Origin of the sequence: Streptomyces coryli (genome assembly GCF_011044975.1) — a bacterium.
Classification (GTDB): Bacteria; Actinomycetota; Actinomycetes; order Streptomycetales; family Streptomycetaceae; genus Streptomyces; species Streptomyces coryli.
Genome location: NZ_JAAKZV010000011.1, coordinates 1 through 56365 on the forward strand (window position 1 = coordinate 1; position 56365 = coordinate 56365).

A 56365-nucleotide genomic window follows, 5' to 3' on the forward strand; every position below is an offset into this window, starting at 1 on the left:
GTGGTGCGGGAGGTGTGGGGCTGACCACCCGCATCAACCCACCGGTCTCACAGTCGCGTTGACTCCCGCACCACCAGCTCGTACTCCGCCCGGATCGTGGCGTGCGGAGCCTCGGCGCCGCCCGCCACCCGGCCCTCGATCCGCGCCAGCAGCGCCTCGACCGCGAGCCGGGCCAGCTGCCGCTTGTCGGGCGCGATGGTGGTGAGCGACGGGACGGCGAACTGCGCCTCCTCGATGTCGTCGAAGCCGACGAGCGCGAGGTCACGCGGGATGTCCAGGCCGCGCTCGTGGGCGGCGCGCAGCGCGCCGGTGGCCAGCAGGTCGGTGAAGCAGAAGACCGCGTCCGGCGGCTCGGGCAGCTCCAGCAGCGACCGCATCACCTCGGCGCCGGCCGCGCGGGTGTAGGTGGGGACGGGCGGGGCGAGCCGCTCCTCGTAGCCGATCCCGGCCTCCTTCAGCGCCTGTACGTAACCGTCGAGGCGCTGCTGGGAGGTCGCGTGCGGCGTCTGCTCGCGGCCGATCGCGGCGATCCGGCGGCAGCCGAGGGAGAGCAGGTGGGCGGTGGCCTCGCGGGCGGCGGCGACGTTGTCGATGAGGACGTGGTCGGCGGGGACCTCGTAGTCACGCTCGCCGAGCAGGACCAGGGGCACGCGGTGCTCGCGGCCCGCGAGTTGGGACTGGTCGAGGCGGAGCGGGGAGAGCAGCACGCCGTCGATGAGCGGGTCGGACAGGCCGCAGGCGACGCGGAGTTCCTCGTCGGCGTCGCCGCCGGTGTCCTCGATCAGCACCGTGCAGCCGCGCTCCTTGGCGGCGGCGATGACCGCGGTGGCCAGCTCGGCGAAGTACGGGGCGACGAGCTCGGGCACCGCCAGGGCGATGATGCCGCTGCGGCCCGTACGCAGATGGCGGGCGGAGGCGTTGGGCGTATAGCCGAGCTCGTCGATCGCGCGCAGCACGCGTTCGCGCGTCGGCTCGGCGACGCGGGCGGAGCCGCGTACGACGTTGGACACCGTTTTGATCGATACGCCGGCCGCTTCGGCGACGTCCTTCAGGCGGGCACCGGCCAAGGCTTTCCGCACCTACTTCCCTAACCCGTTGGCGTCAGCGTACGCCCAGGTCCGTAACTTGCGTTCCGTGGATCATACGGGCGAGGGGAAGTTGGTCCGACGCGAGGTGTTGACGCCGCGGCCCCCCATAGGTAAACGTTGCAAAATCGTCGACCAGTTCTTTGAGCGATCGCCCTGCTCGCGTCGATTACAACGTTGTAACGGTGGAAGGGACATCCACTCATGACGGACCACGCACTCTCGCGGCGCGGCCTGCTGCGCGGCGGCGCGGCACTCGCGGCCGCCGCCGCGTCCGCGACCGCGCTGAGCGGTTGCGGCAACACGATTGCGCAAGGGTTCACGGGGGCACCCCCGGCGAGCCGGCGGGTGAACTTCTGGAACCCGTTCACCGGCGGGGACGGAGCCCGCATGGTCGCGATGGTGGACGCGTACAAGAAGGCGCATCCGCGGAACACCCTGAAGGCGACCACGTTCGTCTGGGGTAATCCGTACTACACCAAGCTCTCCCTCTCCGCCGTCGGCGACCGGCCGCCGCAGGTGGCGATCGCGCATCTGTCGAAGGTGCCGGTGCTCGCCGAGGCGGGGCTGCTCCGCGAGCTGCGGGAGGACGAGCTGGCGAAGCACGGCATGACGCCGGACAAGTTCGATACGAAGCCGTGGAAGAAGGCGCATTACGGCGGCAAGCTGCAGGCCGTCCCGCTGGATACGCACCCGTTCGTCCTCTACAGCCGCACCGACCTGGCGAAGAAGGCCGGACTGCTGGACGGGGACGGGAAGTTGACCGATCTCGACGGCCCGGACAAGTTCATCGACGCGCTGAAGGCGATGCAGGAGGTGACGAAGGGCTTCGGCCTGGCGATCGCCTCCAACAAGGACCCGTCCACCCAGTTCCGGCTCTTCTACTCCTTCTACCGGCAGCTCGGCGGCACCCCGCTGGTCACGGACAACGGCCTCACGGTGCAGGTCGACATGGCGGCCGCGGAAGAGGCGCTCGCCTTCATCCGGCGGCTGGCCACGGAGAAGGTCGTCCCGACCGGCTCGGACGGAGCGGGCGCCATCACCATGCTGACCACGGGCAAGGCGGGGTTCCTCTTCGACGGGGTCTGGCAGGTCATCTCCGTGCAGGAGTCGAAGGTGAAGTTCGACATGCAGCCGGTCCCGCGCATCTTCTCGGACGCGCCGTACGCCTGCTTCGCCGACTCGCACGCACTGGTGCTGCCGAAGGCGTCGACCGAGGAAGCGCAACGGCTGGACCTGAGCCTGCAGTTCTGCGGCTCGCTGCTGCAGTCGAGCGCGGAATGGGCCGCCGGTGGGCATGTGCCTGCCTGGCTGCCGACGCAGCAGTCGGCCGCGTACAAGAAGCTCGAGCCGCAGTCGCACTACACCGCCGCGGCCGACGGTGCGGTCTACGACCCGGTCGCCTGGTACGGCGGCGCGGGCAGCAACCTGCAGGTCGAGGTGGGCGACGCGACCATCGGCGCGTTGAAGGGCTACCTGTCCCCCAAGGCCGGTGCCGAACGGATCCGCAGCGAGCTGAAGAAGCTCGCTTCCGTCGAATCCCCGATCTGATTCCGCCGAGCTGAGGACGAAAGGCATCTGCCGTGGCGAGCACCCTGGGCACAGCTAGCCCCCAACGCGCGAGCCGGACCAGCCGCTGGGCCGGTCCCGGCCTGATCGCCCCGTTCGCGATCTTCTACGTCATCTTTCTGGTCGGCCCGCTGATCTACACCTTCATCGCCGGCTTCTTCAACGGCAGCCTGCTGAAGACCGGCATGGGCGACTGGGTGGGCTTCACGAACTACGGGGATGTGCTGGCCGACAGCGAGTTCTGGCGCACGCTGGGGCACACGCTGTGGTTCACCGTGCTGACCACCATCCCGCTGGTGCTGATGGCGCTGGTGCTGGCGATCCTGGCGGACCGGTTCGTCCGCGGCCGGTGGTTCATCCGCTTCGCGTTCTTCGCGCCGTACGTGATCCCCTCCGCCGCCATCTCGCTGATCTTCCTGTGGGGCATCCTCGCCGACCAGACAGGTCCCGCCTTCGAGGTCGTGCAGTGGTTCGGCATCACCCCGCCGTCCTGGCTGGGCGACCCGAACTGGGCGATGTATTCGATCGCCGGCGTCACCGTCTGGTGGACGCTCGGCTTCAACTTCGTGCTGTACATCGCCGCGCTGCAGGAGATTCCGCGTGATGTGCACGAGGCCTCGGCCATCGACGGGGCCGGCCCGTGGCAGCGCATCCGGCACATCGTGGTGCCGATGCTGGCCCGCACCACGGTTCTGGTGGTGGTGCTGCAGATCGTCGCCTCGCTGAAGGTGTTCGACCAGATCTACATGATCACGGGTGGCGGCCCGGACGGCTCGACCCGCCCGACGCTGCAGCTCATCGTGGACACCGGCTTCACCGACGGCCGCACCGGCTACGCCTCCGTGGTCTCGCTCTTCCTCTTCCTCGTCATCCTGGCGTTCTCTCTCGTCTGGTTCGCCGTCGCCCGCCGCAATCAGAAGGAGAGCTGACGATGACCTCCCTGACCGACGGCGCCACCACCGTCACCGCTCCTGCCACCGACACCCCGGCCGCCGTCCCGGACCGCCGCATCGACTCCGAGAAGCTCTTCAACCGGGTCGCGCTGGGCGTGCTGATCGCCTTCGCGCTGCTGTGGCTGATCCCGCTGGTCTACGCCGTGCTCATCTCCGTGCGGCCGACCAGCGAGGTGCTGGCCGATCCCTCGTCCTGGTTCACGTCGAACCCGACCTTCGACGCGTACGACTCGCTCTTCGACAAGGGCAACATCCTCTACTGGTACGCGAACAGCTTCATCACCTCGGCGCTCACCACGGTGATCACGGTGGTGGCCGCGTCGATGGCCGCCTTCGCGCTGTCGCAGGTGCGGTTCCGCTTCCGGCAGGGCGTCAACATGCTGCTGCTCGCCGGGATCATGATCCCGATGCAGGTGCTGATGATCCCGCAGTTCCTGACCCTGGAGTCGGCCGGGCTGCTCAACACGTACTGGGGTGTGGTCCTGCCGCAGGTGCCCAATGTCGTGGCGGTCTTCGTCTTCAAGACGTTCTTCGACGGCATTCCGCGGGAGCTGATCGAGGCGGCGCGGGCGGACGGTGCCGGGTGGCTGCGCACGTACTGGCAGATCGTGATGCCGATATCGCGGCCCGCGGTCTCGGCCGTGACGATCTTCGTCTTCGTGCATGTGTGGAACAACTTCCTGTGGCCGCTGCTGGTGGTCACCGACCCGGAGATGATGACGCTGCCCGTCGGCCTCAACTCCGTGCAGGACGCCTTCGGGGTGCCCCTGCCGCAGCTGATGGCGTCCGCGGTGCTGGGCGCGATCCCGCTGCTGGTGGTATTCGCGCTGTTCCAGCGGCGGATCGTGTCGGGCATCGCCGGCATGGGCCTGAAGTAACCACCAGCCTGGCCGGTTACGGCCGGCGCCCCAGGTAGGCGGCCAGCCGGCTGTAAACGTCGGCGTCGTCGGGCGCCGGCACGGCCGGGCTGAACGGGCCCCGCTCGCTGCGCTCCTCCGGCGGCGCGAACGCCGAGAACGCCTCGAGCGCCTGCGCGGCGAGGTCGGGATCGAGTCCGGCGAGTCGCCCGGTGGCATGCGCGAGGTCCCAGGAGTGCACGGTGAACTCGTGGGTGTAGGCATCGAGGGCGGTCCGGCCGGGCAGCGTGGCCCACGGCAGCTCGACCATCCGGTCGAGCTGCCCGTCATCGGCCCACACCCGCTCGACCTCGCCGCGGGCCCGGGCGAACTCGTCCGCCCAGCCGTCATCGGCGACGCCCTCGATCACATCGGGGACCTCGCGCGCGTCGCGTCCGGTGCCGACACGATCGAGCTTGTGCAGCACGGAGACGATGTGCCCGAGCAGCGCGCGAACGTCGTACTCGGTGCAGGGAGTGCGGCTGTTCAGCTCATCGGGACGTACCGCCGCGACCTGCTGCTCGGCTTGGTCAAGGGCCCTGGCGAACGTCGGACGCGGGTCGTGGAGCGGCTCAGCTGTCATGATCCGGAGGCTACAAGGGACCACTGACAGGCCGGGGCGGGCGGCCGTCCCGGTACTGTGCTCGCTGTGATCAAGTCAGCTGCTGCCGGTTCCGAGGATTCCGACGTCGCGATAGCGGCCGTACGTGCCGGCGCGGATGTGGTCCGCGAGCTGTACGGCGGGCGGCTTGGTCGTATCGACAAAGGGGGCGGGGACTTCGCCACTGAGGCCGATGTGGCCGCCGAGAAGGCGATCCTCGACGTCATTCGGGACCGGCGGCCGGACGACGCGGTGCTCGGTGAGGAAGGCGGGCAGCAGGGTGCCGTCGGTGCCGGGCGGCAGTGGCTGGTGGATCCGCTCTGCGGCACGCTCAACTACGCCGTCGGGAACATGATCGTGGCCGTCAATGTGGCGCTGCGGGGCGGCGCGGCGGCGGTCGCGGACCCGTTCAGCGGTGAGGTCTTCGCGACGGACGGCGAGCGGGCGTGGGTGTGCGGCCGGGACGGTGCCGACGCCCCGCTGGCACCCACCTCCGCCACCACGCTCGTGGACGTGGATCTCGACCCGCCGTTCCCGAGTGCCCCCGGCTTCCGGGCCGTTGACCTGCTGGCCCATCCGGGCTTCGGCGAACGCTTCCGCCCACGCGTCGTCTCCTCGACGATCGCCCTGGCCTGGGTCGCGGCCGGGAAGCGGGCGGCGTACGTCACGGACGGCGGCGATCTGTCCGGCAGCGTGCACTTCGCCGCGGGGATCGCACTGTGCCGGGCGGCGGGGTGCACGGTGACGGGGATCGACGGCGGCCCGGTCGGCGAGGGCGGCCGGGGGCTCGTAGCGGCCGCGGACGCCGAGACGCACGCGCGGCTGATGTCGCTGATCCGCGACGTGTCCGCCCGCGGCGAATAGCCCGCCCCGCCACCACAACCATTCGCCGCCCGTACGCGTCCACCCTCCACCAGGCGCGGGTGGGGGGTGGTGGGCCGTGCAGTTGATCGAGACTACGGAGTTGGGCATGCGCTCGGCGGTGTGGGTGCTGGCCCGGGGCGGCGTGCCGCTGAAGTTCCGGATCTTTCCGATGGTGCACCTCGGGCAGCAGACGTTCTACGACGAGGTGAGCCGGCAGCTGGCGGGCTGCGACATGATCGTGATGGAGGGGTGGGGCGAGGAGCCGGCCCCCGGCTGGTTCACCCGCGGGTACCGCCGGATCAGGCACTTACGCCGCGAGGACTTCGTCTACCAGAACCTGCGGCTGCCGGAGCGGGTGCCGGTCGTCTGGCCCGACCTGGACGATCTCGACCCGGACCGGCCCCCGCGCCCGCGGTGGATGCGGCTGGCCTTCGTCGCGCTCATCCCCGTACTGCCGCTGCTCTACCTCTGGTTCCTGCTCCGCGGCCGCGCCCGGCTGGCGGCGGACTTCATGGGCCACGACGTGAACGACGACACCTCGTACCACACCGAGCCGACGCTCCTCGACCCCCTGATCCTCGAGGACCGGGACGTCCGCCTGGTGGCCACGCTGCTCCGCATCTACGAGGCCCACGAAATGGACGCCATGGAGGTCGCCGTCGTCTACGGCGCCCACCACATGGGCGCCGTAGTCCACGCCCTGAACGCCGCCCACGGCTACCGCCCGACGGGCGGTGACTGGCTGGTGGTGATGGCGCCGTGAGCAGCGCCGGCCTCAGCTGCCTCAGACAGCCATGCCTCCCATCTTCCAGACCGTCAAGGACGTGACGGTGCTGCCCTCGCCGAAGAGCTGCAGGCCGAGCGCGTCCGTGCGGGAGGAGTACGCCCTGGTGGTGATGGAGCGGTGGGCGTTCGCGTACGCCTCGATGATGGAGCGGTCGACGAACACCTCCAGGGTCAGCTTGCCGTCGGCGAGGGCCAGCGGGCCCTTCTGGATGCCGAGGTCGGGCACGGCGCTGGAGACGTTTCCGGTCTTGGTCCGGTCCACGCCGAGCTCCTTGGCCGACGTGTCGTAGAAGAGGCGGGTGCGTTCCTCGTCCCCCGGGCTGCGCAGCACGTCGAGGCCGAACTTCGCGGCGTCGCCCGCTGCCATCGTCAGCTTGATGTGCAGCAGGTCTCCCTTGACGGCGGCGAGCTTGGCGTTCGCGTCCGACAGTGAGGTGGAGCTGTCGATGTGCACGAGTGCCGCGCCGTCGTGGAGTTCGGCCACCTCGGCCACGGGCCGGAAGGCGAGGTCGCCGTCGGCCCGCTGGGACAGCACGATCGGGAGTCCGGCGTTGTGCGCCCACCCGGCGTCGTAGTGGCCCTGCTCGGAGCGGCGGTCCTGGGCGATGGTGAAGACCAGCGAGCGGCCCTTGTCGTCGACCATGCCGCTCGGGCCGGTGAAGTGCTCGCCGTAGTCGAGCAGCCGCGGCTCGGTGTCGTCGGGGGTCCAGGTGCGGGAGCTGCCGTCCCAGACGCCGACCCAGTAGAAGGTGAACTTGCTGCTGTACTCGCCTGGGCCGGCGGGGAAGGCGGGATTGACCAGCAGCGCGAAGCGCCGTCGGCCCTGTGCGTCCTCCCCGATCGGCAGGAAGGTCGGCAGCTCCCACACCTGCCCCGTCTTCGGGTACGTGGCCACGTCGCCGGTCATCAGCGGCCCCTCGTACGTCCAGTCGGTGAGGTTCGTGGAGGTGTAGAGGAGTGCCGTGCCGCCGAGGTCGGTGCCCGAGGAGGACTGGACGCCGGAGCCCACCAGCTGGAACCAGGTGCCGCCCTCCTTCCAGACGAACGGGTCCCGGAAGTCGCCGAAGCGGACCTTGCGGTCGGAGCCGACGTCGAGATCCTCCTGCTGGCTGATCACCAGCTCGGGGTGCATCTTCCAGTGCACGAAGTCGGAGTCGGCCGGGTCCGCGGGGCGGGCGAGGCCGACCGCCTGGTTGGGCTTGATCGAGTCGTTGCCGGCGGTGAACAGCAGCGCCGGGAGGCCCTTGTCGTCCAGGGTCGAGGCCCCGGACCAGACGCCGTCGGGAGCCACGCTGTCGGCCGTCGGCGCGAGGGCGACGGGCAGGTCGCGCCAGTGCACCAGGTCCTCGCTGACCGCGTGTCCCCAGCAGATGTTGTGCCAGTACGGGCCGTGGGAGTTGTGCTGGTAGAAGAGGTGGTACTTGCCGTCGACCTGGATGGGGGCGTGCGGTTCGTTCATCCAGTGCTCGGGCGCGGTGAAGTGGAAGGCGGGACGGTAGCGGTCGCCTTCGTACCGTGAGCGCTTCATCGCCATGGCGGCCTTGGGGATCGTGCCGCCGGAGAAGGTCTTCAGGTCCGCCTCGTGCCCGGCCTTGACCTCGGCGCCGCTGAGCGCGCCGCCGTGCAGCTTCAGCTCGTCGATCAGGCCGTTGAACATGTTGACCTTGAACGTGCCGTTGATGACGACGGGTTGGTTGTGCTGTCCGACGACCAGCGGCACGTCCGCCTTGCTCAGCCGTGCGGACGACGGGACGGTCTGCTGGGCGACCGATTCACCGTTGAGGTACAGGGCGATCGCGCCGCCGGCGGGGGCGAAGACGGCGGCGATGTGGGCCCACTCGCCCGCGGCCAGGGCGGCGGACTTCGGGGCGGTCGCCGTATGCCAGGCGTCTCCCGTGCCGATCTCGAACGACCAGCCGCCGTGCCGGCCGACGCCCAGGCAGAAGCCGCGCCGGGCGCCCTTGTCCTGCTGGTTGATGATGACGGAGGGCTTGCCCTCGTCGCCCCACTCGAAGGCGCGCGGCGCGACCCAGGCTTCGACGGTGAGGCCGTCCGTGGGCAGCGTGGTCTCGGCGGCTCCGCGCGCTATCCAGGTGGAGTAGCCGTCGAAGAGCAGCGCGCCGGAGAGGACGCCGTCCGCGTCCCGCTTCGGGTTCCACAGCGGGTCGCTGTCCGGCTTGTAGACGGCTTTGTTGAAGACGTAGTTGATCGGGTTCGTGGACTGGGTGACCTTCTCCCGCGTGGTCGCGCCGGCCCCCTCCGGGAAGTCCCAGTGGGCGGCTACGTCCGCGGCGCGCAGCCCGTAAGTGCCGGCCGAGCTCCGGGTGTTCGAGGTGAGCGGTACGAGCGCGCCGCCGACGGCAGCGGCGGACAGGACGCGGAGGACATTCCTTCGCTTCATGAGCGGCTCCTGAGTGGACGGTCGTGCAAAATCGGTTTAACTCTGCGGACGGCACGCATCGTTCGACCCGTCGAGCTGCTAACGCAAGAGCTAACGCACAGCTGGTTACGTAAGCGTGTCGAAGTATGTCCGGGGCGTTGACACGACGTGGCGCGCGCAGCATCCTCGTCTCGCACTTGCTAATCCGATTTAACGGAGGTCGAGCAGCCGATGCCCGCGAACCGCGTGACCATGGCCGACGTCGCCCGCCGCGCGGGGGTGTCCCCGACCACCGCGTCCTTCGCGCTGTCCGGCCGTACCGACATGCGGATCTCGGACGCGGCCCGTAACAAGGTCCTGGAGGCGGCGGCCGAGCTGGGCTACCGGCCCAACGCCACGGCGCGCAGCCTGCGTACGAAGTCCAGCCAGACCATCGGCTTCGTCTCCGACGCCATCACCACGACGCCCTTCGCGGGCGAGGTGATCCGCGGGGCGCTGGAGGCGGCGCGGGCGAAGGAGCACCTGCTCTTCATCACGGAGACGGGCGGCGACCGGGCGGTGGAGTCCGGCCTCGTCAACGGCCTGCTGGACCGGCAGGTAGACGCGGTGATCTATGCCGCGATGTACACCCACTACGTCACCCCTCCCCCGGAGTTGCACGGCCGCCGCGTCGTGCTGCTCAACTGCCTGGCCCCCGGCTTCGACGCGCCGTCGGTGATCCCGGACGAGATCGAGGCCGGCCGGACCGCCGGACGCGCGCTGCTGGCCGCGGGGCACACCGACGGGATCTGGGCCATCGGCGGCCATCAGGCGGTCCCCGCCACTCCGGACGGCATCTTCGCCGGGATCGAGCGCATGCGCGGGCTGCAGGAAGTCTTCCGGGACGCGGGGGCCCGGCTCAACGGCGTGGCCGAATGCGACTGGAACACCGAGGACGGCTACCGGGAAGTGGGCCGGCTGCTCGCCGAGGGCCACCGGCCGCGCGCGCTGGTGTGCTCCACCGACCGGGTGTCCTTCGGCGCCTACCAGGCGCTCGCCGAGGCCGGACTGTCCGTCCCGCGGGACGTCTCCATCGTGTCCTTCGACGACCAGGACATCGCCGGCTGGCTCAAGCCCGCCCTCACCACGGTCGCCCTGCCCCACCACGAACTCGGCCGCCGGGCCGTCGAGCTGATCCTCGAGGACGGCCCGCTGAGCGCGTCGAGCCACCGCGTGCCCATGCCGCTGCGGGAACGCGACTCCATCGGGCCTGCCCGGCCCGCGAACTGATACCTGCACATCCGGTGGGGCCGGGCTGCCACCCGGCCCCACCGCAGTCCATCCGGCTCTCACTCACAGAACGGACGAACCTCAATGCGCAGAACCATCGTAGTCGCGGCCTGCGCCGCCCTGGGACTGACGGCCGGCGGTTGCTCGGGAGCGGGCGACACCGCCGCCTCGGGCGGCTCGTCCTGCGACGGGAAGATCGACGGAAAGCGGACGATCAGCACCTTCTATCACGGCGGAGGAGCCGAGAAGAAGACGTTCCTGAAGGTGGTCGACTCCTTCAACAAGAGCCAGGACAAGGTCACCGTCAAGGTGCAGAGCGTCCCCGAGGGCACGTACAACGACGCCGTGCAGGCCGCCTCCGCCTCGGACAAGCTGCCGGACGTCCTCGACTTCGACGGGCCCAACCTCTACAACTACGCCTGGAATCAGGACCTGATACCGCTCGACGACTGCCTGAAGGCGAAGACCCGCAAGGACCTGCTGCCCTCGATCGTCCAGCAGGGCACGTACCAGAAGAAGCTGTACGGGGTCGGCGCCTTCGACTCCGGCGTCGTCCTGTACGCGTACAAGTCCGCCCTCGAGAAGGCCGGCGCCCGCATCCCGAAGGGGGTCGACGACGCCTGGACCGCCGCCGAGTTCACCGACATTCTCGGCAAGCTGCAGAAGGCGGGCTACGACCGGCCGCTCGACCCGCACATGTGGTACGGGCGCCAGGGCGAGTGGTTCTCGTACGCCTTCAGCCCCATCGTCCAGTCCGCGGGCGGCGATCTGATCGACCGCGACGGCTACCGGACGGCGGCGGGGGCGCTGGACAAGCCCGAGGTCGTCAAGGCGATGAAGATCTTCCAGTCCTGGTACACGAAGAAGTACGTGAACACCGAGGCCCAGGACGACACCCCGTTCCTGAAGAAGACCAGCCCGATCGCCTGGAACGGCATGTGGGCGTACAAGAACGGCTACAAGAAGGCGGCCGGCGACGACCTCGCGGTCATCCCGCTGCCCGACTTCGGCACCGGGTCGAAGACGGGCATGGGGTCCTGGCAGTTCGGCATCACGCGGAAGGCCGAGGACCCGGACGCGGCCGCGGCATTCCTCGAGTACCTGCTCACCAAGAAGAGCCTGCTGAGCATGTACGGGGCCGTGGGCGCCCCGCCGTCGACCACGGAGGCGCTCGAGGACACCGACATCTACGCCCCCGGCGGCCCGATGAGCCTGGTGACCGACAGCCTCAACAAGGCACCCGAGGTAGCGGTGCCGCGTCCGCAGACCCCGGCGTATCCCACGATCACGCAGGCGTTCTCGCAGGCCGTGGACGACATCAGCCAGGGCAAGGACGTGTCCGGCGCCCTGAAGAAGGCGGTCGACACGATCGACCAGGACATCAAGGACAACGACGGCTACCCCGTCAAGTGAGGCCGGCTGCCATGTCCCGTACCACTCTCGCCAGGGCCGGCGGCGGCCGGGGACGTGCCGCCGCGGTCCTGTTCTCCGCCCCGGCCGTCGCTCTGCTGGCCGTCTTCCTGATCTTCCCGTTCGTCTTCGCGGTCGTTCTGTCGTTCACCAACCAGCGGCTGTCCTCGCCGCTTCCGGTGGAGTTCACCGGCCTGGAGACTATCAGCGCATCTTCACCGACGCGCAGTTCTGGCGCTCGTTCGGCAACAACGCGCTCTTCGCGGCCATCGTCGTGCCCGTACAGACGGGCGCCGCCCTCGCGCTCGCCGTCCTGGTCAACCGGCGGCTGCGGGGCCGGCTGTTCTTCCGTACGGTCTACTTCCTGCCCACCGTGACGGTGATGGCCGTCGCCTCGGTCGTGTGGAAGGTGCTGCTGCTCCCCGACTCCGGCCTCGTCAACGGGGTGCTGGGCACGCTGACCCTGGGACATCTGCAGCCCGGCTGGCTGTCCAGCACGAGCTGGGCCATGCCCGCGATCGTGCTGACCTCGGTCTGGCAGGGCGTCGGCTTCCAGATGGTGATCTTCCTCGCCGGCCTCCAGGCCATCCCCGCTTCGCTGTACGAGGCGGCGCGGGTCGACGGGGCGGGCGCCTGGCAGCAGTTCCGCCATGTCACGCTGCCGGGGCTGCGCAACACCATGGTGTTCGTTATCAATGTGACCGCGATCTTCGCCTTCCGGCTCTTCGATCAGGTCTACATGATGCCGCAGTTCCCGGGCGGGCCTCAGGACTCCACCCGCACGATGATGCTGCAGCTGCTGCAGACCGGATACACCCGGCGCATGATCGGCCAGGCCTCTGCCATCGCCGTCGTCTTCTTCCTGTTCGTACTCGCCGTCACGCTCATCCAGCGCCGGCTCGGCCGTGAGGAGCGCGCCGTCCGATGACCCAGCGTCGTATCCACAACCTTCCGCTGCACTACGCCGTCTCCGGACTCATCGCGCTGGTGATGCTGATCCCGCTGGTCTTCATGTTCGTCGGCGCGCTCAAACCCAACGCCGACGTCCTGGGCGACGGCGGCAGCTGGCGCGCCCTGATCCCGCTGGACCCGACGCTCGACAACTTCACCAGCGCCTGGGAGCGATCCAACTTCGGCCGCCTGCTGCTCAATTCCCTGGTGGTGTGCGGCGCCACGGTCGGCCTCGGCCTCGTCGTCAACAGCATGTTCGGCTACGCGCTGGCCAGGCTGCGCTGGACCGGCCGGAACGTGGTGCTGGCGATCGTCGTCGCGCTCATCATCATCCCGTTCGAGGCGCTCACCATCCCGCTGCTGCTGATGATGACGGAGCTGGGCTGGCTGGACAGCTACCAGGCGCAGATCGTGCCCTTCATCGCCAACCCTTTCTTCATCTACCTCTTCTACTCGTTCTTCCTCGGGATGCCCCGCGAGCTGGAGGAGGCCGCACGGGTGGACGGGGCCGGAGCCTGGCGCACCTTCCGCAGCATCATCGTGCCGCTGTCGAAGCCCGCGTACGCGTCGGTGGCGATCCTCAGCTTTCTGATGACCTGGGGCCAACTGCTGTGGCCGGTCATGGTCACCAGGAGCGAGAGCGTACGGCCGCTGCCGGTGGGCATGTCCGTCTTCCAGACGCTGCCACCTCTGCAATGGGGGGACATCATGGCCTTCGCCGCGATGATGACCGTCCCGACCCTCGTGGTGTTCCTGATCTTCCAGCGCGCGTTCGTGCAGGGTGTGGCGGCACAGGCGGTCAAGGAGTGACCGACGACCGTATCCGGGACCCGCACCTTCCCGAGGTGCACCTGAGGCCGCCGGCCAACTGGATCAACGACCCCAACGGGCTGGTCCACCACGATGGCTGGTACCACGTCTTCTTCCAGCACAATCCGCAGGCGCCCACCCACGACCGCGTCCACTGGGGCCACTACCGCAGCCGGGACCTGTTGCGCTGGGAGCCGCAGCCAATCGCGCTCGCGCCCGAGCTCGGACGGCCCGACGAGGACGGCTGCTTCTCCGGGAACGCCGTCTCGCACAACGGCAGGATCACCGCCTTCTATTCGGCTCACCGCGTCGGCCGTCCCTGGCAGCCGGTGGCCGCGGCCGATTCCGGTCCGGACGGGAGCACGTTCGTCAAGCGCCCCGGACTCGTGGTCCCGGACCCGCCGGCGGGAGTGACGACGTTCCGCGATCCGTACGTATGGCGGGACGGCGACCGCTGGCGGATGCTCGTCGGAGCCGGCTACGCCGACGGTGACGGTGCCGCACTGGCGTACAGCTCACCGGACCTCGCCGACTGGGCCTTCGACGGCCCCCTCCACCGCCGGGCGGACCCGGCCCCTGACGGCTCCGCACTCCGCACGGGGGAAGCCTGGGAGTGCCCCCAGCTGGCCGTCTACGACGACGGCCGGGCCCTGTTGCTCACCAGCGCCTGGTACCAGCGCACGGGCCCGTCGCACGTCGTGGCCTGGGCCGGCCAACGGGACGGCGAGGGCTTCCGGTTCGGGGCCACGAGCCGTTTCGATTACGGACCCGACTTCTACGCCGCCGCCCTGATGCCTGCCCCCGGCGGGCGATGGCTGCTGTGGGGCTGGTCCTGGGAGGCGCGGGAGGAATCGTGCGCGAAGGAGGCCGGCTGGGCCGGGGTCCTGACCGTCCCCCGGGAAGTCACCCTGCGCCCCGACGGAAGCCCGCACCAGGCGCCGGCCCGCGAGCTCGACGGCCTGCGCACGCGCACGTGGCAGCGGGCCATGCGAGCACAGCCAGGGGCCGAATCCGTACTCGGCAGCATCAGCTCCGCGGCCGACATCCGCGTCCGCCTCGGCTTCGGCCGGGACCCGGCCTGGGGGCTGCGGATCATGTGCGGGGAGGGCGGCGCCGGGGACCTCGATTTCCTGGATCTGGAGATCGGCGACGGCTCGTTGACCGTCGACCGCGGGCACGCCTCCACCGATGCGCGCGCCCACGTGGGCGCGTATCGGATGCCGCTGCCCGAACTCGCCCCGGGAGCGGAGCTCGAGCTGCGGATCATCCTGGACCACTCGATCGCGGAGATCTTCAGTGGCACCGGTGAGGCGCTGACGCTCCGCTTCTATCCAGCGCGGTCGGATACGTGGACCGTAGTGTCGCGGGGCCTCGCGAGTGACGCGGTCGAGGTGACCGTGACAGCGCACGGGCTGCGTACGCCCGGCGCCGCCGCTCCCGCGTAAGGCCGCGCGAACTGCCCCTGCGCTCGCGAGCGCAGGGGCAGTTCGCGCGCCGCGCCGTACCTCACCGCGGCGGCGTCGCTCCGCGCACCCCGCACGTGGCCGCCGCCAGCCGGGTGCCCGCCTCCAGCGCCGCCTCCAGCGTCCCGGGGGTGAGCGTGTCCAGCCGCCCGCCGAGGGCTCCTTCGGTGTGCAGGGCGTGCAGCATGCCCGCCGTGAAGGCGTCGCCGGCGCCGACCGTGTCCACCACCGTCGTACGGGGCGCCGGCACCCGCAGCCGTACGCCGTCCAGCGAGGCGAAGGCGCCGTCGGGACCCTGCGTGATCACCACCAGCCGGGCCCCGAGCGCGTGCCACTCGTCCGCGGCCTCGGCCGGGGTCCTTCCCGGCGCCAGGTGCGCCAGGTCGTCGTCGCTGACCCGCAGGATGTCCGCCGCGTCGCACCACGCCGGCAGCCGCTCGCGGTAGCGCCGCGGATCGACCAGCAGGGGGCGGACGTTCGGGTCGACGCTCACCGTGGCGCGCTCGCGCACGTCGTACAGCAGTTGCTCCACCAGCCGGGCGCCCGGCTGCAGGACCAGCGCGAGCGAGCCGGTGTGCAGGCAGGACAGCCGCGCCGGCAGGCCGCCCCGCAGCTCCCCCGTCGTCCACTGCCAGTCCGCGGCCCCCTCGGCGTGGAAGCTGTACACCGCCCGGCCCTCGGCATCGAGGTCGGCCACCGCGAGGGTGCTCGGCTCCGCCGCCTCCGGGCAGCCGGAGAGGTCGACGCCGGAGGCGGCCAGCCGCCCGCGGAAGAGACGGCCGAAGACGTCCCCCGACAGGCGGCCGAGGAAGCGGGTCGAACTGCCGAGACCGGCCAGCGCCGCCGCGGTGTTCGCGGGCCCGCCGCCCGCCATGACCTCCAGACTCAGACCGCTCCCGCCCCCGCCGCCCGGCGCGGGCGATACGGGCACAGCGAAGGCGTCGGCCACGCATTCGCCGAGGACGACGAGCGGGCGGGCGGCGGTCGCGGTAGTCATGTCTGGGCCTTTCGGGGAGGTGTCGGGCAGTGGTTACGACCAGCTCGAGCCCAGCGGCGTCAGCTTCGCGCCGGTGAGCCGCAGGCTGCCGCCCGTAGCGGCGAATTCGACGCCGGTGGATTCGGCGTAGCGGGGGTACACGCGGGCCGTGAGCGTGGCGCCGTCGCCGGTGAAGACCTCCACCGACGAGCGGTCGACGAGGATGTCGAGGCGCAGCACTCCGTCCGCGTCCGGCTCGGCGTGGGTGGTGTACGTATCCCGGGTGCCGTAGCCGGAGCGGGTGGTGTCGAGGGTGAGGGTGCCGGAGGACTTCTCGTAACGCAGCTCGGTGGCCTCGGCCGGGGATGCGTGCAGCCGGACCTTGACGACGTCGGCGCCGGTCCGCTTCAGGTCGATGCCGGCCTGCAGCCGGGCCGTGTCGCCGCGGCCGATCCGCCAGTCGCCGGTCACGGTCTTCGCCCCGACCCGCACCGGGTCGCCCTTCGCCAGCTTCGCCACCTCGGCGACCGGGCGGGCGCCGAGGCCGCCGTCCCGCCGCAGGAACAGTTCGCGGGTCACGGTCTGCGCGCCGGCCCAGCCGTTCACGCGGGTCGGCTCCTTGGCGCTCCAGTCGCTCATCCAGGCCGTCATCAGCTGCCGGCCGCGGTCGTCGGCGTAGACCTGCCCGGCATACGTGTCGCCGCCGCCGTCGAGCACGCCGCGCTTCTCGGCGGTGAACTTCTGCCCGTCGTACGTGCCGACCGCGTACTGCTGCACCGACTTTCCGCCCTCATTGACGGACGTCAGCAACACCCACTTGCCGCCCAGCCGGAACAGGGCCGGGCACTCCCACATCGCACCGTCCGTGCCGTCGCCGCCGGCCAGTACTCCGCTGTACGACCAGTCCTTCAGGTCGTCGGAGGCGTAGAGATGGATCTTTCCCTTGCCGCCGTCGCCGGATCCGACGGCCAGCTTCCAGCGGTCGTCGGTGGGGTCGCGGAAGAGATACGGGTCTCGGAAGCCCGCGGCCGAACCGGGCGGCGGCTCGGCGATCACCGGATTCCCGTCGTACGGGGCGAAGTTGACGCCGTCCTTGCTGGTGGCGATCTCCACCGTCTCCGGGGTGGCCCCCGGATGCGCCGCGGTGTCGGTGAAGCGGGTGTACGCGACCGTGAGCATGCCGTCGTCGTCGACCGCGCTGCCGCTGAAGATGCCGGAGGCGTCGGCCGGGGTGGCCGGAGGCGGCGGCTTCAGCGCCACGGGCAGCTCGCGCCAGTGGACGGCGTCCGGGCTGTCGGCGTGCGCCCAGTGCATCGGGCCCCACTTGGGGGCGTCGGGATAGAACTGGCTGAACAGGTGGTGCCGGCCGCCGAACTGCACCAGCCCGTTGGGGTCGTTGATCCAGCCCTGGTACGGCGTGTAGTGGAACTGCGGGCGGAGCGGGTCGGCCGCGTAGTCGTGCGCGGCGGGCTGGCGGGCCTGACCGAGGGCGCGGAAGGTGAGGCCGTTGTCGTCCTTGGCCGGGTTTTCCGTACGGACGTCGTCGAGACTGATGTGCCCCCAGCCGCCCTTCTTGTCGTCCACCACCTCGAGGTGGACCTGCTCGCCCGCCCATGAGGAGGTGTCCCAGAGGATGCGGACATACGCCTCGTCGTCCAGGCCTGTCTGGCGGGCCAGCACCTTGCCGTCGCGGTCGCGGACCAGGGCGACGTAAAGCTTCTCGGGGTCCCAGCCGCCGGCGACGAGGAAGCCGATGGCGCGGCCGGCGGTGAAGGGCGAGGACGCGAGCCTGCCGGTGGCGTCGTCGCCGGCGGCTGCGAAACCCCACAGGTGGCGGGCGCCGTGCTGGTTGAACGGGCCGCCCCAGTACTCCTTTTCGGCGCTGGCCGAGGCGTCCGAGAAGGCCGTGCCGGACTGGACGGTCCAGCCGGTCAGGTCGCCGGTCTCGAAGTCCGGGTTCTGCGGTCCGGTGGCCCGGGGCTTCGCCTCGGCGGCCGGGGCGAGCAGGGCGGCGAGGGCCGCGGCGGTCGCCAGCAGGGCGGGGGTTCTTCGGTGCAGTGCAGGTGCTTTCCAGCGACTCATCTGGATGACCTTCCGTTGCCGACTCGTTACGAGTGGGGGGCATTGACGTTGCCCGCGGCGGAGTCCATCATCTCCGTCAATCGCTGTCAACGTTGACATATGTCAACGATGACACCACCTCTGCCCGTACGGGAGCCGTCAGACATGAGCATCTTCCGCACCCGCACCACCCTCAGCAGATCAGCCGCCACCGCGGCCGCCGCCGCCCTCCTCGTCGCCGGACTCGCCGCCTGCGGCGAGGGTGCCCAGGGCTCCGGCGGCGACGGCGAGGTCAAGGTCGGCCTGATCACCAAGACCGACACCAACCCGTTCTTCGTGAAGATGGCGCAGGGCGCCAAGCAGGCCGCGAAGGCCAACGGCGCCGAACTCTCCACCGCCGCGGGCAAGTTCGACGGCGACAACGAGGGCCAGGTCACCGCCATCGAGAACATGGTCGCGGCGGGCGTCGACGGCATCCTCATCACGCCCAACGACTCCAAGGCCATCGTCCCCGCCATCAAGGCCGCCCGCGCCAAGGGCGTCCTGGTCATCGCCCTGGACAGCCCCACCGAGCCGCGCGACGGCACCGACGCGCTCTTCGCCACCGACAACTTCAAGGCGGGCGAGCTGATCGGCGCGTACGCGAAGGCCCGGATGAAGGGCAAGCAGGCGCGGATCGCCACCCTCGACCTCGCGCCGGGCGTCGCGGTCGGGAAGCTGCGGCACGACGGCTTCCTGAAGGGTTACGGGATCAAGGCGGGCGACAAGTCCATCGTCTGCTCCCAGGACACCCAGGGCGACCAGTCCAAGGGCCAGGCGGCGATGGAGAACTGCCTGCAGAAGGCCCCGGACATCAACGTCGTCTACACCATCAACGAGCCCGCGGCGCTGGGCGCGTACACCGCCCTGAAGGCGAAGGGCCGGGCCAAGGACACCCTCATCGTCTCGGTCGACGGCGGCTGCACGGGGGTCAAGAGCGTCAAGGCCGGGAAGATCGCGGCGACTTCGCAGCAGTACCCGCTGAAGATGGCCGCCGACGGCGTGAAGGCCGTGGTCGAGCACGCCGAGGACGACAAGAAGGTCAGCGGCTACCACGACACGGGGGTCACTCTCGTGACCGACCACCCGGCAGCCGGCTCCGGCGCTGCGAAGGACTCCAAGTACGGGCTGGACAACTGCTGGGGCTGAGCCCGCAGCGCACCGATGACCACCGCACGTATCCAAGGAGAAACCAGTACATGAGCACGACCGCAGCACCGCCCAATGCCTCACCCCCAGCCCGTAATGCCCATACCGCCGAACCCACCGGCGCCACCGCCGCATTGCGCCGCTTCGCCGCCACCCCCACCGCCGGGCCCGCCGTCGCGCTGCTGGTCGCCGGGCTCTTCTTCACCCTCCAGTCCGACCGCTTCCTCTCCGGCGGCAATCTCGCCCTCGTCATCCAGCAGGTCATGGTCGTCGGCACCCTCGCACTCGGCCAGACCCTCATCATCCTGACCGCCGGCATCGACCTGTCCTGCGGCGCGATCATGGCCTTCGGCGGCATCGTCATGGCCAAGCTCGCCGCCGACGGGACGCTGCCCCCGCTCGTCGCCATCGCCGCCGGCATCGGCGTCTGCACGCTCTTCGGCGCGGCGAACGGCGCGCTGGTGACCTTCGTCCGGCTGCCGCCCTTCATCGTGACGCTCGGCATGCTCAACATCGCCTTCGCGCTCACCCACATCTACTCCGACGAGCAGACCGTCACCGACCTCCCGGGCGCGCTGACCTGGCTCGGCGAGACCTTCCCGATGGGCCGCACCGATATCTCGTACGGGTCCGTCCTCACCATCGCGCTCTTCCTCTTCTTCGCGTACGTCCTCGGGCAGACCGCCTGGGGCAAGCATGTCTACGCGCTGGGCAACAGCCCGGAGGTCGCCCGCCTCACCGGCATCCGCACCACCCGCCTGAGGCTGGCCGTCTTCACCGTCGCCGGCTTCATCTACGGCATCGCCGCCCTGCTGCTCGTCTCCCGCACCGGCGTCGGCGACCCGAAGGCCGGGCAGACCGACAACCTCGACTCGATCACCGCGGTCGTTCTCGGCGGCACCAGCCTCTTCGGCGGCCGCGGCCTCGTCCTCGGCACCCTGCTCGGGGCGCTCATCGTCGGCGTCTTCCGCAACGGACTGCAGCTGATGGGCGTCGGCTCCATCTACCAGACGCTGATCACCGGCGGGCTCGTGATCATCGCCGTCACCGTCGACCAGATCTCCCGCCGGAGGACGCGCTGATGACCACCTCCACCAGCACCCCGGTCCTCCAGGCCCGCGGCCTGGTCAAGCGCTACGGGCACGTCACCGCCCTCGACGGCGCCGACTTCGACCTCTACGCGGGCGAGGTGCTCGCCGTCATCGGGGACAACGGCGCCGGCAAGTCCAGCCTGATCAAGGCGCTCACCGGCGCCCTGCAGCCGGATGAGGGGACCCTCCACCTCGACGGCAATCCGGTCCGCTTCCACGGGCCGCTGGACGCCCGCCGGCACGGCATCGAGACCGTCTACCAGGATCTCGCCGTCGCCGCCTCGCTCGACATCGCCAGCAATATGTTCCTCGGCCGCGAGGTACGGCGGCGCGGGCCGCTCGGGTCCGTATTCCGGATGCTCGACAAGAAGCGGATGCGGGAGGAGTCCGCGGCGCACATGGCGGACTTGAAGATCGGGCTGCGGTCGCTCACCCAGTCCGTGGAGACGCTGTCCGGCGGGCAGCGGCAGGGCGTCGCGGTGGCGCGCGCGGTGGCCTGGGCGCGGCATGTCGTGGTGATGGACGAGCCGACGGCGGCGCTGGGGGTGAAGGAGTCCGGGCAGGTGCTCGACCTGATCCGCCGGGTCCGCGACCGCGGGCTGCCGGTGGTGCTGATCAGCCACAACATGCCGCATGTCTTCGAGATCGCGGACCGTATCCATGTGCAGCGGCTGGGGCGCCGGGTGGCGCAGATCAGCCCGCGGGACTACGGGATGTCCGATGTGGTGTCGATCATGACGGGGGCACGGGAGGCCGATCCGGTGCCAGAATGACCACCATGGCCCACGACGCCCGCCGCCGCCCCACGCTCGCCGACGTGGCCGCGCGGGTCGGCGTGAGCGCCAAGACCGTCTCGCGCGTGCTCAACGAGGACGGGCCGTCCTCGGCCGCGACCCGCGAGAAGGTGCTGAAGGCGGTCGCCGAGCTCGGCTTCCAGCCGAATCTGATGGCCCGCAACATGCGGGTCGGCAACCGCGACTCGACGATCGGTCTGATCGTCCCGGAGATCGGCAACCCGTTCTTCGGGACGGTCGCCGGCGGCATCGAGGAGGCGGTGCGCGAGCGCGGCCTCACCCTGCTGCTCGGCTCCTCGGACGAGACCGTGGCGCAGGAGCACGCGCTCGTCTCCACCTTCCTCGCCCGCCGGGTCTCCGGGCTCATGGTGGTCCCGGCCAGCGGCGGCGACCACCGCTATCTGCGCCGGGAGCGGGCCGACGGGCTGCCGCTGATCTTCCTCGACCGGCCGGCCTCGGGTCTTGCCGCGGACTGCGTGGTCAGCGCCAACGCCGAGGGCGCGCAGCTCGGCACCGGGCATCTCATCGCCCACGGCCACCGCCGGATCGCCTTCATCGGCGACCGCCCGGCCGGCCTCTACACCCGCAAGCAGCGGCTGCGCGGCTACCGCGAGGCGCTGGCGGCGGCCGGGCTGCCGTACGACCGGGCGCTGGTCGTGGACGCCCACGACCCGATGGCGGCGGACACCGCGGTGCGCCGGCTGCTGGCCCTGCCGGACCCGCCGACCGCGCTCTTCACCGCGAACAACTTCGCCTCCCAGGGCGCCGTCTCCGCCCTGTCCGAGGCCGGCCGCCGGGACCTCGCGGTCGTCGGCTTCGACGATCTGCCGCTGGCCGGCGCGCTCCGGCCGGGGCTGACCGTGGTCGCCCAGGACCCGGCCGCGATCGGCCGGGCGGCGGCGGAGGTGGCACTCGCGCGGCTCGACGGGGACCGCTCCGGGGCCCGTACGACCACGCTGCCGGTGAAGCTCATCGAGCGCGGGTCCGGCGAGTTGCCGCCGATTTAGCGGAATCAGGCATTCCGTACATCCTTCCGTAACCCACGTGGGTCCTACCTCCTGGACATGAGCACGCTCTCAGTCCAACCGGTGTGAACCAGACAACAACGGGGGGTCTCCTATGTGCAAACACAAGCGAAATTACGGGACTTCGCTTATGGTTCCCGGCATTACGGTGCAGCGCTGACTGGGGAGGCAGGCTGCACCGATCGTTGTCGCGATGTACCTGGGGGGAACATGCGGCGTATCGGAGCTGCCGATACGGAAGTCATAGATCCGAGTCCGCGCAGACGCAGACGGGTGTCCCGCGCTACGCGCGTCGGCGACAAGCCCCGGTGGTATTTCCCGGGGGCGCTGGCCGTCGGGGTGGCCGGGGTCGCGGTGCCGGTGCTGCTGCTGTTCTGGCTGACCGGGCAACCGCGGCCGGTGGCCTGCGCGTTGACCGGTACCGCGCTGTGGCTGGCGGTGCAGGCCGGGCAGCGGCGCTTCGACTCCCGGCTGATCGGTGAGTCGCGCTCGGTGCTGGCCACCGTGCAGGACTGGCTGATCCTGCTCGGGCTGCTGGCGCTCGCCAGGACCGCCACCGGCGAGCACTCCGACCCGATCGTGGCGCTGCTGGCGCTGCTGCCGGCGCTGGTGGTGACGGCCGCGTACCGGATGACCGTGCACGTGCACCTCCAAGCGTCCCGCCGGGCGGCCTACGCCGTGCGCCGGGTGCTGGTGGTCGGGGAGCCGGGCGCGGCGGACGCCGTCGTCGGGCACCTGGCGTCCCGTACCGACCACGCCTATGTGGTCGTCGGCGTGGTGCCGGTCGGCGACGCCGCCAACGGCAGCGGCGCGCCCGAGGCCGCGCGGCTCGGCGCCGTCCCGCCCGGGGCGCCGCGCTGGGATGCCGACGCCGTGCTGGGCGCGGCCGTCGAGCACGCCGCCGAGCTGGTGCTCGTCGTGCCCGGGCCGCTGCTGTCCGGGGCCCGGCTGCGCAGCCTGGCCTGGTCGGTGCACGAGTCCGGGCTGCCGATGGCGGTGCTGCCCGGCGTGACCGAGGTGGCCCAGCGGCGGATGCGGCTGTCCGTGGCGGCAGGCCTCGCGGTTTTGCACATAGCGCCGCCGCTGCGGCGCGGCGCCCAGGTCGCGCTGAAGTCCGCGCTCGACCGGATCGGCGCGGCGGTCGGACTGGCCGCGCTGGCACCGCTCTTCGCGGTCCTCGCGGTGGCGATACGGACCGGGTCGACCGGCCCCGTCTTCCACCGGCAGCAGCGCCTCGGGCGGGACGGCGAGCCGTTCACGATGTGGAAGTTCCGCACCATGGTCGTCGACGCGGAGGCCCGGAAGGCCGAGCTGGCGGCGGTCAACGAGCACGAGGGCCCGCTGTTCAAGATGCGCAAGGACCCGCGGGTGACGCGGGTCGGCTCGCTGCTGCGCCGCACCTCGCTCGACGAACTCCCGCAGCTGATCAATGTGTTGCGCGGCGAGATGTCCCTGGTCGGCCCGCGGCCGCCGCTGCCCGAGGAGGCCGAGCGTTACGACGAGGTCGAGGCGCGGCGGCTCGCCGTGAAGCCGGGGATGACGGGGCTGTGGCAGGTCAGCGGGCGCTCCGACCTGTCGTGGGACGAGACGGTGGCGCTGGATCTGCAGTACGTGGAGAACTGGTCGCTCACGTACGACGTGGACGTCATGGCCAGGACCGTCAAGGCCGTGGTGGACGGGCGGGGAGCATATTGAGCGCCGCCGCCCGCCGCCCCGCCCGCCACCGGTCAGCCCTTGGTGCGCCACTCCTCGTATACGGCCGCGATGCCCTCGCGCAGCGGGATCTGCGGCTTCCAGCCCAGGGCCGTCATCCGCGATACGTCCAGCAGCTTGCGCGGGGTGCCGTCCGGCTTGCTCATGTCCCAGGCGAGCTCGCCGTCGTAGCCGACGACGCCGGCCACCGTCTCCGCGAGCTCGCGGATCGTCAGGTCGTCGCCGCAGCCGACGTTGACAGGACCGTCCCCGTCGTAGTGGCGGAGCAGCACCTCGCAGGCCGACGCCAGGTCGTCCACGTGCAGGAACTCGCGGCGCGGAGTGCCGCTGCCCCACAGGGTGACCTCCGGCGCGCCGGCCTCCTTCGCCTCGTGGAAGCGGCGGATCAGGGCCGGCAGCACATGCGAGGTCTCCAGGTCGAAGTTGTCGCCGGGCCCGTAGAGATTGGTCGGCATCGCCGAGACGTACGACGCCCCGAACTGGCGGCGGTACGACTGCACCTGCACGATGCCGGCGATCTTGGCCAGCGCATACGGCTCATTGGTCGGCTCCAGCTCCCCCGTCAGCAGCGACTCCTCGCGGATCGGCTGCTCGGCGAGCTTGGGATAAATGCAGGACGAGCCAAGGAAGAGCAGCCGCCGCACGCCCGCGGCGTGCGCGCCCGCGATGACGCTGAGCTGGATGCGCAGATTGTCCTCGAGGAACTGCACCGGATAGGTGCTGTTCGCCATGATCCCGCCGACCTTCGCCGCGGCCAGCACCACCGCGTCCGGGCGGGCGGCGGCCAGATAGGCCGCCGTCGCCGCCGCGTCCCGCAGGTCCAGCTCCGCCCGCGTGCGGGTCAGCACGTCATAGCCATCCGCCGTCAGCCGGCGGGTCACCGCGGACCCGACCAGGCCGCGGTGGCCGGCGACGAAGACGGAGGCGGGGGGCGGCAGTAGGTCGTTCTCGGCAGTCGGGGCCGTCGCATCGGTCGTCATGGCAGCAAACCTAGTTCATAACCATTCTTTTAGGGAGAAATCTCCGTGAGCAAAACCGCGCTGATCACCGGCGTGACGGGGCAGGACGGGTCGTATCTCGCCGAGCTGCTGCTCGAAAAGGGCTACACCGTGCACGGCCTGGTGCGCCGCTCCTCCTCGTTCAACAGCGAGCGCATAGACCACATCTACGAGGAGCCGCAGGAGCCGGGCCGCCACCTGATCCTGCACCACGCCGACCTCGCCGACGGGGTCGCGCTGGTGAACCTGCTGCGCGACATCCAGCCCGACGAGGTCTACAACCTCGGCGCCCAGTCGCATGTCCGCGTCTCCTTCGACGCACCCCTCTATACGGGCGACGTCACCGGGCTCGGCTCGATCCGGCTGCTGGAGGCGATCCGGGCCAGCGGCGTGGACACCCGCATCTACCAGGCCTCGTCCTCGGAGATGTTCGGCGCCGCCCCGCCGCCGCAGAACGAGAAGACGCCCTTCCACCCGCGCAGCCCGTACGGCTGCGCCAAGGTCTTCGCGTACTGGGCGACGGTCAACTACCGCGAGGCGTACGGCCTGTACGCCGCCAACGGGATCCTCTTCAACCACGAGTCCCCGCGCCGCGGCGAGACCTTCGTGACCCGGAAGATCACCCGCGCGGTGGCCCGGATCAAGGCGGGCCTGCAGGACCGCCTCTACCTCGGCAACCTCGACGCCGTCCGCGACTGGGGCTACGCCCCCGAGTACGTCGAGGCGATGTGGCGGATGCTGCAGTGCGACGAACCGGACGACTACGTCGTGGCCACCGGCCGCGCCGCCACCGTCCGCGACTTCCTCCAGGAGGCGTTCAACCACGCCGGCCTGGACTGGGCGGAGCATGTGCGCTTCGACCCGAAGTACGAGCGGCCCAGCGAGGTCGACGCGCTCATCGGGGACGCGTCCAAGGCCGAGGAGCAGCTGGGGTTCAAGCCGCTGGTCGGCTGGCAGGAGCTGGCCCAGATCATGGTCGACGCCGACATCTCCGCGCTCGACGCGGAGCTGGCCGGGGCGACCGTGCGGATCGACAGATGACAAGCCAGGGGGGACACACCCGCATGTTCAGACGTAAGAGGCCGGCGGCCCTGGCGGCCGCGTTCGCCATGACGGCCGCCGCGCTCACCGGGCTCGCCGGGAGCGGCGCCGCGACCGCGCTGACGCCGCCGGTCGCGATGACCGCCGACGACCTGCCGACCTGGCAGACCAACGGCGTGGTGTGGACGCTCGCCGAATCGAATGGCACGGTCTTCGCCGGCGGCACCTTCTCGGCGGTACGGCCGCCCGGGTCGCCCGCCGGATCGAACGAGCAGCAGGCGCTCAACTTCGTCGCCCTGGACGCGGCGACGGGCGAGCCGACCGGCTGCAAGCTCAACTTCACCATCGGCTCAGGCACCGCGACCGTACGGGCCCTGGCAGTCTCGCCCGACGGCTCGACGCTCTACGCGGGCGGCGACTTCGGGGCGGTCAACGGCGTCTCCCGGAGCCGGGTGGCCGCGATCGACATCGCCAGCTGCTCGGTGAAGACCGGCTTCAACGCCGGGTCCGTCAGCGCCCGGGTGCATGGCCTGAGCGTGGCGAGCGGGCGGCTCTATCTGGCGGGCGACTTCAACACGGTCGCCGGGCAGACCCGCAATAAGTTCGCCGCGGTCGACGCCTCCACCGGCGCGCTGTCGTCCTGGTCCGCCAATGCCGGTACGGACCGCGCGGGCCGGGCGATCGAGGAGACCCCGGACGGGCAGCACGTCGTCCTCGGCGGCGACTTCTCCGAGCTCAACGGCGCGCCCGCGCAGTCCCTGGCCGTCGTACGGGCCGACAACGGCGACACCGTCAAGGCGTACAAGCCGGTCGACAACAACTGGAACCGCCCCGGCGAGATGCGCAGGACCTCGACGGTGAAGGACCTGCACGTCGACTCCACCGGCATCTACACCGGCAACGAGGGCACCGGCGGCGGCGTCTTCGACGGCCGCCTCGCCATGAACCTCGGCGACTTCTCCGAGCGCTGGCGCGACACCTGCCTGGGCGCGACCCAGGCCGTGATCGCGTACAAGGAGGTGCTGTACTCCTCCTCGCACGCGCACAACTGCGCCTCCGAGGGGCAGTTCAGCGAGCTCAACGAGCGGCAGCACCTGCTCGGCGAGTCGATCAACACCGACCGGCCGCTGCTGTCCTGGTTCCCGGACACCGACGACGGGCCCTCCGGCACCGAGCAGATCGGGCCGCGGGCGATGGCGGTGTCGTCGAAGGACGGCAAGGACTTCATGTGGGTCGGCGGCGAGTTCACGCGCATCGCGTCGAACGGCAACAAGCTGCAGCAGGGCCTGGTGCGCTTCGCCAACACCCCGGACACCCGCGCCCCGGCGGCGGCCCCGGACGAGGTGACCGCGGCGAATGTCACCGGCGGCGTGCAGCTGAAGTGGCGGACCGGCTGGGACCGCGACGACAGCAGGCTGACGTACACGATCTACCGGAACGGCACCGCGCTGGCGGACAAGCCGACGCTGGACTCGAAGTTCTGGACGCGCCCGCAGGGCTCGTTCACGGACGGCAGCACGCAGCCCGGCACCACGTACACGTATCAGATCGCGGCGAGCGATCCGGAAGGCAATACCGCCAGGTCGGAGACGGTCTCGGTCACCACGCCCGGCACCCCGACCGAGACCACGATCGAGCGGACGGCGACCGCGGACGCGTACGTGAACGGCGCGGCCACGGGTGACAACTACGGCACCCACCAGCAGCTGTTCGTCCGCGGCAGCTCCCCGTATCTGAGCTATCTGCGGTTCTCGCTGCCCCAGGCGCCGAGCGGCATGGTGCTCAAGAGCGCGAAGCTCACGGTGCGTACGACCTCGGACGCCACCGCAGGGACGCCGGACGACATCAGCGTGCAGCCGGTGACCGGGAGCTGGGAGGAGGCCGCGGTGACGTACGCGAACCGGCCGGCGCTCGGGTCCGGGACGCTCGGGACGGTCGCCGGGCCCACGGAGCTCAACACCGACTATGCGGCGGACCTTTCGACGTCTTCGCTGTCGGGTGCGCTCGGCGGTGACTACGACGTGGCGCTGACGTCGGCGGGCTCGGACGCGGTGCGGTTCTGGTCGCGGGAGACCTCGAACGATCCGAAGCTCACGCTCACCTTCGGGACGCCCTGATGCGTACGCGAATCGCCGCGGCCGCGCTGCTCGGGGCGCTGCTGATGACGGGGTGCGCGGGCGGCTCCGGCGACGGCAAGGGCGGGGCGGCGGGCACACCGTCCTCCGCCCGGCCGGCCGGGCCCGCGCCCTCGCCGTCCGACGGCGGACCGACCGAGAAGGCGCCCGAGTCGAAGCTGAAGCCCGCCACCGGGTCGTTCTCCAAGAAGGAGAAGCAGTACCTGGTGGGCAAGGTGCCCAAGGGCGTGGACCCAGCCGCGATCCTGCAGGCCGGGCAGGACGCCTGCGACCGGATCGGCGAGGTCGCGAAGGTGGACGAGAAGGCGGCGCGGAGCGCCATCCGTACCGGCGAGATCGCCAATGCCGAGGACGCGATCCGCACGCTCTGCCCCACGTACAAGGAACTGCTATGAGCAAACTGCCCATCGTCGTCGCGATCCCGACCAAGAACGAGGCCGCGAACATCGTGACGACGGTGCGGTCCGTCATCGACCACGTCGAAGCCGTCGTCGTGGTCGACTCGGACAGCACCGACGACACCCAGAAGCTGGCCGCCGCGGAAGGCGCCGAGGTCGTCCCGTATGAATGGGACGGCAAGTACCCGAAGAAGAAGCAGTGGTGCCTCGACCATGTCCGTGCGGACATCCCATGGCTGCTCTTCCTCGACGGGGACGAGACGCCGAGCGCCGAGCTGCTCGCCGAACTGCACCGGATCTTCGGGCAGCCGGGCCGCGAGGTCGCGGTGGCGGCCTTCGACATCCCGCTCGGGTACTGGTTCGCCGGGCGGCGGCTCAAGAACGGCTACACCATCGTGAAGCGGGCGCTGATGCACCGCGGGCGCTGCCGTTTCCCCGAGCTCGGGGACCTCGACGCGCCCGGCATGGGCGAGCAGGAGGGGCACTACCAGCCGATCGCGGACGGGCGGGTGGTGCGGCTCTCGGCGCCGATCGAGCACGAGGATCTGGATCCGGTACGGACCTGGTTCGACCGGCACAACCGGTACTCGGACTGGGAGGCGTGGCTGGAGCACCACCCGGAGGTCCGGGAGGAGATCCGGGTGGCCAAGACCCGGCAGGGCCAGCTGTTCCACAAAGCCCCGTTCAAGCCGCTGGTGTCCTTTGCGTACGCCTACGTGCTCAAACGGGGCTTCCTGGACGGGCGCGCGGGTCTTGATTACGCGCTCGCCATGTCCTTCTACCGGTGGCAGATCGGGCTGAAGACGCGGGAGGGTCCTCAGGCCGGCTGACCGGCCACCCGCTCATAGACCCCGATCAGGTCCTGCACCACCGCGTCGATCGTGAACCGGTCCTGCACCAGCTGCCAGGCCGCCTGCGAGGCCCGCTCGTTGGCGGCCGGCTCCAGCAGCCGCAGGATGCCGTCCGCGACCAGCGCGGTGTTGTCCACGGACCGGTCGGGGTCGCTTTCCGTGACCACCCCCGCGCCGTACTCGGCGATGTCCGGGGCCTGGCCGCAGAAGCGGGTGACGACGACCGGGACGCCGACCGACATCGACTCCAGCACGGAGACCGGGAACGGCTCGTAGGTGGCCGGGAGGACGTACACGTCCGCGGTCCTGAGGAAGTCGGTGACCTCGTCCCGGGCCACGGACCCGACATAGCTCACCGCGTCCCCGACGCCGAGCTCGCGGGCGAGCTCCATCATCGGCCCGGCGAGGGCGCCGGTGTCGGGTCCTGCCAGGATGAAGCGGGCGTCCGGGTGCTCCTTGCGCACCAGCGGGATCGCGCGGATGAACTCCTCCGGGCGCTTGCGCTCCTGCACCCGCGCCATGAAGACCACCGTCGGCGGCCCGTCGGTGCGCTGCGGGCGGCGGTCCTGCGGCGGGACGCCGTTGACGAGGCGGTGCGCGCCCGGGAGCGGGGTGTCCGGGATGACGGCCTGGATGTCGTCCCGCTCCACCTCGGTGAGATAGAGCACGCCGTCGGCTTTACGGAGCGCCCGCTTGAGGCCGAGCATGTCGACGATCCGCGCGACCTGCTTCTCCGTCGTATCGATCATGCCGTGCGTCTGCAGCACCACCGGCACGCCGGCCTGCTGGGCGATCAGCGCGAACGGCAGCGTGATCAGGTCGCGCATCAGGTGCACGTGCACCACGTCGGCGCCCTTGACCAGCCGCCGGGCGCGGGCCAGCAGCGCCGGTGACGTAATGCCGCTGACCTCGAAGCGCGGCAGCACATGGCGTGCTTGGTGCAGCCAGGCCGGTACGCCCTCGATGTCGCGCGGCAGCGGCCCGTCGTAGCCGTCGCCGAGCGTGGCGATACGGGCGTCGACGCCGCGGGACCTGAGGCCCTTGGACAGATTGACCGCCACCTGCGTCGGCCCGCCGAAGGCATTGTCCGGCGTGTGCAGTGTGACGGCATGCAGAACTCGCACGATTGAGGTCCCCTCCCCGCGGACGCCCCCCGGCGCCCGTACTTTCGCAAACCTGATCCTACCGGGCGTACAACCCCGGGCCTACCCGAAGTGTCTTGTGTGGTGCAGGCTTTGAGCTGGGAAATCGGGGGGAGAGGCATGGCGGGGCACAACCGGCGCGCGGGCGAGAGCCTGGTGGAGCAGACCGTCCAGATGCGCAGGGCGCCGCTGGCGGCCGCTGCCGCGCGGCCGGCGCCGGCGGGCGGCAGGAAGCCGCTGCCGCCGCTCGAGATCCCGCTGCGGCCCGCGCCGCGGGCGCTGCTGTCCAGGGCGCTGTCGGTGCCGCTGGTGGTGGCGCTGGTCGGGCTGCTGCCGGCCGGGGTGGCGGGGCTCGCGCAGCCCGGGGTGCGGGACGCGACGTTCTGGCTGCAGCTGGCGGTCACCTGTTACGCGGGCGCCCGGCTGGCGGCGATGGTGCTGACCGCGCGGCGGCGGCTGATCCAGGGGACGTTCTGGCTGTTCGGGTACGTGGCGATGGGCGTCGCGCCGCTCGCGCAGATCGTGCTGGGGCAGACGCCGACGCCGCTGATGGGCGCGCGCGGCGACTTCACGCTCGCGGTGGCACTGGTGCTGCTCGGCTTCGTCGCCTTCGACCTGGGGACGCTGCTGGCGCGGCACCGGCCCGCGGCGCGCGGGGCGCGGGTGCGGCGGCCGGCTCTGGTGAGCCGGCCGCGGCTGTACGTGCTGGTGGTGGTCGCGTACGTCGGCAGCGCGGCGCTGATCGCGTCCTTCGGCGGGCCGGGCCCCTTCTTCGACAGCCGGCAGGCGATCAGCGACGAGCTGACCGCGGGCGGCGCCGCCACCTCGCAGGTCGGGTCCGCCTTCCTGCGCGGCTTCGGCACGGTGCCGGCGCTGCTGGCGCTGCTGATGCTGACCCGGTGGATGGTGCTGTCGCGGCGGGCCCGGCGCAATCCGCGGGTGCTGCTGCCGTGGGTAGGGCTCGTGCTGGTCAACTGCATCGTGAACAACCCGGTCTCGAACCCGCGCTACTGGTTCCTGACCGTGCTCTTCGCGCTGCTGTTCACCGTCTTCCCGCGCAGCCCCGCGGTCTATCGCGCGGCGCTCGCGGGCGGGGTGGCGGCGGCGGTGCTGCTGTTCCCGTTCGCCGACAAGTTCCGCTACGACGCGGACGGGCGGTCGGCGCAGGCCGAGTCGTCGTCGGTGCTGGAGCCGCTGGTGCTGAAGGACTACGACCAGACGGTGATGTTCGCCAACACCATCTCGTACGTGGAGGCGGGCCAGGGGCAGGGCCGCGGCCACACGCTGGGGCGGCAGTTCGCCTCGTCGACGTTCTTCTTCGTCCCACGCTCGGTGTGGCCCGACAAGCAGCTGGACTCGGGCGTGAAGGTCGGCCAGTGGATGGGCATGTCGAACGTCAACCTGTCCTCACCGCTCTGGGCCGAACTGTGGCTGGACTTCGGCCCGGTGGGGATGGCGGCGGGACTGATGGCGGTGGGGTACGCGGCAGCGCGGACGGACCGGCGCTTCGCGCGCTCCGGACATGTGTCACGGGACCCGGGGTCGGTGCTGGCGACGGTGGTGCCGGCGGTGGCGGGCTACTCCTTCATCCTGCTGCGCGGCCCGCTGCTGCAGGCGACGGGGCGGATCGGGATCGCGGTGCTGTGCCTGGCGCTGGTCACGACTTTCCGGTCCGACGAGCGGAAACTGCTGCGCTGACGCCGCCGACGGCGCCTTCGGCGCCGGGGGTTTCGGGGCCGGTGTCGTCGGCGTCGTCGCCACTCGCCCCGGCCGCCTCGCGCGCCGCCTCCTCGCGCCGTACGGCGGTGATCCGCAGCCACAGCGCCGCCGCCTTCATCGCGGAGCCCGCTGCCAGGCCCCATGCCGCACCCTTCACCCCACCGAGCGCGTAGCCGCCGAGCATCGCGGCGACGGCGAGCAGCGAGAAGACGATCTGGATCGGCATCGTCGCCTTCGGCCGCAGCACCCGCAAGGTGAGCAACGCGCTGGTGCCGAGCGCGATGGCCGCGTACTGGGTGCCGGTGGCGGGCAGCAGCGCGGACGCGGTGGCCCAGGTGTCGCCGAGTATCTCCCGGCCGAGGCGGTCGGGCAGCAGGGCAAGCGTGGTGGCCCACGCACCGGCGACGCCCGCCAGCACGACGGCCAGCACCGCGCCCGTACGCACCTTCCGCCGCACCCCGCCGACCCGTCCGAGCAGTGGCGGCCCGAAGCCGGTGGCGGAGTTGTAGAGCACATTCATCGGCCCGAAGAGCGTGGTCGCCCCGCGCAACGCCCCGACCGCCAACTGGCTGGCGACCAGCCCGAGCCCGAGCACGGCGATCTGGCTGGAGCCATTCCCGACTGCGAACTCGACGACGAACCGACGACCGAGATGGTCACGGCGGAGATACGAGCGCCAGCCGAGACTGGGGACGGGGGTGGGGGCGGAGGCGCGATTGGCGCCTCGCAGCCGCCTGGCGAGCAGCGCCCCGGCAAGGGCGAGCGCGGGCAGCGCGGACAGCCCCCACACCGCGACCAGCCGCGCCGCACTGCTCCCGTCCGGCTGCACCGCGAGCGCAGGGAGCACCGCGGCCAACCGCAACGCGTCGCCCGCCAGGGCGTAATGCGGCAGCTGCAGCGTCGAGAAGCAGTACCGCAGCACGTCCTGCACCAGCACCACGGGCAGCACGAGGCCGAGCGCGGTCAGCCCGGCCGCGACCTCCCCGGGCACGAAGGCGAGCACCGCGGCCGCCGCGCCACCGACCACGGTCGCGGCGAGCGCCGTGAAGCCCACGGCCCCACGACAGGCCGCCATCCGCTCCGCACCGCGCCGCAGCACGAGCGCCTGCCCCACGTAACTGGTCTCGACCCCGAGCAGAAGCGTGAACACCACGTAGACGACCGAGAACACCGCGAAATCGCGCACCGTCGACAGCCGCGCCGCCATCACCAACACCGCGATGTTGGTAAGCGCCGCCACCCCCTGATCAGCCACCGACGACAGCACGGCCCACCGCGCCCGCAACGCGCCCCCGTCCCCTCCCCCCGCCGCAGGCGACTCGCTCACCGCGAGCTGGACCGCACGCCGTCGCCGGCCTGCGAGCCGTAGCCGGCCTCGTCCGGTGGCGGGCCGAACTCCCCCGCCGCCGAGCCGTTGCCCGACTTCGCGCCGAGGGCGCCGGGCGGTCCCGGCGGGCCGGGGTCACCGTTCGCGCCCGATCCGCCGCCGGGCGACAGCACATCGTCCGCCGACAGCCCGCCCTGCTTGCGGCGTCGCCCCTTGCGGCCCTTCGGGTCGGTCCCGCCGTCGCCGAAGGAATGCAGCACCGCGCCCAGCACCGCACCGCCCGCGCCGCTGATCAGCTCGCGGACCCGGACCAGGTCCTCGCGGTGCACCTCGCGCGGGTCGCAGACGACCAGGACGCCGTCCACCCGGTCGGCGAGCGCGATGGCGTCCGCGTACGACAGCACCGCCGGAGCCAGCGCCACCACGACCGAACCGGGGGCGTCCGCCTCGGATATCAGCCGCGTCGCGGAGGCGGAGGTAAGAGCCCGCGCCGGATTGCGCACGCGGGCGCCGGGGATCAGGTCGAAGGCGCCCGACTCCCCCGCGTCGATCGGTATCTGCGTGCCGGTCGGCCAGCCGGTGTCGCCCTGCGGAGGATTGCGGACCCAGCCGGGGCGCACGCCCTCGGCGGTGCGCAGGCGTTCGTGCAGTGTCGGGGTGCGCAGGTCGGCCTCGACCAGCATTACCTCATGGCCCATCTCCACGAAGGACGCGGCCAGGTTCACCGACACGGCGGCAGCCGTATCGCTGCTGCCGCGCGGCGCGACCACCAGCAGTCGCCGCCGGTCGGCGAACCGCGGGCCGTAGGCCAGCCGGAAGGCCACCGAGCGATACTCCTCCGCGGCCCTGCCCACCGCCAGCAGCGGCCCGGGCCGGCGGCCGCGCGGCAGCTTGCCGAGCACCGGCGCGCGCAGCGCCCGCACCACATCGCCCTCCGACCGCGCCGTCGGGTCGAAGACCAGCCGCACCCACGCCGCCAGCAGCCCGACGCCGAGCCCGACCGCGGCGCCGAGCCCGAGCAGCATGAACAGGCCGGGCCCTGACGGCTCCTGCGGCTTCTCCGCCGTACGCACCACATAGCCGGGCGTGGTGTCGATGGCCTGCACCTTCGCCCGGTCGGACGTGATCTCGCCGATGCTCTGGCTGAGCGAGGCGCGGGCGGACAGCGCGGACTCCAGCGCCCGGCCCTCCCCCATGCCGGCGATGCGCCGGTCCAGGTCCTCGCGCTCCTGCACCAGCGGCTTGATCTGGCCGTCGTAATTCTTCACGTTCCGGTCGATGGTGCGCTCGATCTGCTGCCGCTTGTACGTCAGATAGGCCTTCGCGAAGGCGTTGGAGCGCTTGGCGGCGATCTCCGGATCCGCGGCCGCGTAACTGAAGCGCAGCACCATCGTGTTCGGCGGGTTGGTGACCTGCAGCCCGGACTGGACGCGGCGCCCGGCGTCGGCGCCGAGGTCGTCCTCGACCAGCCGCGCCACGGAGTTGCTCACCGCCGTCTGCCGCTCGGTGCCGACATTCTCCTTGATGCCGGAGCCCCCGCCGCCGGCCGGCGCGAACGGGTCGAGGCTCACCTGCCGGATGGTGACCTCACTCGTGGCCACATACGACTCGCCGCCGCCCAGGCCGATCCACCCGCCGCCGAGCAGCCCGAGCAGCACGCCGAGCACCAGCATCCCGCGATGCCGCAGCAGCTGCCGGAACTGATCGCGCAGCAGATCCGGTTCGTCCTGCGCCTGCGGCGCACGGAACTCCTGTGTCACTGTCCCCCCTTGGCCGGCATCCGAGCCAGTCGCTCCCCCGCGCCGGCTTCGTTCGTCCGTTCAGCATTCGGCCGTTCAGTACCCGGCCGTTCAGTATTCGTCCGCTCAGTATGAGCGCGCGGCGACCGCGGCTGCCTCCCCCTGTGGACAACCTCACCCACCGCCTCCTCCAGCAGCGCCGTAACCCGCGCAAGCCCCGCCTCCCGGCTCAGCTCGGCGTCCACATAGCGCGGCCCGGCCGCCCCCAAGTCATCGGCACGCGACGGCTCACCGGCCAGCTCGCGCACCGCCGCCACCACCGCCCCCGGGTCCTCCGGCGGCACGATCACCCCGGCCCCCGACCGCAGCACCTCCGCCGCCGTGCCGCCGTCCGCCGCCACCGACGCGACCACCGGCCGCCCCGCCGCGAAGTACGAGGTGAGCTTTGACGGCACGCTCATGTCCTGCACCGACGCCCGCTGCGCCACCGCCAGCACATCCGCCGCCGCCAGCACCTCGGGGAAGTCGTCCCCCGCGGCCGGCGGCAGGAAGTCCAGGTTCGGCAGCCCGCCGGCCAGCTCGCGCAGCGCGTCCCGCTGATTGCCGTCCCCCATCAGCACCACGCGTACGTCCGGCGCCTGCCGCGCCGCCGCGACCAGCACCTCGAGGCCCTGCTTGAAGCCCATGTTCCCGGAGTGCAGCACCACCGTCTGCCCGTCCCGCCAGCCCAGCCGGGCCCGGGTCTCCGCGCGCGGCCGCGAAGGGCGCGCCACATGCGACCAGTTGGGCACGAGGCGTATGCGGTCCTCGTCCACCCCCATCGCGACCACCCGCTCGCGGAAGGTCTCGTGTATCACCCCGATCAGCGCCGCGGACCGCAGCACCCGGCCCTCCACGGCCGCCGCGGCCGCCGCCGCCCGGCCGCCGCCCGCGATGCCGCTCTGCGCCGCCGCCGCGCCCATCAGGTCCTGCACCACCGGCACGAACGGCACCCCGTACCGCCGCGCCAGACGCGCCGCCAGCACCCCGCCGGCCAGGCTCGGCAGCTGCGCGGCCACCACGTCGGGCCGCCCCATCCGCGGCGGCGCCACCAGCCCGTGCCCCAGGATCGACGCCTCGTACAGCGCCCGCGTCAGCGCCGTCTGCCGCCGCGGCACGGTGTGCAGCCGGCGGTGCACCCGCACCCCGGCCCGCACCTCCTCCGCACGCCAACGCCCCCGGTACGCGGCGGCCGTTCGCCACTGCGGGTAGTGCGGCATCCCGGCCAGCACGTGCACCTCGGCGCCCAGCTCAGCCGCCCAGTGTTCGGCCGCTTGTGTGGCATACGGGCCGATACCCGCCTCTTCTGGTGCATAGTTGGTAGAGACGAGCAGAACACGCAACACGTAAGATTTCCCCCTCGTTAATGCCGAAGACCGCTATGGTTGACACTTCTGACGGCCGGGGGGTTGTGCCAGAAGTGACAGATTCCGTGGGGGGATTCAGAGATGCCGCATGTTGTCGGCTATGCACCAGGGGTCTACGACCTCTTTCACGTAGGCCACCTCAACATCCTCAGACACGCGCGCTCCCAGTGCGACTACCTGGTCGCGGGCGTCGTGTCCGACGAGATGGCCGAGCGTGCCAAGGGGCGGCCGCCCGTCATACCGCTGGTCGAGCGGCTGGAGATCGTCCGGTCGATACGGTTCGTGGACGCCGCGTTCGTCGAGACGGTGCCGGACAAGCTGGAGACCTGGCAGCAGGTCCGCTTCGACGTGATCTTCAAGGGCGACGACTGGCGGGGTACGTCCAAGGGCGCCCGGCTGGAGCGCGACTTCGCCACCGTCGGCGTGGAGGTCGTCTACTTCCCGTACACGGTGCACACCTCGAGCACCCAGCTGCGCCGGGCGCTCGACGTGCTCAGCGAGCCACTGCAGTCAGCTCCCGGAACCACTTCGCCAGGAACGCCGCAAGAAACAGCACGTTGACGGCGAAAAGCACGGCATATCCGGCGAGGAAGGCGTCCTCGCTGCCGAGCAGCAGGAAGACCAGGCAGAAGACGCCGTAGTCGACGGGCAGCAGGGCCACGGCGCGCACCCGCGAGGGTGCCGCCGCGGGCCCGCCCGCCGCCGGCTTCGCCCCGAGCTTGTCCCGCAGCAGCCCCGCGCAGAAGATCAGCACCGCGGCGAACTGGAACCCCAGCGGCAGCAGCAGCCAGCCCTCGCCGGGCAGTTCGAAGAAGCGGTAGAAGGAGATCAGCACGGCGGCGTGGATCGCGATGAGCTTCCCGCAGTCCACCACGTGGTCCAGCCACTCCCCCGCCGGGCTGCTCGCCTTCCGCAGCCGCGCCAGCTGCCCGTCGGCGGAGTCGAAGGCGAAGCCGAGCACCAGACCGGCGTAGACGAGCACGGCCAGCGTCCAGCCCGGGGGCACGAGCGCGACGGCCGCGATGGCGGCGGCGCTGAAGCCGGCGCTGATGAGCGTGACGTGGTTCGGATGCAGGCCCGCGACGTACGAGGCGGCCGCGAACCGGCGGCCCAACGGGCGGTTGATGTACCGCGAGTAGAGGGAAACTCCCTTGGCCGTTTTCTGCGCATTGCGCAGGTCTGTCAGCGCTGCCCCGTATGTCATGGGGGGATTGTGATCGCTACGGGCGCGAATGCGCAGCCGCTTGGTCAAAAGAGACTGAAATCACTGGACCGCCCGCTGCTGCTGAGGTAAGCCTCAGTTAAGTTAGGCCAGCCTAAATCCGCTGCGTCCCCTGGAGTCCCCGCCATGCGAGCCGTCCGTCTGTCTGTCTCCGTAGCTGCCGCCGCGGCCCTCACCGCCGGCGTCGCCGGCTGCGCCGAGAAGAGCGACGGCGCCTCCGGCGACGGCGCCATCCAGGTCACCGCCACCGACAGCAAATGCGATGTCTCGGACAAGGAGTTCCCGGCCGGACACGTGAAGCTGGCCGTCGAGAACAAGGGCTCCAAGGTCACCGAGGTGTACATCTACGCCCCCGGCGACCGGATCGTCACCGAGCGGGAGAACATCGGCCCCGGCACCAAGGCCGAGATCACCGCCGAGGTCCGCGCCGGCGACTACCAGATCGCCTGCAAGCCCGGCATGAAGGGCCACGGCATCCGCCAGGACGTGAAGGCCAGCGGCAAGGGCGCGGCGAAGAAGCTCGACCCGCGCCTGGACAAGGCGGTGGCCGAGTACCGGAAGTACGTGCAGACCCAGGCCGACGAAACCCTCCCGCTGGCGCAGAAGTTCGCCGACGCCGTCAAGGCCGGCGACATCGACGCGGCCAAGGCGGCGTACGCCCCGTCCCGGATCGGCTGGGAGCGCACCGAGCCGGTGGCGGAGTCCTTCGGCGACATCGACCCGAAGGTCGACGTGCGCGAGGACGGCCTGGAGAAGGGCCAGAAGTGGACCGGCTGGCACAAGCTGGAGAAGGCCCTCTGGCAGGACGAGAAGATCACCGGGGCCGACAAGAAGCTCGCGGACACCCTCATGAAGGACCTCAAGGACTGGGTGCAGAAGGTCGGCCGCGCCGACATCAACCCCACCTCGATGGCGAACGGCGCCAAGGAGCTCCTCGACGAGGTCGCCACCGGCAAGGTCACCGGTGAGGAGGAGCGCTACAGCCACACCGACCTGGTCGACTTCAAGGCCAATGTCGAGGGCGCGCAGAAGTCGTACGAGCTCCTGCGGCCGGTCGCCGCGAAGAACGACCCGGAGCTCGCCAAGGAGCTGGACACCCAGTTCAAGGCGATCAACAAGCAGCTGGCCGGCTACGAAGAGGGCGACGGCTACGTCTCGTACGACACGGTCGGCAAGAAGGAGCGCAAGGAGCTCTCCGACGGCGTCAACGCCCTCGCCGAGCCGCTGTCCAAGCTCGCCGCCGCGGTTGTGAAGTAGGGGGTACGGCCATGGCCGATGACCAGCTCGACGAGAACACGGAGCGGCCCGCGACCTCGCGTCGCGCCGTCCTCGGCTGGGGCGGCGCGGGGCTCGCGCTCGGCGCCGCCACGGCCGGCGGGGCGGCGGCCGCCGTCGCCTCCGGCGGCGATTCCGGTACGGCCCCGGTCGCCGACAGCGGCGCCGCGGTGGCCTTCCACGGCGCGCACCAGGCCGGGATCGCCACGGCCGTCCAGGACCGGCTGCACTTCGCGGCGTTCGACGTCACCACCGAGGACCGCGCGGAGCTCATCGCCGTACTGAAGAAGTGGACGCGGGCGGCCGAGCGGATGACCGCGGGCCGCAGCGTCGGCGAGGGCGCGGTGAGCGAGCTGGCGGAGGCGCCGCCGGACGACACCGGCGAGGCGCTGGGACTCAAGCCGTCCCGGCTGACACTCACCATCGGCTTCGGCCCCGGCCTCTTCGAGAAGGGCCGCTTCGGCCTCGAGGACCGCCGCCCGGAGGCGCTGATCGACCTGCCCGCCTTCCCCGGCGACAACCTCGACAAGAACCGCAGCGGCGGCGACATCTGCGTCCAGGCCTGCGCCGACGACCCGCAGGTGGCGGTGCACGCGATCCGCAATCTGGCCCGTATCGCCTTCGGGAAGATGGCGGTCCGCTGGTCGCAGCTCGGCTTCGGCAAGACCTCCTCGACCACGCCCGACGCCCAGACGCCGCGCAACATGATGGGCTTCAAGGACGGCACCCGGAACATCGCCGGGACGGACAAGAAGGCGCTCACCAAGCACGTCTGGGTCTCCGGGAAGGACGGCCCGGGCTGGATGGCCGGCGGCTCGTATCTCGTCGCCCGCCGCATCCGCATGCACATCGAGACCTGGGACCGGACCTCGCTGAAGGAGCAGGAGGACATCATCGGCCGCGACAAGGGCGAGGGCGCCCCCTTCGGCAAGTCGAAGGAGCGCGACGAACCCAACCTCAAGGCGATGCTGCCGGACGCCCATGTGCGGCTGGCGCACCCGGACTCCAACAGCGGCGCGCAGATGCTGCGCCGCGGCTATTCCTTCACCGACGGCACCGACGGCCTCGGGCGGCTGGACGCGGGCCTGTTCTTCCTCGCCTATCAGCGGGACGTACGGGACGGATTTGTGCCCGTGCAGCAGAGCCTGGCGCGCAAGGACACCCTCAACGAGTACATCCAGCACGTCGGTTCCGCGATCTTCGCCGTCCCGCCGGGCGTGCGCGACACCCGCGACTGGTGGGGCAGGGAGCTGTTCTCCTGATGTTTGCCGGCAACTATCTGATCGGCCTGCGCGAGGGCCTCGAGGCCAGCCTGGTCGTGTGCATCCTGATCGCGTATCTGGTGAAGACCGGGCGGCGGGAGGCGCTGCGCCCGGTGTGGCTGGGCGTGGCCGCCGCCGTAGCGCTGTCGGTGGTCTTCCAGGCGGCGCTGCAGCTGACCGAGAACGAGCTGACCTTCGAGGCCATCGAGCTGCTCGGCGGCTCGCTGTCGATCGTCGCGGTCGGCCTGGTCACCTGGATGATCTTCTGGATGAAGCGCACGGCGCGGCATCTCAAGGCGGAGCTGCAGGGCAAGCTGGACGCCGCGCTGGACATGGGCAAGGGCGCGCTGGTGCTGGTCGCCTTCCTGGCCGTCGGCCGGGAGGGCATGGAGACCTCGCTGTTCGTGTGGACCTCGGTGCGCACCAGCACCGAGGGCTCGACGACGCCGATGCTGGGCGCGCTGCTCGGCATCCTCACCGCCGTGGCGATGGGCTGGCTATTCTACCGCGGGGCGTTGAAGATCAATCTGGCGAGGTTCTTCACCTGGACCGGCGCGATGCTGGTGGTCGTGGCCGCGGGCGTGCTCGCGTACGGGATGCACGATCTGCAGGAGGCGCGCTTCCTGCCGGGCCTGGGCAACAAGGCCTTCGACATCAGCTCGACCTTCGACTCGGGCAGCTGGTACGGGACGCTGCTGAAGGGCATCTTCAACTTCCAGCCGGACCCCACCTGGCTGCAGGTCGTGATGTGGCTTGCGTATATCGTCCCCACGCTGTTCCTGTTCCTGCGCCCGGGTAAGGTTTCGAACCATGTCTCACCCCAGGTCCCACCCCAGACTCCTCGCGACGGCGCTGCTGAGCGCCCTGCTGACGACGGCGGCGACCGGGTGCGTCACGGTGCACGGGGAGACGAAGCTCCGGCCGGCGGCGACAAAGACTGAGGCCGCGCGGGTCCTGGAGGAGTTCACCAATGACAACAACAAGGCGAACCGCACCCTCGACCGCGGCCTGAACCGCGAGATCGAGACCGGCCCGCTGGGCGCCATCGACCAGGCCGGCCTGAAGGCGCGCAAGAAGCAGAACCCCAACGGCAATCCGGACTACACGCCGCTGGAGCTGACGGACCCGAAGTATCTGATCCCGAAGCAGGCAGGCTGGCCGCGCTGGTTCGTCGCCGACGCCCGCGCCAACCGGCCCTCGGCGGACACCAAGAACCGCTGGCTCGTCCTCTTCGAGAAGAAGGCGGAGGGCAAGCCGTGGAAGGCCGCGTACCTGTCGGTCATGCAGCCCGGTGAACTGCCGGACCTGGCCCGCGACAAGGACGGCTATGTGAAGCCGGTCGAGCCGGGCCCGGAGGAGCGGCTTTCGACGCCGGTGCCGGACCTGGACACGTCGTACGTGAACTACCTGAAGTCCGGCGGCAAGAACCCGGGCTTCGCGCCGGGCCAGCACACCACGCAGTGGGTCGAGGAGCGCAAGAAGCAGGCGAAGCAGCCGGGTTATGTCACGCAGTTCCGGGACACCCCGGCGGCGGGGTTCGCGACGTACGCGCTGCGCACCAGGGACGGCGGGGCGCTGGCGTTCTTCTCCACCCGGCACTTCGCGAAGCAGACGGTGGCGCCGGGCCGGACGATCCGCCTCGACGGCGTGGTGAAGGCGCTACTGACGGGCGAGGCGAAGCGCTCGGTGACGCTGGAGTGGGTCTCGGAGCAGGCCGTCCTGGTGCCGAAGAAGGGCAAGAAGGGCGACGTGGAGTTCCTGAACCGGATCCAGGGCCTGGTGGGGGCGAAGGGCGAGTAGCGCCTTACCGCGCCCTCAGCCCATCGGCCAGGCGGCCTGCTCGGCCGCCTCTTCCCGGCCCATGTAGGTCGCGCAGGCGTCGGTCAGCGTCTCCAGCAGCGTGAGCGGGTCCGGCAGCGCCAGCTCGGGCCCGCGCACCCACTCCACGCTCTCGCCGCCGGGCAGCCGCGCCGGCGGCACCAGTGCGTACGACCCGCGGCAGTGCCAGCGCAGCCCGGGGTGCTCATCCATGGTCTCGGGGTGGCAGTCCAGCTCGCACGGCCACCACTCGTCCTCGTCCTCGGGAGTGCCGCGGGTGGTGGTGAAGAACAGCATCCGCCCGGTCAGCGGCGACTCCCCCGCCTGCGCCACGGGCCCGACGGCGACGCCGTCCGCCTCCAGCTGCTCGAGCGCCTGCCGTCCGGCATCCAGCGGTACGTCGAGGACGTCGTGGTTACGGCCGGTGGCCGTGATGAAGTTCGCCTCCGGCTGCGCGGCCAGCCAGCGCTCGACGCGCTGCGGCTCGGTGCTCGCCTGGGTGTGCCAGGCGAAGGAGACGGGGTGGCGGCCTGGGGTGGGACAGCCGACGCGGTCACAGGAACAGCCATACCCCTCGGGGTACGCGGCGGGGGCCAGTGGCAGGCCGGCCTCGGCGGCGGCGAGCACCAGCTCGCTGCGGCGGGCGGCGGCGAGGCCTGCGGCCGATGCGACCGCGGCCGAGCGGGTGGACCCGCGCTGCAGCCACTGCGGGAACCTGCGGTTACGCCCCTTGCCCTGTGCCATGTATCCCCTCACCTCGGCCCCTGCGAGCCGCTCGTCCCCGGGGGCTCGCAGTGCCATGCTCCCACGCCGCGGCACGTCGCCTTGCCGGTTACCGGGCAATCCTGACGGGTGATGCGTGGGTCATCGGCATGAAACAGGGGACGACTCGCCCTAATCTGGTCTTTATGATCACAACCTATGTGGTAGCGGGATTAACCACCCTCACCACCGCCGCCGCCCTGGCACCGGGTGCCGGAGCCGCCGGACGCGTCACGTCCGCCGCCGAGCTGCCCGGAATCGTCTACACCGCACATCGCGGCGGCGCCCTGGAGGCGCCGGAGAACAGCATGTCGGCCCTCCGCGCCAGCTACCGCAGCGGGCGGGCGCACGTGCTGGACTTCGACACCCGAATGTTGCGCGACGGCACTCTAGTTGTGATCCATGACGCCACTCTTGACCGGACCACGAACAAGTCGGGGCGGGTGAGTGATCTCACCGCCGCCCAGTGGAAGAAGGTACGGGTGGAGCCGGACCCGTCACTGAAGGCCCGCTTCCGCCCGGAGCCGGCGCCGACGGTGGCGCAGGTGCTGAAGGAGTTCGGCGGAAAAGCCGTGCTCACCATGGAGGCCAAGGACCCGGCGAGCATCCCGCGGATCGCCGCCGAACTGGAGCGGCGCGGGCTCACCGGCTCCGTCTTCGTGAACACCAACTCCCCCGCCGTGGCCCGGAAGGTGCATCAGCTGGGGCTGCTGTCGCAGCTGTGGCGCTCGAAGAAGCAGATGCGCCATGACCACCCGAAGCGGTGGCGCGGCTTCGTGGACGTCTTTGACGTCGATCACCGGGCGCGGGGCGAGGACCTGCGGAAATTCGACAAGGCAGGGGTGGGCCGGGTCTGGGCGCATACCGTCAACACGGTGGCCGCCCGGGACCGGGCCGCGCAGCACGGCTGCGACGGCTTCGAGACGGATGCGCCGGGGTTGCTGTCCCGGACGCCCATGGCCTGAGGCGCCGCGCCTTACGCGGCGATCCCGCGCAGCGCCAGCTCGACGACGCGGTCCGCGTACGCGTGGTCCATCGGCAGGGTGCGCAGCAGCCACCGGTGGGCCAGCGGGCCGACGAGGAGGTCTGTGGCCACCCGGACGTCGACGTCGTCGGCGATGTGCCCGGCCGCGCGGGCGGCGGTGAAGCGCTCGACGTAGAGGTCGAGCTGCGGGCCCAGCACCCGCCGGTTGAACTCCTCGGCCAGGGCCGGGTCCGTGACCGCCGCCGCGGCCAGCGCCCTGGCCGGGCGGTCGTAGACGTCGCGGTTGAGCTCGTCGACCGTGGCGCGCAGCACCTCCTTGAGGTCGGCCTCCAGGTCACCCGTGTCGGGCAGTTCGTGCTGCCCCTGCGCGGCGTCCTCGCTGACGGCCGTGAAGGCGTCCAGCAGCACGGCGGCCTTCGAGGGCCACCAGCGGTAGATCGTCTGCTTGCCGACTCCGGCTCGGGCGGCGATGCCCTCGATGGTCAGCTTCTCGTAGCCGGTCTCGCCGACCTGATCGAGGGCGGCGTCGAGGATGGCGCGCCGGGACCGCTCACTGCGGCGGGAGGCGTCGGGCTTACGGGCGGTAGCGGGCATGCCCCCGAGAATACCCGTTGACAAGACGGTCCGTCTCGTCGCACACTCGGGAACCTGGCGAGACGAACCGTCTCGCTTCACTCGACCGAAGGGAACCCACCATGTCCAAGGGACGCGCCGGAAACATGCTCGGAGTCGGCGGCACCCGCTCCAAGCTCTCCCGCAAGGACCTGCGCGGCGGCGGCAACGGCCGTATTGGCGCAGGCACCGACCCGATGGCGCAGAAACGCGAGCTGCTCCGCAAGTTGCAGGAGGGCCGTACGGGTTGATGCCGCGGTGTCGACCCGTGCGCCAGGGCTCCTCGCGCCGCACCATGGGGCATACGCGCGTACGCGATCCGTACGCCTGGTCCCAAGGTGACCCCAGCGTGAGGAGCCCTCATTGCGCACTGCCTCGCCGCGCCGCTACCTGATGTGCCCACCGGCGCACTTCTCGATCAGCTACTCCATCAACCCCTGGATGGACCCGGCCAAGCCCGTGGACCCGCAGCTCGCCCACGCCCAGTGGGACGACCTGCGCCGTACCTACCTCTCCCTCGGCCATGAGGTCGAGCTCCTCGACCCGGAGCCGGACCTGCCCGACATGGTCTTCGCGGCGAACGGCGCCACCGTCATCGACGGGCGCGTCTTCAGCGCCCGCTTCGCCTACCCGCAGCGCGCCGGCGAGGCCCCGGCCCAGCGCCGCTGGTTCCGCGCCCACGGCTATACGGACATCGGCCTGCCGCAGCACGTCAACGAGGGCGAGGGCGACTTCACGGTCGCGGGCCCGTATCTCCTGGCAGGCCGCGGCTTCCGCTCCAGCCCCGATTCACACGCCGAGGCGCAGGAGTTCTTCGGCCGCCCGGCGATCGGCCTGGACCTGATCGACCCGCGCTACTACCACCTCGACACGGCCCTGTGCGTCCTGGACGACGGCCCGTCCCCCGACGTCATGTACTACCCGGACGCCTTCTCCCCCGGCAGCCGCTCCGTCCTCGCCGCCCTCTTCCCCGACGCCCTCATCGCCTCCCGCGAGGACGCGGAGGCCTTCGGCCTCAACGCGGTCAGCGACGGCAAGCACGTGCTCCTCCCCCAGGCGGCAGTCGGGCTGTTCACCCCACTCCGCGCCCGCGGTTACGAGCCCATCGCCCTGGACCTCACCGAGCTGCTGAAGGGCGGCGGCAGCGTCAAGTGCTGCACCCAGGAGCTCAGAGGTCGTCCTCCGGAGCCTCCGGCTCCCCCGGGGGATTCCAGCTAGCGCCCCAGCCGGCGTCGCGCGCCTGCCGGTACAACGGCCCGAGCCGCTTGCTGACGTTCCGCCGCTCCAGGGTCTCCTCGCCGGTGCACAGGTCGAGCATGACGAGCCCCTTCCGTACGAGCGGATGGCGCACGACGCGATTCGCGGCGGGCACGCTGTCCGGGACAGCTACCGGACGCACGGCGGCGACGTAGGAGAACTTCTCGTCCTCGTAGCCGAGCTCTCCTCCCTTCACCTGCCGGTGGAGGGAGGAGCGCTGCACCCGCGCCGCGAAGTGGCACCAGTCGGCGCCGGTCTCGATGGGGCAGTGGCCGCTGTGCGGACAGGGCGCGGCGACGCTGAACCCGGCCTCGATCAGCAGGTCGCGCGCCTCCATGACCCGGAGATACCCCTCGGGCGTGCCCGGCTCGACCACCACCACCGCCGCCTGGGCGCTCTCGGCGGCGGCGCTCAGCACGGCCCGCCGGGCGGGATCGGTGAGCTCGCCGAGCACGTACGAGACGGTCACCAGGTCGGCGGCGCGGAGCTGCAGGTCCTCGCCGATGACCTGCTGGCACCAGTCGGCGGAGGCGAGCGCGGGCGCCTCGGCGCCGCCGCCGTTCGCCAGCTCCTTGCCGATCGCGAGGGCGGGCTCGGCCCAGTCCAGCACGGTGGTGCTGCGCTCGCCGCCCGGCCAGGCGTCCTCGACCGCCCACACCGCGGCGCCGGTGCCGCCGCCGATGTCGGCGTGGCTGGCCGGGGCCCACGCGGGCGCGGCCTCGCGCAGCCCGCCGAGCGCGGCCCGTACGGCCTGGAAGGTGGCGGGCATCCGGTACGCCGCGTACGCCGCGACATCGGTGCGGTCGCGCAGCACGGGCGCGCTGGTCGGGGTCTCGCCGCGATAGGCCTCGATCAGCCGCTCCACGGCCCGGGCGGCCTGCCGCGCCGGCACCCCGTCGAGCACATCGCCGAGCCTGCCGCGCAGGGCGTCTTCGGTGCGGGTCACGGCCCGAGCCTAACGGGACGCAGAGGCCCCGCCGCGCACCACCCGCACCCCCTCCCGGGGGGCATCTCGTGCGCGGCCCCGGGTACCGCGTCACCCTTGGAGGTGATGCGGATGACATTCGACACCGTCATCGTCGGCGCGGGGTCCGCCGGCGGAGTGCTCGCCGCGCGCCTGTCGGAAGACCCCGGGCATTCCGTGCTGCTGCTGGAGGCGGGGCCCGATCTCGGCGTGGACCCGGCGGCGCTGCCACACGATGTCGCCGATGCCGGGGACGTCGGCGCGACCGACTACGACTGGGGCTTCGAGGCCGCGTTCGGCCCGCTGGGGCGCCGCTCCGCGGTGCATGCAGGGCGGCTCGTCGGCGGCAGCTCGGCGACCAACAACGTCATGGCCCTGCGTGGCCGTCCGGCCGACTACGACGGCTGGCACGGCTGGTCCGCCGACCAGGCGCTCGCCGCCTTCGAGCGGGTGGAGCGGGACCTCGACTTCGGTGCCCGCCGCGGCCACGGCGACACCGGCCCGGTCCCGATCCGCCGTTACGCCCCGGAGGAACTCCCGCCGCATCAGCGGGACTTCATGACCGCCTGCGAAGCGGCCGGCTACCGGCCCGTCGCCGACCTCAACCTCGCCGGGGCGACCGGCGTGGGCCCGCTGCCGCTCAACGCCGTCGACGGCGTACGCCAGTCCACCGCGCTGACCTACCTCGCCGCCGCCCGCGACCGGCCCAACCTCACCATCAGGCCGGGCCGGGCCGCGGACCGGGTGCTGATCCGTAACGGCCGCGCCACCGGCGTCCGGCTGGCGGACGCCGAGGAGATCACCGCCGACCGGGTCGTGCTCGCGGCGGGCGCCTACGGCAGCCCCGCCGTCCTGCTCCGCTCCGGCCTCGGCCCGGCCGCGGAGCTCCGCGAGCTCGGCATCGGCGTACGGCAGGACCTGCCGGGCGTGGGCGCGAACCTGCACGACCACCCGCTGCTGCGGCTGCTCTACGCGGCCCGCGGCGAACCCCGCGCGCTGCCCTGCCAGACCGTCCTGCAGACCCAGTCGGAGCCCGACGAACCCGCGCCCGACCTGCAGATCTTCCCCAGCGCCCTGGCGCCCGGCGAGACCGGCAGCCGGCTGCAGCTGCTGGTCGCCCTGCTGCGCCCGCACTCCCGCGGCCGGGTCCGGCTGGCCTCGGCCGACCCGGCGGCACCGCCGCTCATCGACCTCGGCCTGCTCGACCACCCCGACGATCTGCCCCGGCTGCGCGCCGGCGCCCGCGAGGCCCGGCGGCTGGCCGCCACCGCCCCGTTCAGCACCCACCTGGACGGTGAGCTGTGGCCCGGCGCCGGCGTCACCGCGGACGACGCCCTGGACGAGGCGATCCGGGGCAGCGTGAACGTCTACCAGCACCCGGTGGGCACCTGCCGGATGGGCCCGGCGACCGACCCCGGCGCGGTCGTCGACCCGGCCGGGCGGGTGCACGGCATCGACGGGCTGCACGTGATCGACGCGTCGATCATGCCGGCCATCCCGGCCGCCAATACGAATCTGCCGACCCTGATGCTCGCCGAGCACTGCGCGAAGTCGCTGGCGGCGTAGGCGTAGCGGCTACCGCTTCTTCTTCCGCGTCATCCCCACGAAGGCCACCACCGCGAGCACCGCGCAGGTCACCTGCACGATCGCCATCGGTACCGCCGTGCGCTCGCCCGCGACCCCGACCAGGGGCGAGGCGATGGCGCCGATCAGGAAGAAGGACGTGCCCAGCAGCGCGGAGGCGGAGCCGGCCGCGTGCGGGGTGCGCATCAGGGCCAGGGTGTTGGCGTTCGGCAGCACCAGCGCCATCGCCGACATCAGGACGAAGAGCCCGGCGGCGATCGGGACCAGGCCGACCCGGCCGAAGACGCCCGTCGCCATCAGCAGCAGCGCCACCGCCGCCGCGACCACCACCGCGAGACCCGCGCCGAGCGCGGCGTCGAGGCTGACGCGGCCGACCAGGACGCGGCCGTTGAGCTGGCCCACCGCCACCATGCCGATGGCGTTCAGGCCGAAGAGGAGGCTGTACGTCTGCGCGGACGCCCCGTACAGCTCCTGGATCACGAACGACGACGCCGATACGTACGCGAAGAGGGCCGCGAAGGCGAGGCTGCCGGCGATCACGTAACCGCTGAAGACGCGGTCGGCGAGGAGGTCGCGGAGGGTCTTCAGGGTCGCGGTGAAGCCGCCGGTGTGGCGGCGCGCGGGGTCCAGGGTCTCGGGGAGCCAGCGGGCGACGACGGCGGTGAGCAGCACGCCGACCACCACCAGCACCCAGAAGATGCCGCGCCAGTCGGTGAACTGCAGCACCTGCCCGCCGACCACCGGCGCGACGATCGGGGCGGCGCCGGAGACCAGCATCAGCGTGGAGAAGAAGCGGGCCATCGCCAGCCCGTCGTACATGTCGCGGACCACGGCCCGCGCGATGACCACCCCGGCCGCGCCGGCCAGGCCCTGGACCAGCCGGAAGCCGGTCAGCGCGCCGGACGTCGGCGCCAGGGCGCAGGCGGCCGTGGCGAAGATGTAGAGCACCATGCCCGCCAGCAGCGGGCGGCGGCGGCCCCAGCGGTCGCTCATCGGCCCGACGATCAGCTGGCCGAGCGCCAGGCCCGCGAGACAGGTGGTGAGGGTGAGCTGGATGCCCGCCGCCGAACTCCCCAGGTCCGCCGCCGCGTCGGGCAGCGCGGGAAGGTACATGTCCATCGACAGCGGCGGCATCGCCGTCAGACCGCCCAGCAGCAGGACGGTCAGAAGCCCGGCGCGGCGGCGGGGGCCGGGCGCCGGGCTGGCTGAGTGAGTCGTTTCAATCTCGGTCTGTGTGCGGCTATGACCGCTCTCCGACATGGGGGCCTCTCATGCGTCGTACGGGACCCCCCTACGATGTCATGCCGGATTCAGCCCGGGATTGCCCGCCTCCGTTACGAAGGAGGCGGTCGTCGCGATCGAGCCTCCCGGCGTGGTGACCCCGGACATGGTGCGGTAGTCCGCCCGCGCCTGGTCCCGGTCGAGCGCGATCTTCACATAGCCGCGGCGGCCGTTGAAGAACTTCATGTGCGGGTTGGCCTGCATGTACGCGTCCCAGGTCGGCGGCTTGTCGACGCCGTCCTTGCCGCTGCTGATCGACGTGGTGACGAACTCCGTGCCGAGGGTCTTGGAGCCCTGGTCGTCGAAGTCCTTCTTGATGTCGAAGGCGTAGTGGACGTGCACATCGCCGGTGAGCACCATCAGGTTCTCCGCCCCCGAGGCCTCGAAACCGGCCAGCAGCCGCTCGCGGGAGGCCGGGTAGCCGTCCCAGGAGTCCATGCTGACCTTGTAGTCGGCGGTCGAGCGGTCCCGCCGCTGGGAGAAGGTGACCTGCTGCGGAATGATGTTCCACAGCGCGGACGAGCGCTTCCAGCCGTCCAGCAGCCACCGCTCCTGGGTGGCGCCTGTCATGGTGCGGGACGGGTCGGTCGACTCCGGGCCCGGCGCGTCCCAGCCGTCGCCGTACGCCTGGTCGCTGCGGTACTGGCGGGTGTCGAGGATGTCGAACTGGGCGAGGGTGCCGTACCGCAGCCGCCGGTAGAGCTGCATGTCGGGGCCGGACGGGCGCTGCGGGCGGCGCAGCGGCTGGTGCTCCCAGTACGCGCGGTAGGCGGCGGCGCGGCGGGCGAGGAAGCCCTCCGGCGGATTGCCGTTCTCGTCCTGGTCGCCGGCGTAGTTGTTCTCGGTCTCGTGGTCGTCCCAGGTGGGCATGAAGGCGTGCGCGGCGTGCGCGGCCTTCAGGTCCGGGTCGGTCTTGTAGAGGGCGTAGCGCAGCCGGTAGTCCTCCAGCGCGACGGTCTCGCGGTTGAAGACGTCGGGGAGGACACGGTCGGTGTAATTACGGGCGCCGCCGACGGAGTTGACGGCGTACTCGTAGAGATAGTCGCCCAGGTGGAAGACGCAGGCGAGGTCTTCCTCGGCCAGATGCTTGTACGCCGTGAAGTAGCCGTCGTGGTACGCCTGGCAGGAGACGATGCCGAAATTCAGCGCGCCATTGCGGGCGCCGGTGGCCGGCGCGGTGCGGGTGCGGCCCACGGGGCTGATGTGACGGCCGGCCCTGAAACGATAGAAGTAGCGGCGGTCGGCCGAGAGGCCGGAGGCCTCGATGTGCACGGTGTGGTTGAACTCGGGGTGCGCCGGCGTGGTCCCGCGCCGGGCGATCCGGCGGAAGCCCTCGTCATGCGCGATCTCCCAGGCCACCGGGAAGGCGGTGGCCGGCAGCCCGCCGCCGCTCTCGTACGGCTTCGGGGCCAGCCGGGTCCACAGCACGACGCCGTCGGGGTGCGGGTCGCCGGAGGCGACGCCCAGGGTGAACGGGTCGTCCTTGATCGTCTTCGGGTCGCCCTCGGCGGCGTGCGCCTGCGGCAGGTTGGTGGTGAAGGCGAGCGCGGCGGCCGCGGAGGTGACGGTGACGAAGCGACGGCGGCTCAACCGGGAGGCGGCAGCGCGCAGTTCGGAATCGTGCGGCGAATGTGTCATACACGCAGTCGAGTGCCGAGAGTGGTCTAGTCCCTGTCGCGTACACAACACAGACATGACGGGCGAGTGAGATCAGCGTCAGGATCGGGACGGGCGGGGCATTCTGCCCAACACCCTCATAGACTCCGTGACATGGCTGAGCTGATCGGGAAGGACGGGACCTGGACCTTCGACGGGGACCTCGTCCGGATCGTGCCCGGCACCGACCGCGGGGTGCACAAGCTGCGCCGGCTGCTGGGCGAGGTCGCGGTGCCGCTGGAGGCGGTGGCGGGGATCGCGTACGAGGCGGGGAAGAAGGGCGGCCGGCTGCGGCTTCGGCTGCGGGACGGGGCCTGCCCGCTGCAGCAGGCGACCGGCGGGGCGCTGCCGGACGACGCGAGTCCGTACCAGGTGAAGGCGGACAGCGGCCGGACCGGCGTGGCCGAGTACTTCGCGGACGAGGTGCGCCGCGCGCTGCTGCTGGAGCAAATCCCGGACGGTCCCGCGGACCGCTATCTGATCGCCGGGCCCTCGGTCCCGCTGTCGGGGGACGGCCTGGACGGCACCGCCTCGTTCGACGGCGAGACGGTGCGGGTGGAGTGGAACTGGCTCGTCGAGGACAGCAAGAAGCACGCGGGCAACCGGGTCTTCACGCTCCAGGACCTGGTGGGCGTCGAGTGGTCCCCGGCGACCGCGCTCGGGGTCGGCGCCCTGCGCTTCAAGCCGCGCGGGCTGCTGACCCAGCTCAAGCCGGATCACGACCCGAACTGCCTGGCGCTGTGGGGCTTCAGGAAGGAGAGCGGGGCGACCGCCCTGATCGCCGCGGCGGTCACGGCCCGGCTGCCGCACCCGGCGGCGGTCGAGGACGCCGTGCCGCCGGCGAAGGCCCTGCCCGCGGATGCGCCGCCCGCGGCGGGGGACGACCACGACGCGATACTGCGCCGGCTGCGGGAGCTCGGCGAGCTGCACCGGGAGGGCGTCCTCACGGACGACGAGTTCGCCGTCGCCAAGCAGGCCGTCCTCGGCCGGCTGGCCGGGGGTGAGGGGTGATCGGCACCCGGGTTAGCCTGCGGTTATGAGCAGCCTCGAAGAGTCGAACACCGCCGCCCCCAAGGTCGCCGTCGTCACCGGAGCCGGGTCCGGGATCGGGCGGGCCGTCGCGCTCACCCTCGCCGACGCCGGCTGGAGCGTGGTGCTCGCGGGCCGTCGCAAGGCGCCGCTGGCCGGCACGGCGGAGCTGGCGGGGAACGGCAGCGCCGTGTCCGCGGTGCCGACCGACGTGACCGACCCGGCCGAGGTGGCGGCGCTCTTCGAGACGGCGCGCGAGCGGCACGGCCGCGTGGACCTGCTCTTCAACAACGCGGGCATGTTCGGCCCCGCCGTCCCCCTGGACGAGCTCGCCTACGATGACTGGCGCGGCGTCGTCGACGTGAACCTCACCGGCTCGTTCCTGTGCGCCCAGGCCGCCTTCCGGCTGATGAAGGCGCAGGACCCGCAGGGCGGCCGCATCATCAACAACGGCTCGGTCTCCGCGCACGCCCCGCGCCCGCACAGCGCCGCGTACACGGCGACCAAGCACGCGATGACCGGGCTGACGAAGTCGCTGTCCCTGGACGGCCGCCCGTACCGGATCGCCTGCGGGCAGATCGACATCGGGAACGCGGCCACGGACATGACGCAGAAGATGCAGACCGGCATTCTGCAGGCGCACGGCGGCACGGCCGTCGAGCCGGTGATGGACGTCGCGGACGTGGCCCGCACCGTGCTGCACATGGCCGCGCTGCCGCTCGAGGCGAACGTTCAGTTTGCGACAGTCATGGCCACCAACATGCCACTCGTCGGGCGGGGTTGAGCAGGAAGCGGTCAAAGACCCATACTCCTGCCCCATGAGTTCCCCTAGCCTCTACGAGACCATCGGCGGCGCCCCCGCCGTCGGCGCCGCCGTCGACGACTTCTACGTCCGCGTGCTCGCCGACCCCGAGCTGGCCGGATACTTCACCGGCGTCCCGATCGACAAGCTGAAGGCCCACCAGCGCGACTTCATCGGCGCCGCCCTGGGCGGCCCGGAGGCGTACGAGGGCCTCGGCATGGAAGCCGCGCACGCCAAGCTCGGCATCACCCCGGAGCACTTCGACCGCGTGGTCGGCCACCTGGCCGGCACGCTGGAGTCCCTCGGCGTGGACGCCCCCACCATCAAGGAGATAGCCGGCGCCCTCGCTCCCCTGAAGGCGGACATCGCCCAAGGGGCTTAGCCTCGCGAAGTATGAGCGACCTGGGCGGACTCCCCCACGTCCAGCCCATGCTGGCCGTGTCCGGCAGCCTGCCGTCGGCCACCGCCGATGAGCACTTCGGATACGAGCTGAAGTGGGACGGGGTGCGGGCCGTCGCGTATATCCCCGGCGACGGCTCGCTCACCCTGCTCACCCGGAACGACAACGACGTCACCGCCCAATACCCGGAGCTGGCCCCGCTCGGCGAGGCGCTCGCCGCCACCCCGTGCGTCCTGGACGGCGAGATCGTCGCCCTCGGCCCGGACGGCCGCCCGTCCTTCGCCGACCTGCAGCGCCGGATGAACCTCACCAAGGCGGCGGTGATCGAGCGGCTGTCGGCGGAGGTCCCGGTCGACTACATGGCCTTCGACGTCATGCACCTCGCCGGGCGCGACACGACCCGCGAGCCGTACGAAGAGCGCCGCACCCGCCTCGAAGGCCTGGACGTGAACGGCCCGCGCTGGTCCACACCCCCGTACTGGTCGGGCCACGGCGAGCAGGCGCTGGAGCTGACCCGGGAGCACGGCCTGGAGGGTCTCGTCGCCAAGCGGCTGACCTCGGCGTATCTGCCGGGCCGACGCAGCGACAGCTGGCTGAAGATCAAGAATGTCCGGACCCAGGAGGTCCTCATCGGCGGCTGGACCCAGGGCGAGGGCCGCCGCCGCGGCGCGCTGGGCGCGCTGCTCGTCGGCATCCCGGGCCCTGACGGCCTCCGCTACGCGGGCAGCGTCGGTACGGGCTTCAGCGAGCACGCACTCGAGCGCCTGCAGGAACTGCTCGACCCACTGGAGCGCGAGACCAGCCCCTTCAACGGCCCGGTCGCCGACCGCCACGTCCGCAGCGCCGACGTGCACTGGGTGGAGCCGGAACTGCCGGGAGAGGTGGCGTACGCGGAGTGGACGTCGGCCGGGAAGCTGCGGCATCCGGTGTGGCGGGGGCTGCGCATGGACAAACCCCCGCCGCGCGGTAAGCGGCGGGGGCGGGCTGCCTGAAGGCCAGCGGTCCTGGTCAGCGGTCCTTCTGGGCCGAGCGGCGCTGGCCCTGCGGGTTGGTCCTGCTGCTGTGCGACTTGGAGTCGAAGTGCGAGGACATGCCCTTGGCGCGCTGGGAGGCCTCGTACTTGGTGTTGCGCGCCTCGATCGCTTCCTGGAAGGCGGGGTTGCCGCCCTCGCGATGACGGTTCGGATCGTGCTTGTGGTGCTTGCTCATGATCACCCTCCTACGCCTCCCACCATGACACGAATGGGCTAATCCGGCATTCCGGGCAAATCGAATGCGGTTTCGAGCAGCTCCGCGAGCAGATCCCCCTGGTCAGCGGCCCGCTCCCGCACCTCGTCCGGCAGGAACACGAACTCCTCCGGCGCCGCACAGTCCGCCACCTCGTCCCAGGTCACCGGCGTGGACACGGTCGGCTCCGGGCGCGCCCTGATCGCGTACGGCGCCACCGTCGTCTTCGCCTGCGCGTTCTGGCTCCAGTCGAGGAAGACCTTGCCGGGCCGCAGCTTCCGCGTCATCTGATGCAGCACGAGATCGGGATGCTCCCGCTCCAGCCGTACGGCCAGGGCCTTGGCGTACGCGCTGGCGTCCTTCGAGGGCGCCCCGGCCAGCGGCACGTACAGGTGCAGCCCCTTGGACCCCGACGTCTTCGCCCAGGCGTCGAGCCCGTCGGCCCGCAGCGCCTCGCGTACGAGCAGCGCCACCCGGCAGCATTCGACGACGGTGGCCGGCGGACCCGGGTCGAGGTCGAAGACGATCCGGTCTGCGATGCCCGGCTCGGCCGCCTGCCACTGCGGCACGTGGATCTCGATGGCGGCGAGGTTCACCGCCCACAGCAGGGTGGACAGGTCGTCGACCAGGACGTGGTGCGTGGTGCCGCTGCTGGTCGGCACATCCACCGTCCTCACCCATTCAGGCGCGCCGGGCGGAATGTTCTTGGCGAAGAAGCGCTGACCCTCCACGCCCTCCGGGAAACGGAGGAACGACGCGGGGCGGCCCTGCACGTGAGGCAGCAGATAGGGGGCGATGTGGGTGTAGTAGTGCAGCACCTCGCCCTTGGTGAAGCCGGGCTCCGGATAGAGCACCTTGTCGAGGTTGCTGAGCTTGATCCGGCGGCCGTCGACCTCGGCGATCGGCATATCCTGAACTCCTCCGCGAGAGGACATATCGGATGAAATCTATCTGGAAAGGTGCGATTTCCTTCGGCCTGGTCTCCATCCCGGTCCAGCTCTTCTCGGCGACCGAGGAGCGCGGCGTGTCCTTCAAGCAGGTGCACGCCAAGGACGGCGGGCGCATCCGCTACCGGCGGATCTGCGAGATCGAGGACAAGGAAGTCCCGTATTCCGACATCACCAAGGCCTACGAGGCGGCCGACGGCAATCTCGTCATGCTGACGGCCGAGGAGCTGGCGGATCTGCCGCTGCCCAGCAAGAAGATCATTGACGTGGTCGGCTTCGTCGAGACCGAGACCTTCGACCCGATCCAGTTCGCGCGGCCGTACTACATCAAGGCGGCGGACGCCTCGGCGGCGAAGCCGTACGTGCTGCTGCGGGAGGCGCTGGAGCGCTCCGGGCGGGTGGCGGTGGTGAAGGTGGCGCTGCGCAGCCGGGAGGCGCCGGCGCTGCTGCGGGTGCACGACGACGTGCTCGTGCTGCACACGATGCTGTGGCCGGACGAGGTGCGGGCCGCGAAGGGCATCGCGCCGGACAACAAGGTGACCGTGCGCAAGCAGGAGCTCGAGATGGTCGACTCCTTCATGGACGCGCTCGGCGGCTACGACCCGGCGGACTTCACGGACGAGTACCGGGAGGCGGTGGAG

52 protein-coding genes (1 of these 52 cut by a window edge) are annotated in these 56365 nt (G+C 71.3%); 34 read left to right on the plus strand and 18 right to left on the minus strand.

Features of this window, described 5'->3' with window-relative positions; genetic code table 11:
* Positions 1-47: 47 nt before the first annotated feature.
* Positions 48-1067: a LacI family DNA-binding transcriptional regulator gene (locus G5C51_RS04730; RefSeq protein ID WP_165232131.1), complete on the minus strand. Its 1020-nt coding sequence runs from the start codon at positions 1065-1067 to the stop codon at positions 48-50.
* Positions 1068-1289: 222 nt separating this feature from the next.
* Here G5C51_RS04730 and G5C51_RS04735 point away from each other — a divergent pair, with 222 nt between their 5' ends.
* Genes G5C51_RS04735 through G5C51_RS04745 form a run of 3 tightly spaced genes read left to right on the plus strand, consistent with a single transcriptional unit; the run spans position 1290 to position 4485 of the window.
* A complete protein-coding gene (locus tag G5C51_RS04735; RefSeq protein WP_165232134.1) occupies positions 1290-2636 on the plus strand; it encodes an extracellular solute-binding protein in 1347 nt (448 codons plus the stop codon).
* Between the two features lie 32 nt (positions 2637-2668).
* Positions 2669-3583: an ABC transporter permease subunit gene (locus G5C51_RS04740; RefSeq protein WP_165232137.1), complete on the plus strand. Its 915-nt coding sequence runs from the start codon at positions 2669-2671 to the stop codon at positions 3581-3583.
* Between the two features lie 2 nt (positions 3584-3585).
* Positions 3586-4485: a carbohydrate ABC transporter permease gene (locus tag G5C51_RS04745; RefSeq protein WP_165232141.1), complete on the plus strand. Its 900-nt coding sequence runs from the start codon at positions 3586-3588 to the stop codon at positions 4483-4485.
* Between the two features lie 16 nt (positions 4486-4501).
* On the opposite strand, the gene G5C51_RS04750 is transcribed toward G5C51_RS04745, so the two are convergent.
* On the minus strand, positions 4502-5086 hold the full coding sequence (locus G5C51_RS04750) for a TIGR03086 family metal-binding protein (protein WP_165232143.1): 585 nt from the start codon (positions 5084-5086) through the stop codon (positions 4502-4504).
* A gap of 69 nt (positions 5087-5155) precedes the next feature.
* Between G5C51_RS04750 and G5C51_RS04755 the strand changes: the two genes are divergently transcribed.
* Both G5C51_RS04755 and G5C51_RS04760 read left to right on the plus strand, forming a co-directional pair.
* On the plus strand, positions 5156-5968 hold the full coding sequence (locus G5C51_RS04755; RefSeq protein WP_165232290.1) for an inositol monophosphatase family protein: 813 nt from the start codon (positions 5156-5158) through the stop codon (positions 5966-5968).
* A 76-nt stretch (positions 5969-6044) separates the two neighbouring features.
* Positions 6045-6731, plus strand: coding sequence for a hypothetical protein (locus tag G5C51_RS04760; RefSeq protein WP_165232146.1), 687 nt, complete (start codon positions 6045-6047; stop codon positions 6729-6731).
* 21 nt (positions 6732-6752) lie between these two features.
* Here G5C51_RS04760 and G5C51_RS04765 read toward each other — a convergent pair whose 3' ends face one another.
* On the minus strand, positions 6753-9155 hold the full coding sequence (locus tag G5C51_RS04765) for a GH32 C-terminal domain-containing protein (RefSeq protein ID WP_165232149.1): 2403 nt from the start codon (positions 9153-9155) through the stop codon (positions 6753-6755).
* Positions 9156-9365: 210 nt separating this feature from the next.
* On the opposite strand from G5C51_RS04765, the gene G5C51_RS04770 reads away from it, so the two are divergent.
* From G5C51_RS04770 to G5C51_RS04790, 5 genes are all read left to right on the plus strand, one after another.
* Positions 9366-10403, plus strand: coding sequence for a LacI family DNA-binding transcriptional regulator (locus G5C51_RS04770; RefSeq protein ID WP_165232152.1), 1038 nt, complete (start codon positions 9366-9368; stop codon positions 10401-10403).
* 84 nt (positions 10404-10487) lie between these two features.
* Positions 10488-11816, plus strand: a complete 1329-nt coding sequence (locus G5C51_RS04775; RefSeq protein WP_165232155.1) for an ABC transporter substrate-binding protein — start codon at positions 10488-10490, stop codon at positions 11814-11816.
* 271 nt (positions 11817-12087) lie between these two features.
* The gene (locus G5C51_RS04780; RefSeq protein WP_206313413.1) at positions 12088-12741 is read left to right on the plus strand and encodes an ABC transporter permease subunit; all 654 of its coding nucleotides are present in this window, start codon (positions 12088-12090) and stop codon (positions 12739-12741) included.
* On the plus strand, positions 12738-13574 hold the full coding sequence (locus tag G5C51_RS04785) for a carbohydrate ABC transporter permease (protein WP_165232158.1): 837 nt from the start codon (positions 12738-12740) through the stop codon (positions 13572-13574). The genes G5C51_RS04780 and G5C51_RS04785 overlap by 4 nt, the downstream gene beginning before the upstream one ends.
* Positions 13571-15019, plus strand: coding sequence for a GH32 C-terminal domain-containing protein (locus tag G5C51_RS04790; protein ID WP_165232161.1), 1449 nt, complete (start codon positions 13571-13573; stop codon positions 15017-15019). The genes G5C51_RS04785 and G5C51_RS04790 overlap by 4 nt, the downstream gene beginning before the upstream one ends.
* Positions 15020-15080: 61 nt before the next feature.
* Here G5C51_RS04790 and G5C51_RS04795 read toward each other — a convergent pair whose 3' ends face one another.
* Together G5C51_RS04795 and G5C51_RS04800 are read right to left on the minus strand one after the other, a co-directional pair.
* Complete coding sequence (locus G5C51_RS04795) at positions 15081-16034, minus strand: carbohydrate kinase family protein (RefSeq protein ID WP_165232164.1); 954 nt, start codon at positions 16032-16034, stop codon at positions 15081-15083.
* Positions 16035-16067: 33 nt separating this feature from the next.
* Positions 16068-18095: a glycoside hydrolase family 32 protein gene (locus tag G5C51_RS04800; protein ID WP_165232168.1), complete on the minus strand. Its 2028-nt coding sequence runs from the start codon at positions 18093-18095 to the stop codon at positions 16068-16070.
* A gap of 144 nt (positions 18096-18239) precedes the next feature.
* On the opposite strand from G5C51_RS04800, the gene G5C51_RS04805 reads away from it, so the two are divergent.
* The 5 genes from G5C51_RS04805 to G5C51_RS04825 all read left to right on the plus strand — a co-directional run bounded on the left by G5C51_RS04805 (position 18240) and on the right by G5C51_RS04825 (position 23867).
* Positions 18240-19262, plus strand: coding sequence for a sugar ABC transporter substrate-binding protein (locus tag G5C51_RS04805; RefSeq protein ID WP_165232171.1), 1023 nt, complete (start codon positions 18240-18242; stop codon positions 19260-19262).
* A 50-nt stretch (positions 19263-19312) separates the two neighbouring features.
* A complete protein-coding gene (locus tag G5C51_RS04810; protein ID WP_165232173.1) occupies positions 19313-20344 on the plus strand; it encodes an ABC transporter permease in 1032 nt (343 codons plus the stop codon).
* Positions 20344-21126, plus strand: coding sequence for an ATP-binding cassette domain-containing protein (locus G5C51_RS04815; RefSeq protein WP_165232177.1), 783 nt, complete (start codon positions 20344-20346; stop codon positions 21124-21126). Before G5C51_RS04810 ends, G5C51_RS04815 begins: the two co-directional genes overlap by 1 nt.
* Positions 21123-22154: a LacI family DNA-binding transcriptional regulator gene (locus G5C51_RS04820; RefSeq protein ID WP_420824783.1), complete on the plus strand. Its 1032-nt coding sequence runs from the start codon at positions 21123-21125 to the stop codon at positions 22152-22154. Before G5C51_RS04815 ends, G5C51_RS04820 begins: the two co-directional genes overlap by 4 nt.
* A gap of 228 nt (positions 22155-22382) precedes the next feature.
* Positions 22383-23867, plus strand: coding sequence for a sugar transferase (locus G5C51_RS04825; protein WP_165232179.1), 1485 nt, complete (start codon positions 22383-22385; stop codon positions 23865-23867).
* A gap of 32 nt (positions 23868-23899) precedes the next feature.
* On the opposite strand, the gene G5C51_RS04830 is transcribed toward G5C51_RS04825, so the two are convergent.
* Positions 23900-24865, minus strand: a complete 966-nt coding sequence (locus tag G5C51_RS04830) for a GDP-L-fucose synthase family protein (RefSeq protein WP_165232182.1) — start codon at positions 24863-24865, stop codon at positions 23900-23902.
* A gap of 45 nt (positions 24866-24910) precedes the next feature.
* Between G5C51_RS04830 and gmd the strand changes: the two genes are divergently transcribed.
* The 4 genes from gmd to G5C51_RS04850 are packed head-to-tail and all read left to right on the plus strand — an operon-like array spanning position 24911 to position 29287.
* Positions 24911-25924, plus strand: coding sequence for a GDP-mannose 4,6-dehydratase (gene gmd / locus G5C51_RS04835; RefSeq protein ID WP_165232185.1), 1014 nt, complete (start codon positions 24911-24913; stop codon positions 25922-25924).
* A gap of 23 nt (positions 25925-25947) precedes the next feature.
* On the plus strand, positions 25948-28041 hold the full coding sequence (locus tag G5C51_RS04840; protein WP_165232188.1) for a DNRLRE domain-containing protein: 2094 nt from the start codon (positions 25948-25950) through the stop codon (positions 28039-28041).
* Positions 28041-28454, plus strand: coding sequence for a hypothetical protein (locus tag G5C51_RS04845; protein ID WP_165232191.1), 414 nt, complete (start codon positions 28041-28043; stop codon positions 28452-28454). Before G5C51_RS04840 ends, G5C51_RS04845 begins: the two co-directional genes overlap by 1 nt.
* Positions 28451-29287: a glycosyltransferase family 2 protein gene (locus G5C51_RS04850; protein ID WP_165232194.1), complete on the plus strand. Its 837-nt coding sequence runs from the start codon at positions 28451-28453 to the stop codon at positions 29285-29287. The genes G5C51_RS04845 and G5C51_RS04850 overlap by 4 nt, the downstream gene beginning before the upstream one ends.
* Here the strand turns inward: G5C51_RS04850 and G5C51_RS04855 are convergent.
* Positions 29275-30432, minus strand: coding sequence for a glycosyltransferase (locus G5C51_RS04855; RefSeq protein WP_165232197.1), 1158 nt, complete (start codon positions 30430-30432; stop codon positions 29275-29277). The two genes, G5C51_RS04850 and G5C51_RS04855, sit on opposite strands and share 13 nt — an antisense overlap.
* Positions 30433-30570: 138 nt before the next feature.
* Here G5C51_RS04855 and G5C51_RS04860 point away from each other — a divergent pair, with 138 nt between their 5' ends.
* Positions 30571-32148 carry a hypothetical protein gene (locus tag G5C51_RS04860; protein ID WP_165232200.1) on the plus strand — a complete coding sequence of 526 codons (1578 nt, stop codon included), beginning with the start codon at positions 30571-30573 and terminating at the stop codon, positions 32146-32148.
* Here the strand turns inward: G5C51_RS04860 and G5C51_RS04865 are convergent.
* From G5C51_RS04865 to G5C51_RS04875, 3 genes are read right to left on the minus strand one after another with little or no spacing between them, the layout of a single operon-like run.
* Positions 32108-33454 carry an MATE family efflux transporter gene (locus G5C51_RS04865; RefSeq protein WP_240929393.1) on the minus strand — a complete coding sequence of 449 codons (1347 nt, stop codon included), beginning with the start codon at positions 33452-33454 and terminating at the stop codon, positions 32108-32110. The two genes, G5C51_RS04860 and G5C51_RS04865, sit on opposite strands and share 41 nt — an antisense overlap.
* Positions 33455-33492: 38 nt before the next feature.
* Positions 33493-35256: a tyrosine-protein kinase domain-containing protein gene (locus tag G5C51_RS04870; RefSeq protein WP_338118013.1), complete on the minus strand. Its 1764-nt coding sequence runs from the start codon at positions 35254-35256 to the stop codon at positions 33493-33495.
* Positions 35253-36620, minus strand: a complete 1368-nt coding sequence (locus G5C51_RS04875) for a glycosyltransferase (RefSeq protein ID WP_338118014.1) — start codon at positions 36618-36620, stop codon at positions 35253-35255. The genes G5C51_RS04870 and G5C51_RS04875 overlap by 4 nt, the downstream gene beginning before the upstream one ends.
* 102 nt (positions 36621-36722) lie before the next feature.
* On the opposite strand from G5C51_RS04875, the gene G5C51_RS04880 reads away from it, so the two are divergent.
* Complete coding sequence (locus tag G5C51_RS04880) at positions 36723-37202, plus strand: FAD synthase family protein (RefSeq protein ID WP_165232204.1); 480 nt, start codon at positions 36723-36725, stop codon at positions 37200-37202.
* Here G5C51_RS04880 and G5C51_RS04885 read toward each other — a convergent pair.
* On the minus strand, positions 37135-37845 hold the full coding sequence (locus G5C51_RS04885; RefSeq protein WP_165232207.1) for a CDP-alcohol phosphatidyltransferase family protein: 711 nt from the start codon (positions 37843-37845) through the stop codon (positions 37135-37137). The two genes, G5C51_RS04880 and G5C51_RS04885, sit on opposite strands and share 68 nt — an antisense overlap.
* Positions 37846-37989: 144 nt before the next feature.
* Here G5C51_RS04885 and efeO point away from each other — a divergent pair, with 144 nt between their 5' ends.
* From efeO to G5C51_RS04905, 4 genes are read left to right on the plus strand one after another with little or no spacing between them, the layout of a single operon-like run.
* Complete coding sequence (gene efeO / locus G5C51_RS04890; RefSeq protein ID WP_165232210.1) at positions 37990-39120, plus strand: iron uptake system protein EfeO; 1131 nt, start codon at positions 37990-37992, stop codon at positions 39118-39120.
* Between the two features lie 11 nt (positions 39121-39131).
* Positions 39132-40400 carry an iron uptake transporter deferrochelatase/peroxidase subunit gene (gene efeB / locus G5C51_RS04895; protein ID WP_165232212.1) on the plus strand — a complete coding sequence of 423 codons (1269 nt, stop codon included), beginning with the start codon at positions 39132-39134 and terminating at the stop codon, positions 40398-40400.
* A complete protein-coding gene (gene efeU / locus G5C51_RS04900; protein ID WP_165232215.1) occupies positions 40400-41341 on the plus strand; it encodes an iron uptake transporter permease EfeU in 942 nt (313 codons plus the stop codon). The genes efeB and efeU overlap by 1 nt, the downstream gene beginning before the upstream one ends.
* Positions 41268-42200: an SCO2278 family lipoprotein gene (locus G5C51_RS04905; RefSeq protein ID WP_240929396.1), complete on the plus strand. Its 933-nt coding sequence runs from the start codon at positions 41268-41270 to the stop codon at positions 42198-42200. Before efeU ends, G5C51_RS04905 begins: the two co-directional genes overlap by 74 nt.
* A 15-nt stretch (positions 42201-42215) precedes the next feature.
* Here the strand turns inward: G5C51_RS04905 and G5C51_RS04910 are convergent, their stop codons facing one another.
* Entirely contained in the window at positions 42216-42962 is a 747-nt protein-coding gene (locus G5C51_RS04910) for a bifunctional DNA primase/polymerase (protein ID WP_165232218.1), read from the minus strand.
* 164 nt (positions 42963-43126) lie between these two features.
* Between G5C51_RS04910 and G5C51_RS04915 the strand changes: the two genes are divergently transcribed.
* Positions 43127-43945: a glycerophosphodiester phosphodiesterase gene (locus tag G5C51_RS04915; RefSeq protein ID WP_165232221.1), complete on the plus strand. Its 819-nt coding sequence runs from the start codon at positions 43127-43129 to the stop codon at positions 43943-43945.
* 11 nt (positions 43946-43956) lie between these two features.
* Here the strand turns inward: G5C51_RS04915 and G5C51_RS04920 are convergent, their stop codons facing one another.
* Positions 43957-44559, minus strand: coding sequence for a TetR/AcrR family transcriptional regulator (locus G5C51_RS04920; protein WP_165232224.1), 603 nt, complete (start codon positions 44557-44559; stop codon positions 43957-43959).
* Between the two features lie 101 nt (positions 44560-44660).
* On the opposite strand from G5C51_RS04920, the gene G5C51_RS04925 reads away from it, so the two are divergent.
* Together G5C51_RS04925 and ddaH are read left to right on the plus strand one after the other, a co-directional pair.
* Positions 44661-44828, plus strand: coding sequence for a DUF6243 family protein (locus G5C51_RS04925; protein WP_165232227.1), 168 nt, complete (start codon positions 44661-44663; stop codon positions 44826-44828).
* Positions 44829-44940: 112 nt separating this feature from the next.
* Complete coding sequence (ddaH, locus tag G5C51_RS04930) at positions 44941-45795, plus strand: dimethylargininase (protein ID WP_338118015.1); 855 nt, start codon at positions 44941-44943, stop codon at positions 45793-45795.
* Here ddaH and G5C51_RS04935 read toward each other — a convergent pair.
* Entirely contained in the window at positions 45746-46780 is a 1035-nt protein-coding gene (locus G5C51_RS04935; protein WP_165232230.1) for a small ribosomal subunit Rsm22 family protein, read from the minus strand. The two genes, ddaH and G5C51_RS04935, sit on opposite strands and share 50 nt — an antisense overlap.
* Positions 46781-46891: 111 nt before the next feature.
* On the opposite strand from G5C51_RS04935, the gene G5C51_RS04940 reads away from it, so the two are divergent.
* Positions 46892-48364, plus strand: a complete 1473-nt coding sequence (locus tag G5C51_RS04940) for a GMC family oxidoreductase (protein WP_165232233.1) — start codon at positions 46892-46894, stop codon at positions 48362-48364.
* Positions 48365-48373: 9 nt separating this feature from the next.
* On the opposite strand, the gene G5C51_RS04945 is transcribed toward G5C51_RS04940, so the two are convergent.
* On the minus strand, positions 48374-49642 hold the full coding sequence (locus G5C51_RS04945; protein WP_165232236.1) for a Bcr/CflA family multidrug efflux MFS transporter: 1269 nt from the start codon (positions 49640-49642) through the stop codon (positions 48374-48376).
* A 39-nt stretch (positions 49643-49681) separates the two neighbouring features.
* On the minus strand, positions 49682-51301 hold the full coding sequence (locus G5C51_RS04950) for an alkaline phosphatase D family protein (protein WP_165232239.1): 1620 nt from the start codon (positions 51299-51301) through the stop codon (positions 49682-49684).
* 132 nt (positions 51302-51433) lie between these two features.
* Here G5C51_RS04950 and G5C51_RS04955 point away from each other — a divergent pair, with 132 nt between their 5' ends.
* From G5C51_RS04955 to ligD (G5C51_RS04970), 4 genes are read left to right on the plus strand one after another with little or no spacing between them, the layout of a single operon-like run.
* A complete protein-coding gene (locus tag G5C51_RS04955; RefSeq protein WP_165232243.1) occupies positions 51434-52330 on the plus strand; it encodes a DUF4429 domain-containing protein in 897 nt (298 codons plus the stop codon).
* 25 nt (positions 52331-52355) lie between these two features.
* Positions 52356-53132 (plus strand): SDR family oxidoreductase, encoded by a 777-nt coding sequence (locus tag G5C51_RS04960; protein ID WP_165232246.1) that lies wholly within the window; start codon positions 52356-52358, stop codon positions 53130-53132.
* A gap of 34 nt (positions 53133-53166) precedes the next feature.
* Positions 53167-53532 (plus strand): group I truncated hemoglobin, encoded by a 366-nt coding sequence (locus G5C51_RS04965; RefSeq protein WP_165232249.1) that lies wholly within the window; start codon positions 53167-53169, stop codon positions 53530-53532.
* Between the two features lie 11 nt (positions 53533-53543).
* Positions 53544-54542, plus strand: coding sequence for a non-homologous end-joining DNA ligase (gene ligD / locus G5C51_RS04970; protein ID WP_165232252.1), 999 nt, complete (start codon positions 53544-53546; stop codon positions 54540-54542).
* A gap of 16 nt (positions 54543-54558) precedes the next feature.
* Here the strand turns inward: ligD (G5C51_RS04970) and G5C51_RS04975 are convergent, their stop codons facing one another.
* Together G5C51_RS04975 and ligD (G5C51_RS04980) are read right to left on the minus strand one after the other, a co-directional pair.
* On the minus strand, positions 54559-54759 hold the full coding sequence (locus tag G5C51_RS04975; protein ID WP_165232255.1) for a hypothetical protein: 201 nt from the start codon (positions 54757-54759) through the stop codon (positions 54559-54561).
* Positions 54760-54797: 38 nt separating this feature from the next.
* Positions 54798-55685 carry a non-homologous end-joining DNA ligase gene (gene ligD / locus G5C51_RS04980; protein ID WP_165232258.1) on the minus strand — a complete coding sequence of 296 codons (888 nt, stop codon included), beginning with the start codon at positions 55683-55685 and terminating at the stop codon, positions 54798-54800.
* Positions 55686-55717: 32 nt separating this feature from the next.
* On the opposite strand from ligD (G5C51_RS04980), the gene ku reads away from it, so the two are divergent.
* Positions 55718-56365 carry the 5' portion of a non-homologous end joining protein Ku gene (gene ku, locus G5C51_RS04985; protein WP_165232261.1) on the plus strand. Its footprint extends 318 nt past the window's final position, so the window shows 648 of its 966 coding nt (coding positions 1-648); its start codon is at positions 55718-55720; its stop codon lies beyond the right edge, outside the window.

Excerpts from the sequence above, each read along its gene's own strand:
- G5C51_RS04735 (WP_165232134.1), top strand. The coding sequence starts at position 1,290 with ATGACGGACCACGCACTCTCGCGGCGCGGCCTGCTGCGCGGCGGCGCG.
- G5C51_RS04745 (WP_165232141.1), top strand. The coding sequence starts at position 3,586 with ATGACCTCCCTGACCGACGGCGCCACCACCGTCACCGCTCCTGCCACC.
- G5C51_RS04750 (WP_165232143.1), bottom strand. The coding sequence starts at position 5,086 with ATGACAGCTGAGCCGCTCCACGACCCGCGTCCGACGTTCGCCAGGGCC.
- G5C51_RS04765 (WP_165232149.1), bottom strand. The coding sequence starts at position 9,155 with ATGAAGCGAAGGAATGTCCTCCGCGTCCTGTCCGCCGCTGCCGTCGGC.
- G5C51_RS04770 (WP_165232152.1), top strand. The coding sequence starts at position 9,366 with ATGCCCGCGAACCGCGTGACCATGGCCGACGTCGCCCGCCGCGCGGGG.
- G5C51_RS04775 (WP_165232155.1), top strand. The coding sequence starts at position 10,488 with ATGCGCAGAACCATCGTAGTCGCGGCCTGCGCCGCCCTGGGACTGACG.
- G5C51_RS04785 (WP_165232158.1), top strand. The coding sequence starts at position 12,738 with ATGACCCAGCGTCGTATCCACAACCTTCCGCTGCACTACGCCGTCTCC.
- G5C51_RS04795 (WP_165232164.1), bottom strand. The coding sequence starts at position 16,034 with ATGACTACCGCGACCGCCGCCCGCCCGCTCGTCGTCCTCGGCGAATGC.
- G5C51_RS04800 (WP_165232168.1), bottom strand. The coding sequence starts at position 18,095 with ATGAGTCGCTGGAAAGCACCTGCACTGCACCGAAGAACCCCCGCCCTG.
- G5C51_RS04805 (WP_165232171.1), top strand. The coding sequence starts at position 18,240 with ATGAGCATCTTCCGCACCCGCACCACCCTCAGCAGATCAGCCGCCACC.
- G5C51_RS04810 (WP_165232173.1), top strand. The coding sequence starts at position 19,313 with ATGAGCACGACCGCAGCACCGCCCAATGCCTCACCCCCAGCCCGTAAT.
- G5C51_RS04815 (WP_165232177.1), top strand. The coding sequence starts at position 20,344 with ATGACCACCTCCACCAGCACCCCGGTCCTCCAGGCCCGCGGCCTGGTC.
- G5C51_RS04820 (WP_420824783.1), top strand. The coding sequence starts at position 21,123 with ATGACCACCATGGCCCACGACGCCCGCCGCCGCCCCACGCTCGCCGAC.
- G5C51_RS04825 (WP_165232179.1), top strand. The coding sequence starts at position 22,383 with ATGCGGCGTATCGGAGCTGCCGATACGGAAGTCATAGATCCGAGTCCG.
- G5C51_RS04830 (WP_165232182.1), bottom strand. The coding sequence starts at position 24,865 with ATGACGACCGATGCGACGGCCCCGACTGCCGAGAACGACCTACTGCCG.
- G5C51_RS04840 (WP_165232188.1), top strand. The coding sequence starts at position 25,948 with ATGTTCAGACGTAAGAGGCCGGCGGCCCTGGCGGCCGCGTTCGCCATG.
- G5C51_RS04845 (WP_165232191.1), top strand. The coding sequence starts at position 28,041 with ATGCGTACGCGAATCGCCGCGGCCGCGCTGCTCGGGGCGCTGCTGATG.
- G5C51_RS04850 (WP_165232194.1), top strand. The coding sequence starts at position 28,451 with ATGAGCAAACTGCCCATCGTCGTCGCGATCCCGACCAAGAACGAGGCC.
- G5C51_RS04860 (WP_165232200.1), top strand. The coding sequence starts at position 30,571 with ATGGCGGGGCACAACCGGCGCGCGGGCGAGAGCCTGGTGGAGCAGACC.
- G5C51_RS04880 (WP_165232204.1), top strand. The coding sequence starts at position 36,723 with ATGCCGCATGTTGTCGGCTATGCACCAGGGGTCTACGACCTCTTTCAC.
- G5C51_RS04885 (WP_165232207.1), bottom strand. The coding sequence starts at position 37,845 with ATGACATACGGGGCAGCGCTGACAGACCTGCGCAATGCGCAGAAAACG.
- efeO (WP_165232210.1), top strand. The coding sequence starts at position 37,990 with ATGCGAGCCGTCCGTCTGTCTGTCTCCGTAGCTGCCGCCGCGGCCCTC.
- efeB (WP_165232212.1), top strand. The coding sequence starts at position 39,132 with ATGGCCGATGACCAGCTCGACGAGAACACGGAGCGGCCCGCGACCTCG.
- efeU (WP_165232215.1), top strand. The coding sequence starts at position 40,400 with ATGTTTGCCGGCAACTATCTGATCGGCCTGCGCGAGGGCCTCGAGGCC.
- G5C51_RS04910 (WP_165232218.1), bottom strand. The coding sequence starts at position 42,962 with ATGGCACAGGGCAAGGGGCGTAACCGCAGGTTCCCGCAGTGGCTGCAG.
- G5C51_RS04915 (WP_165232221.1), top strand. The coding sequence starts at position 43,127 with ATGATCACAACCTATGTGGTAGCGGGATTAACCACCCTCACCACCGCC.
- G5C51_RS04920 (WP_165232224.1), bottom strand. The coding sequence starts at position 44,559 with ATGCCCGCTACCGCCCGTAAGCCCGACGCCTCCCGCCGCAGTGAGCGG.
- G5C51_RS04925 (WP_165232227.1), top strand. The coding sequence starts at position 44,661 with ATGTCCAAGGGACGCGCCGGAAACATGCTCGGAGTCGGCGGCACCCGC.
- G5C51_RS04940 (WP_165232233.1), top strand. The coding sequence starts at position 46,892 with ATGACATTCGACACCGTCATCGTCGGCGCGGGGTCCGCCGGCGGAGTG.
- G5C51_RS04945 (WP_165232236.1), bottom strand. The coding sequence starts at position 49,642 with ATGTCGGAGAGCGGTCATAGCCGCACACAGACCGAGATTGAAACGACT.
- G5C51_RS04950 (WP_165232239.1), bottom strand. The coding sequence starts at position 51,301 with ATGACACATTCGCCGCACGATTCCGAACTGCGCGCTGCCGCCTCCCGG.
- G5C51_RS04955 (WP_165232243.1), top strand. The coding sequence starts at position 51,434 with ATGGCTGAGCTGATCGGGAAGGACGGGACCTGGACCTTCGACGGGGAC.
- G5C51_RS04960 (WP_165232246.1), top strand. The coding sequence starts at position 52,356 with ATGAGCAGCCTCGAAGAGTCGAACACCGCCGCCCCCAAGGTCGCCGTC.
- G5C51_RS04965 (WP_165232249.1), top strand. The coding sequence starts at position 53,167 with ATGAGTTCCCCTAGCCTCTACGAGACCATCGGCGGCGCCCCCGCCGTC.
- ligD (WP_165232252.1), top strand. The coding sequence starts at position 53,544 with ATGAGCGACCTGGGCGGACTCCCCCACGTCCAGCCCATGCTGGCCGTG.
- G5C51_RS04975 (WP_165232255.1), bottom strand. The coding sequence starts at position 54,759 with ATGAGCAAGCACCACAAGCACGATCCGAACCGTCATCGCGAGGGCGGC.
- ligD (WP_165232258.1), bottom strand. The coding sequence starts at position 55,685 with ATGCCGATCGCCGAGGTCGACGGCCGCCGGATCAAGCTCAGCAACCTC.